The organism is Psychrobacter sp., assembly GCF_041554015.1.
Classification (GTDB): domain Bacteria; phylum Pseudomonadota; class Gammaproteobacteria; order Pseudomonadales; family Moraxellaceae; genus Psychrobacter.
Window position 1 is genome coordinate 115,344 of the sequence record NZ_JBFFMS010000002.1, and the last position, 57,671, is coordinate 173,014.

Sequence of the window (57,671 nt, forward strand, 5' to 3'; positions counted from 1 at the left end):
AGCGTCTGCCGTCAGTATTTGAGATTGGTAAAAACTTTGCCAACGTCGATATCACTAAAGAGCCGATTCCTGTTATTCCAACCATTCACTACATGATGGGCGGTATTCCAACGACGATTCATGGTCAAGTGATTGTACCGGATTTAGAAGCGGGTACCGATGAAGACGGTCTATATGCCAAAGGCAATGTGATTAAAGGTCTTTATGCCATCGGTGAATGTGCGTGCGTCAGTGTCCACGGTGCCAACCGTTTAGGTACCAACTCATTACTAGATTTATTGGTATTTGGTCGCGCTGCTGGTAAGCACATCGTTGATGAGTTCCATCACGCTGATCATAACTATAAGCCACTTGATCCTCGCGTCCTTGATTATACAGTTGGTCGTTTAGACAAACTGCAACAATCAACTTCAGGCTACAATGCGCAAGACGTTGCCGATGAGATTCGTGCAATCATGCAAACGCATGCCAGTGTATTCCGTACACAAGCGATGATGGATGAAGGCGTTAAGAAAATCCTAGCCCTAGGCGAGAAGATTGATCAGATTCATTTGGCTGATAAATCACAAGTCTTTAACACCGCGCGTATCGAAGCCTTTGAAGTAGGCAATCTTTATGAAGTTGCAAAAGCGACGATGATATCAGCCGCCAAGCGCCATGAAAGCCGCGGCGCGCACAGTGTCTCTGACTATGATCGTCCTGAGGATGATGAGTACGCACCAAATGGTCGTAACGATAATGATTGGATGAAGCATACCCTATGGTATTCTGAAGGCAATAAGATTATCTATAAGCCAGTTCGTAAAGTACCATTAACGGTTGATTATATCGAGCCAAAGGTTCGCGTCTACTAATTCAGATGACTTGCATCTGCTACAGATAGACAGCATATACGTTTTATCCTTTATTCATTTATTAAAAAGGTGACCGCCAGCTACAAGCTCATGCCAGCGCTCTATTAATCAGTATTTGACCCTTCTTGTCAGTCCAGATTAATAGTCAGCGCGACTATGTTGCAATCTTTGTATGCCCGCCATCACCGACGTGTGGAGTTTAGCATTATGAGCCGAGGTACTCGCACCATCGAAATCTATCGCTACGATCCTGATGTGGACGCAGCGCCGCGCATGCAAACCTATACGATTGAGTTGTTAGATTCAGATCGTATGTTGCTTGACGTGTTATTACGCCTAAAGAAGGAAGATGAAACCCTTACCTTCCGTCGCTCATGCCGTGAAGGCATCTGTGGCTCTGATGGCATGAATATTAATGGTAAAAATGGTCTGGCATGTTTGATCAACATGAACACCCTGCCAGAAAAAGTAACCGTTCGTCCCCTACCGGGTCTGCCGGTTGTTCGTGATTTGGTCGTTGATATGAACCAATTTTACGAGCAGTACGAAAAGGTACATCCATTTTTAATTAACGATCAGCCAGCGCCTGCGACTGAGCGCTTGCAGTCACCTGAGCAACGTGACAAGTTAAATGGTTTATATGAGTGTATTTTATGTGCTTGCTGTTCAACCAGCTGCCCATCTTTCTGGTGGAATCCTGATAAATTCTTAGGACCATCAGCACTACTGCATGCCGATCGTTTTGTTTCTGATAGCCGTGACACCGATACGCGTGCACGTTTGGCTCGTTTAGACGATCCATTCAGCTTATTCCGTTGCCGCGGTATCATGAACTGCGTATCAGTATGTCCAAAAGGCTTGAATCCAACCAAAGCAATTGGTCATTTGCGTAATTTGTTGCTTGATCAAGCAGGTTAATATACCTTTTAAGCTTAATTAGCTTTATAATAGCGCTATAAAAAAACACCACCTAAGATAAGGTGGTGTTTTTTATTTATTAAAATAAGCAAAAATAGCGCAAGGCTACTACGTTTGTTGTATCACTCTCGGACACGATTGGCATTTGCATCAGAACCATTATGGCAAGTAAGGCGATACTAACAATACGTTGCTCATATGTAAGACAACCTGTTATCTCGCGCATCTGCCTATATAATTATAAATAGGAATGGCTAAGCATAAAAAATGCTTGGTTATTATAAAATTATAGGGGTGAATGACGATGATAGAAGGTATATAATACTGAAGTTAAAACGCATGCATCGCAGTGATGAATGAATGCGTAAAAATCACTCATCTATGCATTGTAGAGAGTGATCATAGATATTCATTGTTTAAATACAGTATATTGAACAAACAAACTATAGCTGCAATCGTTGCCATGTTACGCTATACGGCAGTGTATCATTTGTCAAATAGTGATTACGAAGCTACAATAGCCTAGTTATTCAGCGGAAATGGCATGTAAATTAGCCAGCTGAACAAAAAATTTTAAAAAAATGTTATGAGTAACGATTTAGTTATAACTTATAGCATTATATATAAATTAATGTTTTACGACGAGCGACATAAGAAAACTGCACGTTCACAAATAATGTGAATCGCCTTCTATGTTGATTGTCCATGGTTAAAAGCTATATATGTAACAGTTGAACCGCCTATATACAACAGATTTCGCAATAATAAGCACGATTCCATTCATTTATCTATCAAATAGACGATTATTATGAATAGTATAACTAAAGAAGCAGCGAGCGTAGATCAAACAGAATTGGCTGCTGATAACGCCACTTATATTGATATCCTCTACGAGCAATACCTAGAAGATCCTAATAGTGTTGGCAGTGATTGGCAAACGTATTTTGAACAATACAAATCGCCAAATGATGCGCCGCATAATGCCATCAAAGATCAGTTTTTATTATTAGCTCGTAATCAGACGGCTAATAAGGTCAATACTGATACCAATAGCGCCCCTAGCACTCAAAAAAGTAGCCCTGCTGGTGACAATAAGCAGATGGGCGTACAGCAGCTTATCTCAGCTTACCGTCGCCGCGGTCATCGCCGTGCGCAGTTAGATCCCTTAAATCTGCATCCGCGTGCAGAAGTGGAGGATTTGACCCTTGCTTATCACAATCTTTCTGAAGCAGATCTTGATACGGTATTTCCGACTAATGATCTAAACATCGGTAAAAATGAAGCGCCGTTACGCGAAATCATTGAGATTATGGAGCGCGTCTATTGCCGTCATATCGGTATAGAGTATATGCACGTGACCACCAGCACTGAAAAGCGCTGGATGGAAAAATATCTAGAAACCAATCTAGGTCATATCTCGTTTGATACAGAAAAACGCCTGTCTATCCTTGAGCGTTTGACCGCAGCAGAAGGTTTAGAGAAGTACCTTGCGCGTAAATATACGGGTGTGAAGCGTTTTGGTCTGGAAGGCGGCGAGAGCTTTATTCCAGCTATCAATGAAATCATCCAACGTGCTGGTGGTTATGGCACCAAAGAGATGGTCATTGGTATGGCGCACCGTGGGCGTTTAAACTTGTTGGTCAACATCTTGGGTAAAAACCCTGCCGATTTGTTTGATGAGTTCGATGGTAAAGTGCAGCCAGAAAAAGGTTCAGGCGATGTTAAGTACCACAATGGTTTTTCATCAAACGTGATGACACCAGGTGGCGAGGCGCATTTAGCCTTGGCATTTAACCCATCACATCTTGAAATCGTTGCGCCGGTACTACAAGGCTCAGTACGTGCGCGTCAAGTACGTCGTAATGATCAGCCAATGTATGAAAACAAGCGTGGCAACTCAGTATTGCCAATTGTCATCCATGGTGATGCAGCGTTTGCCGGTCAAGGCGTGGTACAAGAGACCTTCCAGATGTCACAGACCCGTGCATATACGACGGGTGGCACCATTCATATCGTGATTAATAACCAAGTTGGTTTTACCACCAGCCGTCAAGAAGATGCCCGCTCAACAGAATACTGTACCGACGTGGCAAAAATGGTTCATGCGCCAATTTTACATGTTAATGGTGATGATCCTGAGTCTGTGGTATTTGCTGCGCAGTTGGCATTAGATTATCGTCATGAATTTGACAAAGATATTATTATAGATCTCTTCTGCTATCGCCGTAACGGTCATAATGAGGCGGACGAGCCTTCAGCGACGCAGCCATTGATGTATGCGGTGATCAAAAAGCTACCAACGACTCGTACTATCTATGCAAAACAGTTAATTGAGCAAGGCTTACTAAGTAAAGAAGATGAAACGCGTCTAGAAGATGAGTATCGCGAATCTTTAGACCGCGGTGAGTATGTTGCTAATGCATTGGTTAATGAGCCGAACGAGCAGCTATTTGTCGATTGGAAACCTTATCTAGGTCATGATTTGGTTGACGATTGGGATACCAGTGTCGATATCGAATTATTAAAAGGTTATGGTCGCCGCATGGCGCAAATGCCAGAAGGCTATAAGCTACAGCGTCAGGTACAAAAAGTAGTTGAGCAGCGTTTAGCGATGCAAACTGGTGAAGAGCCTTTAAACTGGGGTGCAGCTGAGACACTGGCATACGCATCATTGGTCGATAACGATAAAGTGCTGGTACGTATTACTGGTGAAGACGTTGGCCGTGGTACGTTCTCACATCGTCACAGTGAGCTATATAATGTAGAAGATGGCAGCATGTATGTGCCACTGGCTCACATGAGCGAAGACCAAGCACGCTTTGCCACTTATAATTCATTGCTATCAGAAGAAGCTGTACTGGCTTTTGAATATGGCTATGCGACCACAGTGCCAAATGCATTGGTCATTTGGGAAGCGCAGTTCGGTGATTTTGTTAACGGTGCTCAAGTTGTTATTGACCAGTTTATCGCAAGTGGCGAGACAAAATGGCAGCGCGTTTGCGGCTTAACGATGTTATTGCCGCATGGTTTTGAAGGTCAAGGTCCTGAGCATTCATCAGCTCGCCTTGAGCGCTTCTTGCAGTTATGTGCTGAAGACAACATGCAAGTCATCACACCAACGACGCCTGCACAGATTTATCATGCGCTACGTCGTCAGGCGGTTCGCCCGATTCGTAAACCGCTCATTGTTATGTCGCCAAAGAGCTTACTACGTCATAAACTTGCCACGTCACAATTAGAAGAGCTGGCACATGGTAAGTTTGAAACGGTATTACCAGAGATGGATCAGCAAAATCCGGACAACGTGACTCGTATGGTGCTATGTGGCGGTAAAGTTTATTATGACTTGCTTGAGCAACGCCGCGCTTTAGGTCTAGATCATGTGGCCATCGTGCGTATCGAGCAGCTTTATCCTTTACCAGAGCAACGCTTAATTGCTGAAATTGAAAAATATAGCAATTTAAAAGAAATTGTTTGGACGCAAGAAGAGCCGCTGAACCAAGGTGCTTGGTATTATCTAGCACCGCATATGTTCCGCATTGTGGTACCGCATCCAACCCGAGCAAAAGTGATGGAGCCAGTTGCTCGCCCTGCTAGTGCAGCGCCTGCGACAGGATCAGCAAAACTGCACGTTAAGCAACAACAAGATTTGATCGCTGGTGGTCTTGGTATCAGTGTAGATGAGTTGTCTATTTAATAGCGCATCTAAATAACAGATTGTATGTAATCAATGAATCAGGCGATGACAGTCAGTAACCAGTGAGACAATGTAAATATCACATTTTAGATGGCACTGACTGCCTATCACGACTTAATTATAAATAGTAATATCCAAATCTAAGGAGTATATCGATGGCTGAAATTAAAGCCCCCGTTTTTCCAGAATCGGTTGCCGATGGTACAATCGTTGAATGGCACGTCACTGAAGGTCAGCAAGTAAACCGTGATGACCTATTGGCTGAAATCGAAACCGATAAAGTGGTACTAGAAGTGGTTGCACCTGATAATGGTGTAGTGACCAAAATCGTTAAGCAAGTCGATGATACTGTATTGTCTGATGAGCTGATTGCTGAATTTGAAGCGGGCGCGAGCGCCAGTGCAGAAGCTGCCCCTGCTGTTGATCCAGATCAACCAGCTGCTCCAGTACAACCGAAGCAAGCAGCAGATGGCGGTGAGCCAGTACAAGCGTCTGTTGAAGCGGATCATAAAGATCAAAGCCCTGCAGTCCGTAAAGCGGCTAAAGAGTCTGGTGTAGATCCTAAAAACGTTGAAGGCAGTGGTCGCGGTGGTCGTGTAACTAAGACTGACATGTCAAACCCAACATTAAAAGCGGACAGCTCAATCACCTCTGATAGTGGTCGTCCTGTTGCTGAAGCGGTTGGCGAGCGTACCGAAAAACGTGTACCAATGACTCGTCTACGTAAAACAATCGCCAATCGTCTGCTCGCCGCTTCTCAAGAAACGGCAATGCTAACGACGTTTAACGAAGTCAACATGAAACCGTTGATGGATATGCGTACCAAATATAAAGATCAGTTTGAAAAGCGTCATGGCACGCGTTTAGGCTTTATGTCGTTATTTGTGAAAGCAGCGACTGAAGCACTAAAACGCTACCCAGCTGTAAATGCTTCATTAGACGGTGATGATATCGTTTATCATGGTTACTATGACATCGGTGTTGCCGTATCTTCTAACCGTGGTCTTGTTGTACCGGTACTGCGTGATACTGATCGCATGAGCATGGCTGATGTTGAAGCCAAGATTCGTGAGTTTGGTGGTAAAGCACAAGAAGGCAAACTTGGTTTGGATGAGATGACTGGCGGTACGTTTACTATCTCAAACGGCGGTGTATTTGGTTCACTTATGTCAACGCCTATCTTGAATCCACCACAAACTGCAATCTTGGGTATGCATGCCATCAATGACCGTCCTATGGCAGTTAATGGTGAAGTTAAAATCTTGCCAATGATGTATCTTGCCCTGTCTTATGACCATCGTATGATTGATGGTAAAGAAGCGGTACAATTCTTAGTAACACTAAAAGAATTGGTTGAAGACCCTACTATGCTACTTTTAGATCTTTAAGTTTTTAGGCTTGTATCAGTCATGACTGATACAAGCTTTTTAGCTTTGTATAGATTATCTTTTAATGCCTTTTAGCTTTTTCAGTTCTATCTTATGAGCAATGAGCTAAAAATACTCAGCATCCATCTTTATCGTCTTTTTAAGCGCATCTATTATCTATCATTTAGATATCGTATTGGTTATCGAATAGATAAGTCGATGGTTCACTAACGAGATAAAACTGGTTTATAGGTTACTTAAGATTAAACTAAAATTAAAATAGGAACGTATTATGAAAGAGAGTTATGATTTAGTCGTCATCGGCGGCGGACCTGGTGGTTATGAAGCGGCAATCCGTGCAGGCCAGCTAGGTATGAGCGTCGCTTGTATCGAAAAGCGTGTTTATAAAGGTGAGCCTGCGCTTGGCGGTACTTGCTTAAACGTCGGTTGTATCCCATCAAAAGCCCTACTTGACAGCTCACATCGCTATGAAGCGACCAAGCACGACCTAGCTGAGCATGGTATCAGTACTGGCGACGTTGCTATCGATATCGAGCAAATGATTGCCCGTAAAGAAGGCATTGTAAAGCAGTTGACTGGCGGTGTTGCAGCATTATTAAAAGGCAATGGCGTTGACTGGCTACAAGGCTGGGGCACATTAGAAGATGGCAAGGGCGCTGATAAAAAAGTGAAATTTACCGCCCTTACTGATGATAGTGAAACCATCATCACTGCTAAAAACGTTATCTTAGCAGCCGGTTCAGTACCGATTGATATTCCAGTGGCCAAAACTGACGGCGATCGCATCGTTGATTCTACTGGCGCGCTTGACTTTACTACCGTACCTAAGCGTTTAGGCGTTATTGGTGCTGGCGTTATCGGTCTTGAACTTGGTTCAGTCTGGCGTCGCCTTGGCGCAGAAGTTGTAGTATATGAAGCACTACCTAGCTTCTTGGCTGCTGCTGACAAAGACATCGCTAAAGAAGCGGGCAAGATGCTGAAAAAGCAAGGCCTTGATATCCGTGTCGATACCAAAGTAACCAATGCTGAAGTGAAAGGCGATCAAGTCATCGTTACCAGTGAAGCCAAAGGCGAATCTAGCGAAGAGAGCTTTGATAAGCTGATCGTTTGTGTTGGTCGTCGCGCTTACTCTGAAAAACTACTTGGTGCAGACAGCGGTATTCAATTGACCGAACGCGGTTTGATTGATGTCAACGATCAGTGCAAAACCAATCTTGATGGCGTCTATGCAATCGGTGATTTGGTACGTGGTCCTATGCTTGCGCATAAAGCCATGGAAGAGGGCATGATGGCGGTCGAGCGTATTCATGGCGAAAAAGCACAAGTGAATTACGATACTATCATTAACGTCATTTACACCCATCCAGAAATCGCATGGGTTGGTTTGACTGAGCAAGAAGCAGAGGCTGCTGGTTACGAAGTCAAAACTGGTTCATTTAACCTAGCTGCTAACGGTCGTGCTTTAGCCCAAAGTGAAGCTCAAGGTTCTATCAAAGTGGTTGCTGATGCCAAAACAGATCGTTTGTTAGGTATGCATGCGATTTCTGCTGGTGCAGGCGATATCGTCCATCAGGGTATGATTGCGATGGAATTTGTATCAAGCATCGAAGATTTGCAGTTGATGACATTTGCGCATCCAACGATCTCTGAAGCCGTCCATGAAGCCGCATTGTCAGCAGATGGTCGTGCGATTCACGCCATTCAGCGTAAAAAACGTAAATAATTTTAACCGCTTAAGATGTTTTGTATAAAAATACTTTAAGTGTATTAAATGGTTATTAGATGATGACATGACCATCGCCCTGTTAAAACAGTCGTTTTGAGTTGCTATTTTTAAATGACTATTTAAGTATGGCGTTGGTCTTAAATACCGTAGAACATTCTACAATGTATGGGTTTTCATTTTTTATTAATGGTAAAAATAAAGGATTCAATCAATGAATTTACATGAGTATCAAGCAAAAGAGCTATTGAAAAGCTATGGCTTGCCAATCCAAGAAGGCATCATTGCCCATAATGGCGACGAAGCAGCAGCAGCATTTGATAAAACCCCAACAGATATCGCCGTCATCAAAGCACAGGTTCATGCTGGTGGTCGCGGTAAAGCTGGCGGTGTGAAACTGGTTAAGACTCGTGAAGAAGCTAAGCAAGTAGCAGAAGAGCTTATCGGTAAAAACCTTGTAACTTATCAAACCGATGCCGCTGGTCAGCCAGTTAACTTCGTATTGGTTGCAGAAGATATGTACCCAGTACAAACTGAGCTATATCTTGGCGCTGTTGTTGATCGCTCTTCACGTCGCGTGACGTTTATGGCATCAACTGAAGGCGGTGTTGAGATTGAGAAAGTTGCAGAAGAAACGCCAGAGAAAATTTTTAAAGTAAATATCGATCCATTGGTTGGTTTATTGCCATTCCAAGCGCGTGAAGTGGCGTTTAAATTGGGTCTGGAAGGCAAGCAAATCAATCAGTTCGTTAAATTGATGACTGGTGCTTATCAAGCATTCGTTGAAAACGACATTGATTTACTTGAGATCAACCCATTAGCGGTTCGCGAAAATGGCGAGATCGTTTGTGTTGATGGCAAAATCGGTATCGACTCAAATGCTTTGTATCGTCTACCAAAAATTGCTGCGCTACAAGACAAATCACAAGAGAATGAGCGTGAGCTTAAAGCGGCTGAATTTGACCTAAACTATGTTGCTCTAGAAGGCAATATCGGTTGTATGGTAAACGGTGCCGGTCTTGCAATGGCAACGATGGACATCATCAAATTGTATGGCGGCAAGCCTGCTAACTTCTTGGACGTTGGCGGCGGTGCAACCAAAGATCGCGTTGTTGAAGCATTCAAGATCATTCTTGAAGACAGCAGCGTTGAAGGTGTTTTGATCAACATCTTCGGTGGTATCGTACGTTGTGACATGATTGCAGAAGCCATCATCGCTGCGATCAAAGAAGTTGACGTTAAAGTACCAGTTGTTGTCCGTCTAGAGGGTAACAATGCTGAGCTTGGCGCACAAATTTTAGAAGAATCTGGTCTGAAATTGATCTCAGCTCAAGGTCTATCAGACGCTGCTCAGAAAATTGTTGACGCTGTTAAAGCTTAATTGCTCAAGAGTACAAGGCGCTTGCTGCCATCTTGCCATCGTTAACATTTAGCGTGGCAGGATAGTAAGCGCCGACAAGACAACCGCATACAAGGATAAGATAATGAGTGTATTAATTGATAAAGACACCAAAGTATTGGTGCAAGGTTTTACCGGTAAAAATGGTACGTTCCACTCAGAACAAGCCATCGAATATGGTACGAAAGTTGTTGGCGGCGTAACCCCAGGTAAAGGCGGTCAAACGCACCTAGGTTTGCCAGTATTCAACACCATGTCTGAAGCAATGGCAGCGACCCAAGCAGATGCTTCTGTTATCTATGTACCAGCACCATTTGTACTAGATTCTATCATTGAAGCAATTGACGCTGGTGTGAAGCTGATTGTTGTTATCACTGAAGGCGTACCAACGCTTGATATGCTAAAAGCCAAACGCTACCTTGAAGCAGCAGGCGATGTACGTTTAATCGGCCCTAACTGCCCAGGCGTTATCACCCCAGGTCAGTGCAAAATCGGCATCATGCCAGGTCACATCCATTTGCCAGGTAAAGTGGGTATCATCTCACGCTCTGGTACTTTGACTTATGAAGCCGTTGCTCAAACCACCAAACTTGGTTTTGGTCAATCAACCTGTATCGGTATCGGTGGCGATCCAATCCCTGGTATGAACCAGATTGATGCACTGAAACTGTTCCAAGAAGATCCACAAACTGAAGCAATCATCCTAATCGGTGAAATTGGCGGTACTGCTGAAGAAGAAGCTGCTGCTTATATCAAAGACCATGTCACTAAGCCAGTGGTTGGTTATATCGCTGGTGTAACCGCTCCTGAAGGTAAGCGTATGGGCCATGCTGGCGCTATCATCTCTGGTGGTCAAGGTACTGCTGAAGATAAATTTAAAGCGTTCGAAGCGGCAGGCATTGCTTACACGCGTGACCCATCAAAATTGGGTGAGAAACTAAAAGAAGTAACAGGCTGGTAGTATCAGCAGCTAACTGCTTCTAATACTCAAATGACGTTGAAAAATAATGAAGGCACCCCTACAATGGGGTGTCTTTTTTTGTTTAAAAATAGCTTTGGATATCAATATGAAAAATATTAAAAATAAAATATTAGTGACCGGCGGCGCTGGATATATTGGTTCCCATACTTGTATAGCACTGCATGAGGCAGACTATGATATGGTGGTATATGACAATCTATCCAATAGTAGCCGTGAGGCGATCAATCGCGTATCTACTCTGATTGGACAGCCTATCGACTTTATCGAAGGCGACATTCGTGATGCTGACTCACTCAGGCAAGTGTTTGCCGCCCATCAGTTTTTTGGTGTGATTCATTTCGCTGGCCTAAAAGCGGTTGGTGAGTCTGTGGCTAAGCCCTTGATGTACTATGATAATAACGTGAATGGTACCATTACCTTACTTAAAGTCATGGCTGAACATGAGGTTAGCAATCTGGTCTTCTCTTCATCGGCTACGGTCTATGGCGATCCTGAGGTGTTACCCATTACCGAGGAATCACCGCGCTCTTCTACCAACCCTTATGGACAAAGTAAGCTCACTGTTGAGCATATTTTAGAAGATTTGGCGCTATCAGATAATCGCTGGAGCCTGATTCCTTTAAGGTACTTTAATCCAGTAGGCGCGCACCCCTCTGGACAAATCGGCGAAGACCCCAATGATATCCCCAATAATCTGATGCCTTATATCTCGCAAGTCGCGGTTGGCAAGCTTGATCAATTAAGCATTTTTGGCAATGATTATCCGACCGTCGATGGTACAGGTGTACGTGACTTTATCCATGTCACTGACCTTGCACAGGGTCACGTTGCCGCGCTCAATTATCTAACGCAGCAACAGCAAGGCTTGGGTTTTCTGCCGATCAATTTAGGAACAGGAAAGGGTACTTCGGTGCTAGAATTGCTAACTGCCTTTTCTGCCGTATCTGGTCAGAATATACCTTTTCGATTTGTAGAGCGCAGGGCGGGTGATATTGCCAGTTGTTATGCCAGTGCCGATAAAGCACAAGCGTTATTAGGATGGAAGGCAAGCTTGTCTATTACTGATATGTGTCAAGATACTTGGCATTGGCAGAGCATCAATCCTAATGGTTATAACATCGCTTAGATGGTATAAAAACTATCTTTAAAGCTGCCTTTTACCTCACATTTTTTAATAAAGTTAGAGATTATGAAAAAAATTACTCACGCCGTGATACCTGTTGCAGGCTTTGGCACGCGTATGTTGCCGCTGTCTAAATCGGTACCTAAAGAGCTATTACCGCTTGGCAATCGTCCTGCCATCCATTATGTGGTGGAAGAAGCCATTGCTGCTGGTATCAAACATATTGTCTTGGTTGGACATGCGCAAAAGAGTGCGATTGAAAATTACTTTGATATCAATGCTGAGCTCGATAATCAATTACGGGTTAAAGGTAAAGACGAGCTCGCAGACAGCCTAAACTGGCTACCAGATGATGTGACCGTATCGATGATACGTCAGGGTAAGCCATTGGGCTTAGGTCATGCGGTGCTTGCCGCCCGTCCGATTATTGGTGAGCATGATTTTGCGGTACTGCTGCCAGATGTGGTACTTGATCCTTTTAATGGTGATATGTCTGCTGACAATTTGGCGTTTATGATAGAAGCTTTTGCCAAAGACAGTCATTCACAGATATTGGTCGACAGAGTCGCCGATGAGGATGTGCATAAATACGGTATTGCTCAGTTAAGTCATGCAGGAGATATAGATGACAAAACAGATAAGAATGTCAGCTTTAAAGTGGCAGGTTTTGTAGAAAAGCCAAACCTTACTGATGCGCCTTCCAGACTGGCTGTGGTCGGTCGTTATGTCTTTAGTCATCGTATTTTTGATTATCTGGCCAATACTACAGCGTCGGTGGGCGGTGAGATTCAGCTGACTGACGCCATTGACGCGCTTATTAGTGAATATGGTGTCCATGTGACGACCATGCGTGGTAACAGCTATGACGCTGGTGATATGCGCTCTTATATGCAAGCCTTTATATATTTTGCTCAGCAGCAATTAGCTGATGAAGAGTAGCTGATGAACGATATAAAAGACAATAAAGCCTATAGCAGCGCACGTCATTCTAAATATTGGCAGAAGCTGCAAACATTGGCTGAGTCGAATTGGTCATTGGCTGCCCTGTTTGAGCAAGACGATACGCGCACCCAACGTTTTAGTACAACTGCGGGTACACTATATATGGATTATAGCAAGCAGTGCTTAGACGATGAGGTACTAGAGAACCTCTTACATTTGGCACACAGTTGTGAGTTGTCAGCACGTATTGAGTCTTTATTACAAGGTGCGATGGTAAATACCAGCGAAGAACGTGCTGCTTTGCATACCGCCCTGCGCTTGCCAGCTACTGCAAACTTACAACTTGATAATCAAGATATCGTCGCTGATGTTCACCAAAGCTTGCAGCAAGTTGAACGCTTATCTGAGCGTGTACGCAGTGGGACATGGCGCGGGTTTTCGGGTAAAGCGATTACAGATGTGGTCAATATTGGTGTAGGGGGTTCTGACTTAGGACCGCTGATGGCAACCACTGCCCTTGATGAGTGGGCAGATACCTGTGTTGAGGTCCATTTCGTCTCCAATATGGATGGCACACAGCTAGATAATCTGCTCAAACATCTCAACCCTGAAACCACCTTATTTATTATCTCGTCTAAATCTTTTGGTACCGTTGATACTTTATCGAATGCTAAAACGGCGCTGTCTTGGCTGCTTGCGACCGCCAAGCTGCGTGCGGGTACAGAAGAGAGTGTATTGCGCCGCCATTTTATTGGTATTTCAGCCAATAGTGAAAAAATGAGCGCGTGGGGTATTCATCCTGAGCACCAATTGCAGCTTTGGGAGTGGGTTGGTGGGCGTTTTTCTTTATGGTCAGCGATTGGTCTTGCTATTGCCATTCGTATCGGTATGTCTGGGTTTAAAGCGTTGTTGGCAGGCGCTCATAGTATGGATGAACATTTTGTGCAGGCAGATTTTGCAGAAAACTTGCCCGTGCTGCTAGGTTTGCTTGCTGTGTGGAATAGCACTTTTTTACAGGTAAATGCTCATACGGTATTGCCTTATGATGGGCGCTTAAGCTATTTGCCCAGTTATTTAACCCAGCTTGAGATGGAAAGTAACGGTAAGTCGGTGACCCAACATGGTGAACGTATTGATTATGATACCTGTCCGATTTTATGGGGTGAGATAGGCTCAAACGCCCAGCATGCATTTTATCAGCTGCTGCATCAAGGGACACAGCAGGTCTCTTGTGATTTTATTGCTTGTGTACGCCGCTATAGCGATGCGGCAAAAAGTACCCCGCTTCAACAGCAGCATGAACTGTCGTTAGCCAACTGTTTGGCGCAAAGCCGAGTACTGGCATTTGGTAATGCGGCTATCGCTGAAACAGATAGTCAAGCTGCTTGTCACGCTGATAAATATAAGTACTATCGCGGCAACCAGCCTTCTACTACCTTACTGCTTGATGAGCTTACTCCGCACAGCTTAGGGGCGTTAATTGCGCTTTATGAGCATAAGGTTTATGTGATGGCCAGCATCTGGGATATCAATCCGTTTGACCAGTGGGGCGTTGAGATGGGTAAGCAGATGGCAGAGTCCGTTCATGAGGCGATGCAAAAAGAGGGCGACGCACCAGACGCACCATTTGATACCTCGACCAATCAGCTACTAAAACACATTAAACAGCTGTCTTGATAGCGCTGTTAGGTTGACAATGATTAAAGGTACACTTATGAGCGCTGAGACTATGGATAAAAATATGCCCCAATCTGAACCCAATGCGTTTAACCATTTGGCAAAAAAACCTGCGGTCTGCGTACTGATTGGTCATAGTATTGAGGCGGTGACCAGCGCTGTGGTGCTGGCAAGCCTTGGTCAGCACGTTCATTTATACGCAGACCAAGAGCTATTGGCGCAGCAGCTACAGCAATACGGTTTTGAGCATCATTTGCAAGCATTATGGCAAATGTATACGCAGCAACAGCATATTATTAGTTTTGAGCTGCCAACTACGGCTGATAAGCTAGTCCAGTGCTATGAAGAAGCAAGCCCGCGCGACAGTCTTTTGCTCAAGGAAAATCAGCAAGCTGCTGAAGCAAAAACAGTGGCCCTATATTGGCTATTTTTAGACAGTATCGATGCCGTATGGGTAGAGGATGATTGGCTTACTGCTTTTAATCACAGTCATGAGCAGTCACAACCGCTTATGATGAGTGGTATTAAGCAGCTTGGGGCGATAGAGACATTGTCTCAGCGCTTAAAACGTGCTTGGGTTTATTACTTACCATTTGTATTCTTAAAAGATGGCAGTGCTTATAGCTCGATGTTAAATCCCTCACTATGGCTACTTGGCGAAAAAACGCCCAATAGTAGTCATCATTTGAGTATGCTACAGCCGTTGATGCAGCAGGCACGCGCTACTCATTATGCCAATATCGCGACTATCGAATTTGCTCGTAGTAGCATCATGGCGATGCTGGCAACGCGGGTGAGTTTTATGAATGAGATGTCACGCTTGGCCGATAGTCGACAGGTCGATATTCAACAGGTCAGCCATATCATGGGGCTTGATGAGCGTGTAGGGAGCAGCTACTTACAAGCAGGCTGGGGATTTGGTGGTCATACGTTGCCCGCTGAATTGTCAATGTTACAGCAGTCCAGCCATGAGCAAAGCTTGGCTATGCCGTTATTACAGTCGGTCATCCATATTAATGAAGATCAAAAAGAGCTGATATTTCGCAAGTTTTGGCAGTATTTTGACGGTTTTATCGATAATAAAACCGTTATGATTTGGGGCGGTAGTTATAAGGCAGGCTCAGGGCGCACGGCAGGCTCAGCCATACATCCGCTCTTAGCGCTATTATGGTCTTATAATATTTGCACGCTGGTTTATAGTGATAAAGCCCAGACTGAGCTTGCAGCACTTTATGGACAGCAGCCGCTACTGCAATTGATAGACACGCCTTATCAACAAATTGACAAGGCGCAAGCGCTCTTTATTATCAGCTGGCTTCCAGAGGAGCAACTTAATATAAGCCTCTTAAATCAGCAAGCCATACCTGTATTCGATGCACAAAATATCTTAACCAGTGTACAAATTGATAGCCTAGTCGGTGCTTACATGGGGATTGGCCGCGCTAAATGATGGCGCTATAAAACAGTGATAAAAAAGCGCCAGTGGATATGTTTATTCACTGGCGCTTTTTATAAGGAAGCTAGTGAGTTTAACCAAAATAAAGCTTTAAGCGGGTACAGCCCCTTGAGTTGCAAGCCATTGTTGAATAGCTGCTATTTTGGTGGCTAATAGTGCAGCGTCACCGCGACTTTCAATATTTAATCGTATCAATGGTTCGGTATTTGAGGCGCGCAGGTTAAAGCGCCATTCGCCAAAGTTTAAACTCAAACCATCGAGCATTGATTTGGTTGGGTTTTCGGTACTAAATTTCTCTTCAATCGCCTTGATAATCGTCTGCGCGTCATGGGTGGTCAGATGAAAATTCAGCTCACCTGAGCTTGGATAGGCTGCAATATAACCGCTGACCAGTTCTGACAAGGTTTTACCGGTAATCGATAATAACTCAATGGTTAAGAGCCAAGGAATCATGCCGCTATCGCAATAGAAAAAATCGCGAAAATAGTGATGTGCTGACATCTCGCCACCATATACCGCACCCGAATCACGCATGACTTGTTTGATAAATGAGTGGCCAGATTTGCTAATCACTGCCTTGCCATTGTACTCATGAATGACAGCTTCAGTATTATAAATTACCCGTGGATCATAGACGATGGACTCCGCTGGATATTTATTTAAAAACGCCTGCGCCAGCATGCCAACGACATAGCTACCATCGATAAATTCGCCCTCTTCATCAAATAAGAAACAGCGATCAAAATCGCCATCAAAGGCAATACCAAGGTCGGCTTTATGTGCTAACACCGCTTGCTGGGTGGCAACTCTATTAGCTTTAATCATCGGATTGGGAATACCGTTTGGAAAACTGCCATCCGGTGTATGATGTAATTTAATCACTTCAATGGGTGCGCCAGCTTGTACAAGCTTATCGATTAATAAATCAACCACTGGACCTGCGCTGCCGTTACCTGAATTAATAACCAGCTTAAGCGGTTTTAATTTAGCGGTATCGACAAAGGTCATGACGTGGTCGATATAGGCGCTTTTATCCGTTAGCAGCTGTAACTTGCCTGATGCGTTGTCAGCGATAAACTGCCCAGATTCCGCCAATGCCTGAATTTCTGCCAAACCATCATCGGCGCTAATCGGTTTTGAGTGCTCTTTGACCAATTTTAGACCATTATAATTGATCGGATTATGGCTGGCGGTGACTTCGATACCGCCTAACGCTTGATAATGACTGGTAGCAAAATACACCTCTTCTGTCCCTGTCATGCCCAAATCAATCACATCGACGCCAGCATCTAGCATACCTTTGATGGTAGCTTGTTTTAACTGCTCACTTGAATGACGAATATCGCTACCAATTACGATAGCTGGTTTTAAGTTTGTCAGTTCGGCTGTGGCATCTGCACTGCTATAACGCTGAAATAAAATTTGCGCAAAAGCACGGCCGATACGGTAAGCGATGGCTTCATCGAGATTGACCCCAAGCTCGCCGCGGATATCATAAGCTTTGAATGAATCGATAGTGATGGGATGAAATTCAGTCGCTGGCTGATAGCCAACAGTCGCAGAAGTAGACATAACAATAAAGTTCCTTGCGCATGGGTATTGAAAAAGTATTGAGGAATAATAGGATTATAAGTCAGTTGTGCATCAATGATACACTAACTGCTAAATGAGTAGGCCGCAGATATGTCGCTTCGTTATACGATACGGCGATTCTCTAACCCCATTCTTTAACCCAATGAGCGATAAAAAATATAAGAGTATGTTTTATGAGTGCCCTAGAAAATAACGTTAAAGCGCCAACACCAGTACAAGGTACACCCGCTGCCAGTGGAGAATTAAACGATTTATTGGCATTGATGGCGCGACTGCGTAGCGATTGCCCTTGGGATAAAAAACAAAGCAATCATAGCCTCATTCCGTATGCGATTGAAGAAGGTTATGAGCTTGGCGAAGCGGTACAAAGTGATGATGACGAAGACATCAAAGGCGAGCTTGGTGATGTATTACTTCAAGTGGTTTTTCATTGTCAGATGTATGCTGAGCAAGGGCGCTTTGATATCAGTGACGTCATTACTACCTTACAAGAAAAGCTGATTCGCCGGCATCCGCATGTATTTGAAGCAGAAACGCTACAAGATGAAGCTGCGGTAAAAGAGCGCTGGGATGAGATTAAGGTAGAGGAGGAGCAAGCGCGCGCCGCACGGGGCAAACCACAGCGTCGTTTGGACAATATCAAGGCGGGTAGTGCGCTGATGCAAGCGCAGGATGTACAAAAACAGGCGTCAAAATTGGGTTTTGATTGGGACGGCATCAGCGGTGCCTTTGATAAACTCGATGAGGAAATTGCCGAGCTAAAAAGTGAGCTGATAGATAAACCCCAAGTTGAAATCAAAGCCAATATCAAAGAGATTGAAAAAGAGCTTGGCGATTGCATGTTTGCGCTGGTTAATGTCGCGCGTAAATTAAACCTCGATGCCGAAACTGCGACGTTGACCTGTGTGCATAAATTTAAATCGCGCTTTGGCTATATTGAAGAGCAGTTAGCTGCCGCTGGCAAGCGTTTAGAAGACAGCGATATTCATGAGATGGATAGATTATGGGAAGCGGCAAAACAACATGAACGCGAATAATAAAAGCCGGTTTATTAAATGGCCGTCTACTAATTTACTTAAAAATGCCGCCGTTTTTTTAGTAGGCATAGCTTCTATTATGGCTATGCTATCTCATCCTGTCTTTGCCGCCCCATGTTTTGATAACCCCCAAAGTGCTTATAATTATCTCTTAACACAAGAAACAGCACAAAGCCAAGCACGCAATCAGTCGATGATTAATATCAATCGGGCGACCGAAGCCGAGCTGGTGACATTGGACGGTGTTGGCAGCAGTAAAGCGCAAGCGATTATTTTATATCGTGAGATGTTTGGCGGCTTTAAGAGCATTGATGAACTAACCAAGGTCAAAGACATTGGGGCAAAAACCATCGAGAAGAATCGCCAGCGTTTAAGCGTGCAAGATTAATCACAGTAGCAATCAGGATATTTTGTATTAATTAAGCCCAATATTGACAAAATAGCATGTAAGTAAATGTCATAACACACCCACCATGGTCAAAATTTGTTAAACTAGCAGGTACATCCGCCTGATTGATGCTGTGTGTGTCAGGGTGGTTAAGAATAAAGGCGAGGAGTAGATGCATGGCCGAGCGTGCCGCCAAGCAGTTAGAACTGAATAAATCTGAATTACCAAATTCCATTACCGAAGTGATTGCCACCCTAACCCGAGCTGGGTTTGATGCCTATATCGTCGGTGGCGGCGTGCGCGATACCTTGCTAGGCCTGCGTCCAAAAGACTTTGATGCGGTTACTGATGCTAAGCCTCATGAGATTAAAGACGTCTTTGGTAAGCGCTGCCGTATTATCGGTCGCCGTTTCCAGTTGGCGCATGTCTACTCTGGGCGCGAGCTTATCGAAGTGGCGACCTTTCGTGGTCCCCCTATCAACGATTCTAATACCAATCAAGACGGTATGATCCTGCGCGACAATGTCTGGGGCGATATCAAACAAGACTTTGCCCGTCGCGACTTTTCTATCAATGCCCTTTATTATCAACCGCTCAAAGGCGTGGTACACGATTTTTGCGGTGCGCTTGAAGATATCGATAATAGAATCATTCGTCTGTTAGGCAATGCCCCGACGCGTATCGAAGAAGATCCGGTCAGATTGCTGCGTGCGCTGCGCTTTAAAGCCAAGCTTGGCTTTGATTTTGATAGTGAGTTGGCTGCACAGTTTCATGATGGCAATTGGGCGCTGCTTGAGCAAATCTCTCCGCATCGTCTATATGACGAAACGCAAAAGATGTTTACGGGCGGCTATTTAGTGCCGCTGTTGCCGCTGTTGTTTGAATCAGGCGCGATTGATAGTCTTATTATTTATCCCCCTGCTGAACCAAGTGCGTTGGTTAAGCAAGTCGCTATCAATACCGACAAACGTATTGCTGCTGGCAAAAGTATCAATCCGGCATTCTTTTATGCCGCTTTGCTGTGGGAAAACTACCTACATCAGTTAGAAAAAGCCAAAAAACGCAATATGCCTTTTGCAGATGCGCAAATGCACGCGGCAAGTAAGGTCATTGACCGTCAGCGTATCAAGACCGCCATTCCAAAATTTGCTGAGCAGTTTATCCGTGATATCTGGATACTGCAGCCGAAATTGGCCGCGCCGCGTAGTAAACAAATTGTCCAGCTATCTGAGCACCCACGTTTCCGTGCCGGTTTTGATTTCTTGCTATTGCGCGAGCAGTGCGGCGATGCTGAGCATCCACTTTCTGAATCGACCAATAACATGGGCGAGTGGTGGCAGACCTATCAAACTTTGACTGAGCAAGAGCAGGATCAAGCGATTGATGACTTTGATGAAAATCTCCGCCGCGGTGCTTATAAGCAAGGTCAGCGCGGTCGCGGACGCAATCGTCAAAAACCGTCATACGCGAATGATAGCGCCAAGCTAAGTCAGTTGGATAATGACTACAAAGAACAAGCGCTTAACGGTAGCAAAGTCTCAGTGGTCAACGATTCATCAAATGTGCCATCGCGTCGCCGCCGCGCTAGTCAGCATGCTGCTGATAATAGTAAAGGCAAGGGCTATAGTAAAGCGCAAGGTACACAAGATAATGATGAGCTGGCGCAGTTGCAGCAGCTGTCTTTGGCTCGCCATGATGGGCGTAAGCAGCAGATATCAAAACCTGCGCCCTTGTTTGTTATTGAACATGGCAATGTCGTACCGCCGCTTAAAAAGCAGCTAGCCGGTTCAGATAAACCGGTATCTAAAGTAACACAAAACGCACCTACTCAAAAAGTAGCTACCGAAACATCGTCAATAGATCATCAAGTGGGTAGGCCACAGGCAAAAACTGCTGTGAAAGTACATGATGTAGAGAGTAGAGAGGTTGCTGCCGATTCGGATAATACGCGTACAGGGGCTTATATAGAGCGTACGATTGCGCAGTCACCTGCACTGGTCAGTATCAACAACGAGCCGATACCGTATAAACGTCGCCGTCGTCAGCCAACAGTCATAGAAAGTAGCGGTAGTCAGAATGACAGTCAAGCAGGCGTCGCGAGTAGCAATAACACTAGCACGAGCACCGATGCTAAGTCCGTTGATGGCATAGCGCAAAAAGCGGCAAAATATGTCAGAAAAGCACCGAAAGCTGTAAGCCAAGCACTTGGCACAGTTAAAAGTGATGACGTGGTAGATGTAGATAAGGCTAAAAAGGTAGCGAAAGGCTTAGCAGCAAAAGCTGTTAAAACCAGTCAAGGTGATAACAACCAAAGCAAAGATCAGCTGGTTATTAGTACCATGACTGAGCATAAAGGCCCTATCCCATCGAAGCGTCGCCGTCGTCAGCCAAGTGTTAATAACGCGTAGATTTAGCGGTAAACAATTTAGCGGTGAATAATAGAGTTAAGTCAGCATGATGAACACACAATTTGAAGCCAGTTATGATCATGCTCGCTATGATGACATGGCTTGGGTTACTTGCTATGTAGGGCTGGGCAGCAATTTGACCAATGAGCTGGGTTCGCCTGTCGAGCATTTGCAGAATGCTATTATCGCCCTGCAAGAGCATGAGCAAATACATGCGCTGCAAACCTCATCTTTTTATGCTTCAGCGCCAATGGGACCGCAAGACCAGCCTGATTTTATCAATGCGGTCGCAGGTTTTGAGACCACTTTGACTGCGTTTAAGCTGCTGAGTTTTTGTCAAACGTTAGAGCAGCAAGCGAAACGCGCCCGCCTGCGTCATTGGGGTGAGCGTAGCCTTGATGTCGATATTTTGTTATATGGTGACATGCAAATAGCAGAGCCGCAATTGACCATACCGCATGCTGGATTGTCTGAACGCAATTTTGTCTTGCTGCCGCTGCATGAGTTAGCGCCAGAGTTGATTATTAAAGGTAAACCTATCACGGATTATCCACAAAGCAGCGATTGGATAGGGTTAAAGCTGCTATCAGAGGATTGATGTGTTAACCGATAAATAAACTTATTAACGACTAAAAACTAGCAGAAAATTGGCCTTTAGCAGCACTTTTAATCATTGAATGTAAAAGCTATTGATGATTAAAAGCATTGAGGATGATGTAACGATATGACGACGTTATCGACTTTAAATAAATTTAAAAAAGACGGCACCAAATTTACCTGTCTGACCTGTTATGACGCGATGTTTGCACGCATGATGGATAAAGCGCAAATCGATACGATTTTGATTGGTGATAGCTTGGGCATGGTGGTACAAGGTCATGATTCGACCCTGCCTGTCAGCGTCGATGATATGGCTTATCATACCGCCAATATTGCCCGTAGTAATAAGCATGCGCTGATTTTGGCAGACTTACCCTTTATGAGCTATGTGACGCTGCCAGAAGCTATTGCCAATAGCCGCAAGTTGATGCAGGCGGGCGCCCATGTGATCAAAGTTGAAGGCGGTCGTGAGCTTTGCGAGTTGATCACAACATTGGCGCAAGCCGGTACGCCAACGTGTGTCCATCTTGGCTTAACCCCGCAATCAGTCAATGTTTTTGGTGGTTATAAAGTCCAGGGGCGCGGTGATGATGCCGCTGATAAGCTCCTTGCCGATGCCAAAGCGGTGGTTGATGCTGGTGCAGCACTTTTGGTATTAGAATGTGTACCTGCCGAGCTTGCTAAAGCGGTAACCCAAGCGGTCGCTGTACCTGTGATTGGGATTGGGGCAGGGGCTGATACCGATGGTCAAGTATTGGTCATGCACGATATGCTAGGCATGGTTCATGGCCGAGCGCCGCGCTTTGTTCATGATTTCTTGACTGATGAGCGTAATACTGAGCATAGTATTGAAGGGGCATTTGCCCTATACCAGCAATCAGTAAAGGAAGGCTGTTTTCCAGCAGAGCAGCACCAGTTTAGCTAATAAATAGGTATCAAGCGCCAGTCATTATAACCATCAGTAAAAGAGCAGCTAACCATGCCAACGATTCATTCCCATATCTCAGACCTACGCGCCGCTTTACAGACTTATCGAGTAGCGCAGCGCATTGCATTGGTCCCGACAATGGGCAATCTGCATGATGGTCATTTAGAGCTGGTAAAAATTGCCAAACAGCATGCAGATATTGTGGTGGTGAGTATTTTTGTCAATCCAACCCAGTTTGGGATTGGTGAAGACTTTGACAGTTATCCTCGTACCTTAGATGAAGATGTTGCCAAGCTTGCCACCGTTGGTGCTGATTATGTGTTTGCGCCTACTATTGATGAGATGTATCCGCTACTACCGCCGCCGACGACCATTCTCGCCGGAGCTATTACAAAGCAGCTGTGCGGCAAAACCCGTCCTACCCATTTTGATGGTGTTGGTATAGTGGTCTCTAAATTGTTTAATATCGTGCAGCCTGATGTGGCAATATTTGGACAAAAAGATTATCAGCAATTAGCCATTATCAAGCAGCTGGTTCGTGATTTGAGCTATCCGATCGAGATTATTGGTGCGCCTATTATTCGTGCGGCAGATGGTTTGGCTTTATCATCGCGTAATCAGTATTTAAGCGCGTCTGAGCGCCGAATAGCGCCCATCTTACAGCAAGAGTTGCAGTATTTAGCCAAACAGATTGGTGCTGTCCAGCAGCCATTAGACGTCCTTTTAAGTGCCTCTCGCGAACGTATTACGAGTGCTGGCTTTATTATTGATTATTTGGAAGTAAAAACGACTGAGCTGACGGCTGTTAATGATGAGAGTATCCATAATCATCAAGGCTTGGTTATTTTAGTGGCTGCATGGCTCGGTCGTGCGCGCTTGCTTGACAATCTATTGGTCACGATTGGTAAAGTGCGATGACCCTGCTATTTATAATACTGTAATTTGCGGGATGCAATTTATAAGGATAACGGAACATGCAGGTAAATCAGGACACCGGTAATGTGCAATTAAAGCGGACAGGTTGTAATGAATCCGCTGCTGATAAGCTCAATATATTGGTCGTCTCAGGGCGTTCAGGCTCAGGGAAAACCTCGGTACTTAATATCCTTGAAGACTTGGGGTTTTATTCGATTGATAATTTGCCGTTATCCTTGGTACCTGAAGCGGCGCAAAAGCTGGTTTGTGATAGCGGAATTAAACGCATTGCCCTTGGGGTTGATATTCGTACGCCGCGGGCAGATTTATCCAATTTTGCTGAGATCCATGAGTGTTTAAAAGAGACTTATGGTGATGATGCGGTCACAGTCATGTATGTGACGGCGCAAGAAGAGACGCTGGTTGCCCGCTTTAATGCTACGCGCCGCATCCATCCGTTGATGGTTTTGGATACCAAGGGCGTAGAAAACACGACTTATAATTTACCAGCAGCCATTGAAAAAGAAATACAGCTGTTGCAGCCGATATTTAAGCATGCCGATATCAAGATAGATACCAGTATGCTCAATATTCATCAGCTAAAAGAGCGCTTACGCGAGTATGTTGGGGTTGATAATCAAATCGTGATTAACCTGCTGTCATTTGGTTTTAAATATGGCAGTCCAATTGATGCAGACTTTGTTTTTGATGTCAGGATTTTACCCAATCCGCATTGGAATCCCGCCCTACGCGCGGCGACGGGTCTTGACGCTGAAGTGGGGGCGTTTTTTGCCGATTACCCAGAGGTTGCTGAGATGACACAAGATATTGCTACCTTTTTGAATCGTTGGTTACCGGATTTTTTACACAATAATCGTCATACAGTGACGGTTGCTATCGGCTGCACCGGTGGCAAGCATCGCTCGGTATTTATCACCAAGCACCTGCAAGATAGATTGCAAGACAGCTTGCCAGAAGGCTTGACCGTAACGGCGAAACACCGTGAAAAGCATCATTGGTAGCGTCTACCCAACCTTTTATACCTAATTTTTATACTTATTATTTATTTTTACAAATGGAAAGCTTTTATGATTGACTGGTCAGAACAAGATATGCGCGTCTCGCGCACAGAGCTCAAAAAAGCTCATGAGCGCTTGCAACAGTTGTCGATACCGCTTGCCAGCTTATCGAAAAAACAGCTCAAAGCCCTACCGGCTAGCGATTATTTTATGGCGGAATTGATGGCGCTTGCTGATATTACCAGTGCCAATGCCCGTAATCGTCAGACCAAACGTGTTGGCAAGCTTATGATCGAAGAAAATCGCCATGAGCTGATAAAAGCATTGTTTGATGCCTATTTTCCTAAAGAGCAAGTTTCGAAGATAGAGAGCTGGTATGAGCGTCTAAATATCAACGATGAAGGCACGCTAAAACAGTTCGTCAAACAATATAAAGCCTCTGAGCATCATAGCATGTATCAGCTATTGCTATGGATTGAGTACGCTAAGCATACCAACGATGATGAGCTCATGGCAGAGTCAAAAGCAGACTTGGCAAGCTACATCCGTGAAGTCGCTATTTTAACGCATCTAAAAAAATAGCGATAAGAGAGAATGATAAAACACAAAAAAAGCCAATCAGCAAAGATTGGCTTTTTTATTTATTAAGAAATAATATGTTTAAATGGCAATATTATTTCTTTTCTGCACGTACTTTATCGACTAGGAAATCAACCACTTTAGGGACGGTGGCGCTTTCACCGGTTACCACATATTTACCTTGCACGACCACTGCTGGCACACCTGATAGCTGATAGCGCTTAGCACCTGCTTGTGAGCGACCGATTTTGGTACCGACAGCAAAAGAGTTATAAAGGCTGTTAAATTTCTTTTCGTTTACGCCTTTTGAGGCATACCATTTGCTCAGTGAAGACTGGTCAAATAATTGCTTACCATCTTTGTGGACGGCATCAAATAGCGCATCATGGGTCTTGTCTTCAAAACCCAGTAATTGCGCGGCATAAAAACCACGGGCGCTCGCTTCCCATACAGGGTTTAGCGCTGCTGGGGTTTTAAAGAATGCCACATCTTTGTCTTTGGTTTTTGCCCATTTTTCCATGTGAGGATTGAGGACGTTACAATGCGGGCAACCATACCAAAAAAACTCACGCACAATGATAGCATCACCGCTGATTTTTTCTGGATTATCTAACACACGATAGTCTTTTCCTGCGACATAATTGGCAGCTTGTGCACCCGTATTGGCAAACCCAATAGCGCAAGCCAAACCAGTTAATGCGATGATACGTTTCATACTTATTCCTTGAAATAACGACATTCAGAAGTTTGCGTTGATAATTATAGCTTTGATAGTTCTATAAATGCCAAAGCAAATAAGCAATGACAAAGCCGATAGACGACAATAGGCCGTCTCAGTCGACCTAACACAGAATAGCAACTATAATAGCGTAAAATGCGGCGCTTTGTGAACCGGATTCTTAACGAATGGTTGTAATGCTGTCAGTCATTATTTAAGGTATCTTACTTATAGGCTGTCATTCTATTTTTTATTGACGTAAAAAGTATCTATAAAACAGTTCACAATCGGTGACGATGTACTTACGGCAGCTTTGCAGCTCTCATGTTAATATTGAGTCTTTGATCGCATACTATAACAATAAAGGAAAAACTATGAGCCAAGCTTTATCTTCTAGCCAGTCTGTGCACGCTCATGCAAATGATAGCGGCATGACCAACGATACTCTAAGCGCCATCAATGTCGATCCAAGCGAAGTTGAAAAGTTTAATAAACTGGCGGGTGAGTGGTGGAATAAAACGGGTGCCTTTGCTACCTTGCACGAAATCAATCCGCTGCGTTTAAACTGGATCGAGGAAAACGTAAAGCGTGGCTACGTGAGTGCTGATAGTCAAAAAACGGCAGAGATGGGCTTGGCGGGTAAAAAGGTGCTTGATGTCGGCTGTGGCGGTGGTATCTTATCAGAATCGATGGCACGTCGCGGCGCGGATGTGACCGGTATTGACCTTGGGACGGAAAACCTTAAAGCGGCAAGTTTGCATACTGAGCAAAGCAATTTGCAAGATACCTTGCGCTATCAGCATATTCCTGTTGAGCAATTGGCTGCCACTCATGCTGGTCAGTTCGATGTGGTCAGCTGTATGGAGATGCTAGAGCATGTACCAGATCCAGCCGCTATTGTAGATGCCTGTTTTAAGCTGTTGGCGCCGGGCGGTGTATGCGTGCTATCAACGATTAACCGCAATCCAAAATCTTATTTGTTTGCCATCGTTGGTGCAGAGTATGTCCTGCGCTTACTCGATCGCGGCACGCACGATTATGCCAAGTTTATCACCCCAGCTGAGCTCGATAAAATGGCGCTTGATGCCGGTTTTATGCGCCAAGATATTATTGGATTACACTATAATCCATTAACCAAGCGCTACTGGCTGGCGCAAAACGTTGATGTCAATTATATGATAGCAGTGCAAAAACCTTTAGCCTAACCCCTTTTATCACTTTAACTAAGAGCCTTTGTAATGAGTCAATTTGTAAAAGCGGTCTTGTTTGACCTAGATGGGACATTGATAGATACGGCTGCTGATTTTGTACGTATCATCAATAAAATGAGCCGCGAAAACGGCTGGCAAGCGCCCTCTGAGGTGGAGATTCGTGAACAAGTCTCTGCTGGTGCGTCAGCAATGGTACAGCTTATGCTACGCCACAATCAGCAAACAGATTTTAGCGAAGAGACGTTGCTTGAATTTCGTCAGCAGTTTTTGGACGAATATGAAGCGGATATTTGTGTGGATAGCTGTGTTTTTGACACCCTTGATGATGTGTTAAGTGCCCTTGAAGAAAAGGGTGTGCCATGGGGTATCGTGACCAATAAGCCGCGCTATCTATCAGAGCTGTTATTAGAAAAAATGCAGCTAGATACGCGCTGTGCGGTTTTAGTCTGTCCTGACGATGTATCGCGCTCAAAACCGGATCCAGAGCCTATGTATGCGGCGCTAGAAAAGCTTGGTATTCCGCGCGGCGCTGCTGAAAGCGTGATTTATGTTGGCGATCATATCCGTGATATCGAAGCTGGCAATGCCGCTGGTATGCCGACGATTCTGGCGGCTTATGGTTATATCCCGCCTGAAGATCAGAACAATCTAAAGAGATGGGGCGCAGACTATATTGCGGATACGCCTGAGCAGTTGAGTAAGTTATTGCTTTCCTCTGGTAAGTTTGACTATTTATAAATCAAATGAGTCATCAGACCAGCGTGTTATTAGGTAGTGTTCAACAGCACAGCACAGCACAGCACAGCACAGCACAGCACAGCACAGCACAGTGGTTGACCATCCCATTTATTAAACGATAAGCAGTGAGTAATGCCATGAATGACAATATCAACCCATTAGCGAATCAGTCAGTGAGCCATACCGCTGACAATATAACTAATAATGCCGCAAGCCAGCAAACGGATATACAAGCCCCTATAGCCGAATTAACACACGATGATATTCGTGACTTTGTACCGTCTGAAAACTGCTTAGATGGCAAAACTATCTTGGTGACAGGCGCGGGCGATGGCATTGGTCGTGTTGCGGCGTTGACCTATGCGCGCTATGGCGCAACGGTACTGCTACTGGGTCGTACTAGCAGCAAGCTTGAATACGTTTATGACGAAATCGAAAGCTTTGGTGGTAAGCAGCCTGCTATGCTACCGATGAATTTGGAAGGGGCGACTTATGCAGAAATGCAAAAATTAGAAAACTTGATTCATAGAGAAGTGGGTCAGCTTGATGGTATCTTGCACAATGCGGGGATGCTTGGTCCATTAACGCCCCTTGAGATGTACGATGTCGATATGTTTGCTCAAGTCATGAAGATTAATTTTACGTCCACCTTTATGCTCACCCAAGCGCTACTGCCTTTACTAAAAGATGCGCCGCATGGCTCTATCGTATTTACCTCCAGCAGCGTCGGTACCCATCCTCGTGCGTTTTGGGGTGCTTATGCCCTATCTAAGCAAGCGGTAGAAGGAATGAGCAATATCTTTACTCAAGAGACGCAAAACACCACCAACTTACGTTTTAACTGTATCAATCCGGGTGGCACCCGCACCAATATGCGCGCCCATGCTTATCCAGGTGAGAATCCAATGAGCCTAAAAACGCCTGAAGATATCATGGCAGGGTATGTATGCTTGATGAGTGATGAGAGTATCGGCGTACGCGGACAAGTGGTTGAGTTACAGCCAAAGGATTAAGTAAGCTTTATCATGGTTGATAGATTGAAATTGTCCATCACTAGCCCCATCTATTTGTTATTAAAGAGCTTTATGCTAGATTGAAAATGAGCATAATCAATAAAAATAAATAGGATGAGACTATGGCAGGTGGTTGGTCAAGAGATGGCGCTGAACATGAGCAAATGGATGCGACGGTCAATGATGCGCTAGAGCGAGCACGCCGTGCATTACCAACGGGTAAGAGCGCAGAGTTTTGCGATGAATGCGGTAATCCCATTCCAGAAGCGCGGCGTATTGCAGTACCTGGTGTACAGCATTGTGTTGGTTGCCAAAGCGAGCTTGAACAAGAGGCAAAAGCCACAGAGTTGTTTAATCGCCGTGGCAGTAAAGACAGTCAGTTACGCTAAAAAAATGACCCTGCTAGTAAAATAGTAGGGTCATTTTTTATTGCTATCGTAAAGAGCAGCTTATCTAGTCAACCATTACCATCGCCATCAGTTCACGGTCACATATTTCCCAGTCTATTTCCCAGTCTATTTCCTTGTCTATCTCACCTTCTTGACTATTGCTTGCTTGCAAAATAATCTCTAGTCGGCTATCTACTTGTGCGCTCACTGTCTTTGTGGAAAAGCTATCAGGCGTAAAGTTGATTTGTAGCCAGCCATTAGACGTATGTACAACACCTTTAATACGTAGCCAGTTTGGTAGCGTTAGCAGCCAATCCTGCAGCTGATCGGCATTTAATACGTATTCTGTCGGCAGTCGCCACCCAGCTAGCAGAATATCTTGCTGCGTTTCATGATAACGGTAGGGTAGCTCTATATCCGTATCAGGCTGAGCAGAATCATGGTTTGCAGAGTTGGTTAAGGTATTTTCTGTTAAAGAGTGGCGTGGTGGTCTTAAGCTCACAACCGCTTTATGTGGCTGAGCGATATTGACTCTTTGCTGTTTTGATATGACAGAGCTGGGTTTGGACAGCTGCGCATTTAATAATGCTGAATAGTTAGTGGATATATCTATATCATGAGCGCTTGTCTGCTTATCAGCTTCTGCCCAAATAATAAAAATCTTTGAATTTAGATTGGCTAACCATGCTTGAAGCGCTTGTCTTTCGTCAGACCGTAACTGCGCATAGCGATTAATAACTAAGACATCAGCATCACGGATATGCGCTTGAAATCCTTCATGAGTACGATACTTGTCCTGTTGCCATTGCAGAGCATTAAGCACGGTGATGACCGCTTGCATTTTCAGAGCCGTTTGCCAATGCGGCGCGCTAAGCTGCTGTATCAGCTCACGCGGATGGGCAAGCCCTGTTGGCTCGATGAGCAGACGCTTTGGCTGATGGTCACTTAGCAGGCGACTCAGCGCGATTTGTAGCGGCAGCTGACTGGTGCAGCAAATACAGCCGCCGCTGACCTCACGAATGGCGATATCATTTGTCGTATGGCTATCTTGAGAGCTGGCTAGTAGCGCGCCATCAATTCCGATACGACCAAACTCATTGATTAATAACGCCCAGCGCTCATCAGCAGCTTTGGTTGCGATTAATTGATTGATGAGCGTGGTCTTACCAGAACCCAAAAACCCTGTCACCAAAGTGCAGGGTATATTTTGAAGAATAATCGGTGATTTCAATGCGGCGCCCGTGATATTAATAGAATTAAAGAGTAATCGTCTACGCTATCAATAGCTGTAAGCACCATTGATGACTCTATAACGACTCACTTTTAGCCGCTTCAACTTCTGCTTCGTCCGGTACGAACACATAGCCCACACCCCAAACGGTTTGAATATAACGTGCTTGTGACGGGTTGTCTTCAATCAGACGGCGCAGACGGGATACTTGCACATCGATTGAGCGCTCCATCGCACCCCATTCACGACCACGGGCAAGGTTCATCAGCTTATCACGGGTTAATGGCTCGCGTGGATGCTGTACGAGTGCTTTTAGCACCGAAAATTCACCTGTCGTTAAGGTAACGACATTGCCATCGCGCTTAAGCGTACGGGTCGATAAATCAAGCGTCCATGGACCAAATTCAACCACTTCAAGCTGATGACTTGGCGCACCTGGTAGCTCGCGATTTTGACGACGTAATACCGCTTTAATACGGGCCAATAGCTCTTTTGGATTAAATGGCTTTGGCAGATAATCGTCCGCACCTGCTTCAAGGCCAGCAATACGATCAGCATCACCACCTTTAGCCGTCAGCATAATAATAGGAATGTCGCCATTGTCTTCGCGCAGACGCTTGCAGATACTGATGCCGTCCTCCCCCGGTAACATCAAATCAAGTACCACTAAGGAGAAAAGCTCACGCTGCATCAGCTTATCCATCTGACTGCCATCATGGGCAGTACGAACCACAAAACCATCGTCTTCTAAAAAACGTTGCAATAATGAGCGCAGACGCGCATCGTCATCAACGACTAAAATACGCTGGGTTAAGGTATCAGGGCTGTTATTTTCAGACATATAAGCATCCTCTTATAGAAATTATTATTAGTAGAAATTATGATTAAAAATGCAAGGATCACTATTTTTATTAAAAAAATACTATCAATAACTCAGACAAGCATTTATAAAAGTATCAATAATAGTGCCGCTATTTAGGCATCATTCCATCGATTGTTAAAAAGATTATAAATTAAAAACTTTTGTTCAGTACACTAGTAAACTGCAATATTTGTGCATTTGAGACTTTAGTGTATAAGATTGCCGTCATAATTGCATCACTGATAAAGACAAATGCTGTATGCGTTTGTTTAATAAAGCCGTAAAAACGCGCTTATGAGAGGATTTTTGCTATAAATAACGTCAGAAATGATGAAAATATAAAAAGGATTTCTATTCATGCAGCTTTTGCTATAATGCAAAACTACATTTCTCAACGATTGATACGTATATGAGTAGCACTGATACCTTAACGCCATCTCAAACCTCGACAAATGCACAGGTTTTGGATGCCACCACACACGCGAATATTCACGACAAGCTTGCTCGCGCGCTTGGCATTAAGACTGCTCAAGTCAATGCGTTTGTGAAACTGTACGATGAAGGCGCGACCGTTCCCTTTATTGCCCGTTACCGTAAAGAGAAGACGCAGAATCTTAACGACGCGCAGTTGCGTGCGCTTGAAAAGTCTCTTAATTATGAGCGCGATATGGCAACCCGTCGCCTCAAAATTACTGAGCTGCTTAGTACGCAGGGCAATTTGACCGACGAGCTACAGATGCGTATTGATAATGCGGTATCAAAGCTTGAGCTTGAAGATATCTACTTGCCATACCGTCCGCGTCGCCGCTCTCCTGCTGCCAAAGCACGCGCCGCTGGTCTTGATGTTGCAGCCCAAATAGTGCTCACGCAAGACATCACGCCGACCGATGCGCTGGCAGGCTATCACGTACAATCGAGCATTACTGATGAAAGTGGTCAAGAGATTGACGTTGATTTTAGTGATATCGAAAAGCAGCTCGCTGGCGTACAAGCCATCATCGTTGATGAATGGACACAAGCACTAGCTTTGCTTGATAATTTGCGTAGCGGTTTTGCCAAAACCGCCAGTATCGTTTCAGCGGTTGCCAGTGATGAAAAACGCGAAGTTGGTGAAAAATTCAAAGATTATTTTGAACATAGTGAAAGCCTTGCGCGTCTGCCAAATCATCGTTTATTAGCGATGCTGCGCGGTCGTCAAGAGAATGTCTTGGGTCTAAAAATTGACGGCGAAGACGCGCCATTTATTGAAAAAATTGTCAAGCATTTCGACATTGATACAAAAGCACCAGCAGAGCGTAAAGAGTTTTTAGTTGAGGCGGCAACCAGCCTATGGAAAGACAAATGGCGTCCGCATATTGAGCATCGCTTATTGACCGAAAAGCGTCTCACCGCTGAAGCTGATGCGATTGATGTCTTTGCCAATAATTTACAGCATTTACTCATGTCAGCGCCTGCTGGCCGCAAAGTGATTTTGGGTGTCGATCCTGGTATCCGTCATGGCGTAAAAATGGCCATCGTCGATGCTCAAGGTCATGTGAAGCTAGACAGTGAAGACAAACCTGTCGTCGCAACCGTTTATCCATTCGCGCCTGATAATAAAATGGATGAAGCCAAAAAAGTCATCGATGAGCTATTAAGTACTTATGATGTCGATTTGGTTGCTATCGGTAACGGTACAGCGAGCCGCGAGACCGATGCGATGGTTAAAGAGATTTTGGCGGCAAACGAGTCGTTAAAAGCCAAAGCCGTCATCGTTAACGAATCAGGAGCTTCGGTTTATTCAGCGAGTGAGCTTGCTACTGATGAGCTTGGCAATCTAGATGTTTCTGTACGCGGGGCAGTATCTATTGCTCGTCGTCTGCAAGACCCATTGTCGGAGCTGGTCAAGGTAGATCCAAAAGCGATTGGCGTTGGTCAATATCAACATGATGTCAACCAAACTCAGTTGGCAGATAGCCTTGATAAAGTCACACAAGACAGCGTGAATGCCGTTGGTGTTGACGTAAATACCGCAAGCCCAGCTATTTTGGCTCACATTGCTGGCTTAAATAAAAACGTTGCCCAGCAAATCGTCAGCTATCGTAAAGAGCATGGCGCATTTGATAGCCGCGAGTCATTGAAAAACGTCCCACGCTTAGGTGCCAAGACCTTTGAGCAAGCAGCAGGGTTTTTGCGTATCCATGATGGCAGTAATCCACTAGATGCGACTGGCGTCCATCCAGAAAGCTATGCCTTAGTTGATAGCTTATTGACCCAAACCGGTAAGGCATTGCCAGAAATCATTGGTAACGATGGCGTGTTAAACAGCATCGATATCACGGCGCTAGCTGCTAACGATGACAATGTGAGCGTAAAAGCCATCATTGAAGAGCTTGCCAAGCCCGCTCGTGACCCGCGTCCTGAGTTCAAAACTGCTAATTTCCGTGAAGACGTCAATAGCATTAAAGATTTGAGTGAGGGCATGACTTTAGAGGGTGTCGTCACCAATGTGACCGCTTTTGGTTGTTTTGTCGATGTTGGCGTCCATCAAGATGGTCTGGTTCATATCTCACAGATGGCCAATGACTTCGTTGCCGACCCGATGAACCGCGTAAAACCAGGCGATATCGTCTCGGTACGTGTCATCTCTATCGATGAAAAACGTGGTCGTATTGGTTTTAGTATGAAACCTGAGTCTGAAAAACCAGTACGTCCAGCTGCTAAACCTGCGACAGCAAACGCTACTAATGGTGATGAAAAAGTCAGTCGTCCACGCAGCAATCGTCCAGCTGGTGATAAGCGCCCGTCTAAGCCTAAGCATCAAGACAGTCGTAATAGCAATAGTGACAATCGTAGCAAGGCGCCACGTGCCGAAAAAGCAGAGGCGCCTAGTAAAATGGGTACCTTGGGCGCGCTATTGCAAGAAGCTGGCGTCACTAAAGCCAAAAAATAAGATATCGTATTTTTATGATAAGCAGTAATAAAAAAGGCAGCCATTAGGCTGCCTTTTTTAATTCAATTCACTATGCTTTTTGATCACTATGCTTAGCTCACTGTGTTTAACTCAATCAATAGCTAAGTAATCGTTACGTATGGATTTACTTAGGTGTGTAAATAGATAATTACTTATAGCTCGTCTTCTTCTGAAACTTCTGCTAAGTCTTCTGGTGTGTCTAGCACAGGATCTTGAGATATGATTTCAGTTGTTTGTAACCCTTGATCTTGTAAGGCTTCTGCTGGCGCTTTTATTTCAGTAGTTATTGGCTGTTGGTCAAGGTTATTATTAACGTTGACGCGTGCGCGTGAAATCTTTTGAGTTTCGCTAATCGAAAATGGCGTCATTTTAGTTGTTTTATCAGTGTTGACATCAGTCTCACTACCTGTACTTGCGACATCCGCTTCCACAGCGATCTCAGCAGTAGCAGTTGATTTTTTAGAGGCGTTAGTGTCAGTTGGAGCTGCCATGGCCACTGCTGGAATAGTCAGTGCCGCGCCGATAAGTAGTGATAAAGTATGGTTTTTCATTGATGGAATCCTTGATTTATAGTTTCAGCTAGAATAGTCGTACAGATAATTTTGATCGAATGCGCTCTGATATAGGACTTATCTATGTAGAATGCAGAATCTATATATTTAAAATAACTAACATATAATCTATAGAAAAAATAAAATCATGATAATCAATAGCTGACTATCATGATTGATATAAAAACTCTGGTCAGTAAATAACGCTCAATATAAAAGACGTTATAAACATTAGGCACGATAATAGCAATTTAAATACTGAGCATTCAGTAGTACATCCATAAAGAATCTAACAGACTGCTACTGATAAGTGACGTCGTGCAACTATTGTGGTGTTATTGTTAGATTCAAACCATAGCTCGCTGCCAAAATGCCTTTACTTGACCACTAGTTAATAGGTTAATAGCGCAAAAAGGCACTTAAAGGCATAAATTAGCTGTCAATTACCTCAAAGCTCAAACCCGCATGTTCCTCTAAGCGAGCAAGTAACTCGTTACCCATTGCTGAAGCAGGGGTCCAAAAGCCGCCGCTCACTTCTTCTTTACTGATATCTTGCGCCAAACACAATGCCGCTTGCGCCAACATACGTGAGGTACTGCCATAACCTGGATCTTTATCGCCTGTTACCTTGGTAACAATGCTGTCATTACTAGTCGTTTGCCCGAATAAGCGGATATCAAAGTAGCCGTTTTCTTGCTCTTCTTTTGAAGGTCCTGAGCCTGATTTCGGCAATACATGTTTGGACAATAACTCACGGCTTGGCGTAACCATCATGGCAGTGGCAAAACCAAACAAGCCTGCACTTAGCGCATAGCTTGTGAGCTTGCCCTTTATGCCATCTTTCATCCACATGGCTTCGTCGTACTTAAAGTCGCGACCATATTCATAGCCAAGCAATTGATTGCTGCGATGCACAATGCGTGTATTGATACTTGCCATCACAAAAGGTGCAAGCCAGCGCTGATGCTCGCTATCGTATTCAGGTTTACTGACATTGCTCTGACGGACGTTTGGTGCATCTTTGTCATCATTTAATAAGTAAGGGTTTGCTACTTGTTTGCGGCGCGATTTATCCTGTCCGACTTCTTCAAAGATGGTTGCCATCGAGGCAATAGTACCGCCTGATAATCCGCCTTTTGCTGCTTTCACACGCATATGAATCACATTACAAGCGCTATCAAACTTTGCTTCTGCTTGCTTTTGGGTAAAATAAACGCCCAAATCTGATGGGATAGAATCAAAGCCACAAGAGTTGACAATACGAGCGCCGCTTTGTTTTGCGGCATCTTGATACTTGTCCATCATATCCTTGATAAATATTGCCTCACCGGTCAGATCGACATAATCTGTGCCATTATCAACACACGATTTGATAAGCGGCTCGCCATATTTTAGATAAGGCCCAACGGTTGATATAATAACTTGTGTTTGCTCGGTCATTGTATCAAGGCTTGCTGCATCATCACTATTGGCAAGGATTATATCGACCTTGCTTGCAAGGTTAGCTTGCAACTCATTCAGCTTCTCCTCATCACGACCGGCTATCGCCCAAGTGACAGCACTACCGCTCGCATCCTTGTTAGTAGACAAAAACTCTGCCAGATAGTGGGCAGTGATTTTCCCAACAAAGCTGGTCGCCCCGTATAAAACCAGCGCATAAGCTCGTTTTTCGCTACTAGATTTTTGGTGAGCACCTGCTGAGTTGGTATGCTTTGATATGTCCGTATTCATCGTTATTTTCCTTGTTTGAGTGTTTTGTCATATGATGGTTATAAGAAAAAATACTATATCCAATTGAGCTTAAAGATTGAGTTTAAAAAAGCGTCATATATTATATTTATAAGATTGCTGATAATACTTTGGATAATATTCTCATATACTTAGTCGTATTTAAGGGTTTATTTACCGATTCCCCACATAAGTGCTGAAAATAGCTTTAAACGGTAAGATTTGCTACAAAGTTTACATAACCTATCGACATTATTACCAAAATGAACCTTTTATACTGAAAATCATTGCTAATCTATATTCCTAAGCACTAAAAGCTGTAACCGATAAGCGGTAAAAAATAAAAAGCAAAATACCAGATGATTGGTGGTGTAAGGTGTTAGCTAATAGCTAATAGCTATGTCGCACTGGCGATAGCAACCTTATTATTTGATTTTTCAATTATCATTTTAGGAGAGTTATTATGTTTCGTTGGGCCATTATTTTCGCCGTAATCGCATTGTTAGCAAGTTTCTTAGGTTTTGGTGGTGTTGCTGGATTGTCTGCAAATTTCGCCTATATCTTGTTAGCATTAGCTGTAATTCTATTCATCGTGGCGTTTGTAAGCCGCCGGATGTAATAAGAAAAGTATACTCGTCCTATAAAGACATTAGCCAGTTAGAAAACTGGCTAGTAAAAAAGACCTCAGATATGCTCTGAGGTCTTTTTTTGTGACTAAAATATAGCTATCTGTTAAGTGAGGCGCAGTATTTAACAGGTAGCAAGCGTAAGTCTTGATATCTATAAGCGTTTGGGCTGAACGATATGTTCCATGCGTTTTGCTAGACGTACATCATGACTTGTGATGCCACCAGTGTCACCGGTAGTCAGGCGAACTTCTACCACATTATAGGCATTGCTCCATTCAGGATGGTGCTCTAAAGCCTCAGCATGAAAAGCAGCTTGATTCATAAAGCTCATGGCTTCAACAAAATCGCCAAAGTGGTAAGTTTTTACGATCGCGTTGCCCTCACGCTGCCAGCCTGGTAACTCTTCTAGCTGCAAATCGACTTGTTGGTTAGATAAACTACTCATGGCGATATCCTTTATTATTATGATGGATGAAAAAACCACTATGCACTAGTGTAATGACTGCGATAAGTTCTTGAGCTTGCAAACACTCATTTAATAAAATCTTAGAAGATAAAAAACCCACCTATCACTGATTATCTTATTATATATTTTGCGGCAAAAATATAATAAAAATACCAGAAAAATAGGAGGGCAGCGACGTTATTGATCAGAGTATATAACGGTTAAAGGTGCAAGCCATACAGCTATCTGTAGTCAAAGCTAATTATTTAATGAGTTGAACTATATTTGAACTACAATAGATGTTTATATTTAGGATTTTTATCAATATAGATAGCAACAAACGAGCACTGCGGTACTACTTTCTTGTTGTGTTCCTGAGCATACTCCAATGCATGTTTTACCAATGCTGAGCCGACCCCGCGACCACCTAACGCCTGTGGGACAATGGTATGATCATAGACCAGTTTATCATCACGTTCTTTATAGCTGATATAACCTGTATGACCATTGATCGAAGTTTCAAAACGCTTTGCGGCCTCATTATGCACGATATTCATGCTTGGTTTTACCTCTTCTTTTTTCATAGTGTCATTACTCATAAAAGCTCCTTTTTTTTAATAATTTGAACATCGATTTTTCACAATCTATGATTTTTTGGCTTATTTCTTTTTTGATGTGCATTTAATTTTTGATTTTAGTTATTGTGCAGGTTTTTACTCTGCATTTCTAGATAGTTACCGTAAGGGTAGATAGGGCCTATGTTAATAGCATTATTTAAGTCAGACAACATGAGTCTGATTTGTAAAAATACTATCATAGATTCAGCCGAAAAGTAGCGTATCTGTGACTACCTGCTAAAAGGAAACCCTGACTTCACATCCATTTTTTATTTATAAAACGGCACGCTTCTGGGTAAAATCTGCTAAAAGCAGCAAAACGACAGGTAAAACAGCTGGTTAGCTTGCAGGGTATGCGCCACAATGCGATAATGACAGTCAATGAATACCCCTGATTTTGAGGTGCAGCTTACTTAGTAGTATTGCTAAGTCTGCTTGTTTGCCTCTTTTATGCAGTCTATCGGAGTGTTAATGGCTCAATATATTTACACGATGAACAACGTGTCAAAACTTGTTCCACCTAAGCGTGAAATTTTAAAAAATATCAACCTATCATTTTTCCCTGGTGCCAAAATTGGTGTCTTAGGTATCAATGGTTCAGGTAAATCAACCTTGCTACGTATTATGGCGGGTGTGGATACTGAATTTAGTGGTGAGGCGCGTGCGCAAGCTGGTACCAAAGTTGGTTATTTGCCACAGGAACCACAGCTTGATGACAGTAAAGACGTACGCGGTAACGTTGAAGACGGTATGCGTGAAGCGTTAGATGCGCTTGCTCGTCTTGATGCGATCTATGCCGAATATGCAGAGCCTGATGCTGATTTTGATAAGCTTGCTGAAGAACAAGGCAAGATGGAAGACATCATCCAATCGTGGGATGCGCACAACTTGAACAATCAGCTAGAAAAAGCTGCTGATGCGCTGCGCCTGCCACCATGGGATGCTGATGTCAGTAAACTCTCAGGTGGTGAAAAACGCCGCGTGGCATTATGCCGCTTGCTATTGTCACGCCCTGATATGCTGTTACTAGACGAACCGACCAACCATTTGGACGCTGAGTCCGTTGCATGGCTAGAGCAATTCTTACAGAATTATAGCGGTACTATCGTTGCCATCACCCATGACCGTTATTTCTTGGATAACGTTGCGCAGTGGATTTTGGAGCTGGACCGTGGCCATGGCTATCCGTATGAGGGCAACTATACTGAGTGGCTTGAGCAAAAGAACAACCGCTTAGAGCAGCAAAATAAGCAAGAAGAATCCTTTGCTAAAGCATTGAAAAAAGAGCTTGAGTGGATTCGTAAGAACCAAAAAGGTCAACAGGCTAAGTCTAAATCTCGTGTCCAACGTTTTGAAGAATTGAACTCAACTGAATTCCAAAAACGTAACGAGACCTCTGAGATTTATATTCCACCGGGTCCTCGTTTAGGCAATAAAGTCATCGAAGTCAACGATATCTCTAAATCGTTTGGTGATCGTCTGCTGTATGAAAACCTTAGCTTTAACGTCCCAGCAGGTGCTATCGTTGGTATCATCGGTCCAAATGGTGCGGGTAAAACCACGCTATTTAACATGATAACTGAGCGTGATACGCCAGACACAGGATCCGTTGATTTGGGCGAAAGTGTCAAAGTCGCTTATGTTGGTCAGGTACGTGACAACTTAGATGACAGCAAAACAGTTTGGGAAGAAATCTCTGACGGTCTTGATATCATTACCGTTGGCGACTATACCACCCCAAGCCGCGCTTATATTGGTCGCTTTAACTTTAAAGGTTCAGACCAGCAAAAGCACGTTGGTCAATTATCGGGCGGTGAGCGTAATCGCTTACAGTTAGCTAAGACATTGAAGCAGGGTGCCAACGTATTGCTCCTTGATGAACCTTCAAACGATTTGGATATCGAAACCTTACGTGCACTAGAAGATGCGATTCAAGTCTTCCCGGGTACCGTTATGGTCGTATCGCATGATCGCTGGTTCCTGGATCGTATCGCAACCCATATCTTGGCGTTTGAAGATGAAGGTCCGGTGTGGTTCGATGGTAACTATTCTGAGTTTGAAACTTATCGCAAAAAGACCATGGGTGATGATGCCAGTCCTAAGCGCGCCAAGTATAAAAAGATTACCAATTAATACAGCTGTTTAGCATAGTGGAATTCAAAAAAAGACCTCTAATTATTTAGAGGTCTTTTTTATGAGTATTATTTTAGCAAGGTGTTTATGACTATAACCTAGCATGGTTCATCAGCGCTTGCGACCAAATTTACGCTGCTTTTTATTGCTGATCTCAGTAATAGCGTGGGCAATCTCTTCCTCGTTAAGACTGGCAACTTGCTGCAAAATTTGCATCATGTCAGGATTAAGGACGTATTTTGCATGATGAGCAATATCGTTAATACGCTGATCAAAGGTTAAAATGCCAGTCTCTTCTTCTTTTTGCAGGTAATCTAGGCGAGTTAAAGCACCGATGAAACTGGTGAATAACGCGCGATCAAAGAAGTCTGGAATGTCATCAGCATATAGCACTGATAAACGCTGACCCAGCAGATGACATAAATCAACCACTTCATTTTCAGTCAAGTTACCTGAGCCTTGCTGCGCAAGTAGGGCAAGGGTCATAAAGTAACGCTCAAGGCTTTGCTCAACTGGCGTGGCGAGCACTTGTAGCTGTTGGTAACACCTGCTATTGGCTTCAGGTACACTAAGCATACCATCACCCAACTCTACAATCAGACCGTGAGTAATAAGGCTATCAACTTTTTTGTTCAGGGTATCAGCCAAGCCATGCGCGGGGTAGTATAAAAACAGCTCGCTTTGCAAAAATGGATAGAGCTGCATGGCGATATTGTCTAGACGACTGCGTTCGATACGGCCATTACGTGCCACTAAAGCAGCTAAAAAAGACAACAGAATAAAAACATGCAAAATATTATTACGGAAATAACTCAGTAATGCTGCTTGCTTGCCTGCAATCTGGATAATATCGCCCAATATATGAGGGATACGCTCGATAAGCTTAAGCTTAATACCGTAATCTATAATTTGCTGCGGTGACATATCGGTAATGACCGTATCACTTGAATACGGTAGCTGCTGCGCAAGACCTTGATAAAGGGCGATTTGCTCACGGCAAATGTCTTCATCGAGCGCCGATTTTGGTGCAGATAGTAACACCAGCGACAATAAGGACACTGGAGTGACTACCGCTGCTTTATTGATATGCTGCATGACTTTGACGCCGATATTATCAACCATAGCAGTAGCTTTATCATCGAATGGCGTATCGGTGCGATCAGCAGGCAAGCTGTTTTCCGCTACATCAAATTTGGTCATAAAATCGGTTAAATGTAGGGGCGTACCAAAACTTAGGTGTACATTGCCAAAGATACGCTCAATCTTGCGACCGACTTTGAGCAGTCCAAGTAAAGACTCAGACTCTTTTGGCTTACCTTTTAGCTCACCAACATAGGTGCCGCCTTCCATGATGCGCTCATAACCGATATAAGTCGGAATAAAGACCACGGGCTTATTGCTTTGACGCAACTGGCTATGTACTGTCATTGCCAGCATACCCATTTTTGGTGGCAATAAACGTCCTGAGCGTGAGCGACCGCCTTCAATAAAGTATTCAATCGGTGTATTACGAGTAATAAGCGTGTGCATATACTCACGTAAAACTGCCGTATAAAGCGCGTTACCACGGAAGCTACGGCGGATATAAAAAGCCACTGCCCCGCGTAGTATCGGGCCTAAAACTGGCACATCTAAATTGTCACCCGCAGCGACATAAGGAATGCTCAAGCCACGTTTATAGATCACATAAGACAGTAAGAGGTAGTCGACATGACTGCGATGGCAAGGTACATAGACCAACTCATAATCTGCTGCCAGCTCACGTACACGCTCGAAATGATGCACTTCGACGCCATCATATAACTGCGTCCACAACCAAGTTAAAAACTTATAGAAACCGCGGATAATGGCATGTGAGTAATCATTGACCATCTCATTAGCATAACTCTTGGCAAGCAGGCGCGCTTCACGAGGGCTAGTACCGGTTGCCGCCGCTTCTGCTTCTATTGCATGCTTGATAGCAGGCGAGTAAACCAGCTTATCTACTAAGTTACGTCGATCAGATAAATCAGGACCGAGCATACTGGCGCGCTGTTTGTCTAAATAAGTATTGAGCTGCTGCTGTAATGAGCGCACAAGCTCACGATTGCCATCAGCCGCTGCCACTACCGTATAGTGAGGTGTCGCATCGACTACAGGTTTTGTAAGGGTATCTGTAGCATCATCGACATCGATATCAAGACTGGTAGATTCAAAGATAGCGGCATTTAAATCCGTAGGCTCTTCATCGCCTTTAAGGCTCTCATCAATGAGGGTACGTAAATCCTGCGGTGGGTGGAACTGTATAAATGTATCGCGCCCCATCACACCGATATTGAATAATTGCTTTGTGATGCTAGGATCTTGCCAGTTATCCGCTGTGAGCAGTTTGAATAAAGAATCCTCTTTTTCAGGCGCGCGTCCCCAAAGGATAGATACCGGTACCAAGCGCACTTTTAATTCAGGATACTGCAAAACGGCGGAGACCAGACGAGATAGGCGCGGCGATAGTTGGTTTTCTTTGGCGTGGGGATGATGTAAAAATATAATGGCAGCATTTTCTTTTATATTATGGGCGCTGTCATTTACCCCCACCAAGGCTGGCGGTAACTTATGTTCTTGCGTTTGCAGGTCAATCAAAATACTGTTAGAGCGCGAATAATCTTGCAGCACATAAAACCGTAACGTCTGGTCATCTTGATCAAACTCAGGCAACTCACCCAACAGTTTGGGTTTTACCGCCACATCTAGCATCTGTCCCGAGATTTTACGGTACAATTGATTAATGGGTGCATTAGCATAAGGCGTCGGTAAAACTGGGCCACCATCAATTTTTGGCGTGTCTAACGGTTCAGTAGCTGGTCTAGCCACTGGTGCTTTAAAAATCCGTTTTTTTAGGAACTTCGGTATCATAATCGGTATCAAAATTAGTCAAAATATTGCCCTTATAATGCCATAAAAGCCATCAAAGCGATATATCGTGTCTGTAGATACTACCAATATTCATCATGACTGGTTACTATTCAGTAAGATAGGTACGGCATATATTACCCAGTGATTTGAAAGCTAAGGTATTTAGGGTGATAATAGTTTTGTACAGGATATACTATAGTGAGTTCAGTATTAAAACGATACAGCGGGACTGGGATAAATTTTACGCAGCCTCTGTCGGCGTAGGCACAGCAAGCCAGAAAAATTTATACCAGTTCTGCGTTACAGTATGGCGTATCTATTTTATTTGGAATCGACTATATCTTACATTTTTGCTTACTCATTAACGTCACTCAATTCAGTGAGAACCTTATGACGCCAGCTATCAATCTTGCCAAACAATGCGGCCTTGATTATCGATTACACGAGTATACTCATGACAGTAGCGCTGCCTCATTTGGGTTAGAGGCGGCCGAAAAGCTCGGCGTTAATGTGGCACAAGTTTTTAAAACCTTGGTCGTATTAACCGATACCGAGGCGCTCGCCGTTGCCATCTTGCCCGTGGATAAAACCTTAAACCTTAAAAAAATGGCGAAGGCCCTCGCTGCCAATAAAATGCTGGCCTGTAAAAAAGTTCAAATGGCAGACCCTAAACAGGTCGAGCGTAGTAGCGGCTATGTGCTAGGCGGCGTGAGTCCATTGGGACAAAAAAAACGCTTGCCAACGGTGATAGATGAGTCAGCGCAAATACAGTCAACCATCTATGTGAGCGGTGGTCGCCGTGGTCTAGAGATTGAACTGCCGCCTGCGCAATTGGCAACGACACTGACGGCGCGCTTTGCCTCTATTGTCGATGACTAAAAGCGGCTGACTGGCAGATATATTTTACCTATAAAGCCATTCGCTTATTATTTTTTACGCCCATTATATAAGGATATAACCATGCCGCATTTAACCCTCCAAGTGACGCCCAATGTCAGTATTGCTCATGAAGAATCCTTTCTTAAAGCTTTGAATAAGGTGCTGTGGGATAGCGGACACTTTGGTAAAACAACAGATATCAAAGCCCGTATTATTCCTGTCGAAACGTTTTTAGTAGGCGTTGAAGATGATGAGCAGGTTAATGGTTTTATTTATGCTCATCTAAAAATCATGAGTGGCCGTGATATAAACATCCGTAATCAGCTCGCTGAGCAATTGGTCACTACCATAGAGCAAACGCTGGGCGCAGAGCAATCAGGACGCGCTGACATCCAAATCTGTGTCGAAGTAGAAGAAATCAGCGCGATTTATCATAAGAAAATGCTAAGCTAAACGTGAGCCTCAACTTATTATAAGATTCACTTATTATAAGGTTCACTTATTATAAGGTTCACTTATTATAAGAGTTGCTTATTATAAGAGTTACTTACAAGCTATTTATTTTCGCATAATGATTTACTGGCAAATTTGGGTAGTACCACTACCTCAGCCTTATAACCAGCGGTTTTACCCTGAGTCGCCATCAAATTGCGGGCAACACGTAAGCGATATTCGCCAGTTGCTGGTAAGCAGCCTTGGTAAATAATCCCGCCTTTGGTGCCATCTTGCGTGCCATTTGGCATGTATAGGACGCCGACATTGGCGGTTTCAGGCGTGCCAGCAACTGGCGCAATATTAATGATGACATATTGCGCAGCGGCGGCATTGAAACGATACCAACGCGCCTCTTCTTTAGGATTTAATTGACCAGTAACAACACTACTAATAGCGCCTTTAGCAAAATGAATGGGGGTGTCGCTAGTTTTAGCCAGCGCGCTATTGGCGCTCATGCTGCTTAATGCAGCACTCACTAATAGCATTTTTAGTGCTCGTGCACTTGATGTGGTTTGGTTATTAATTGACAACATCATTGCTTCCTTATTAAATTATGGTTTATCAGCTGTCTATTATTTGCTAGCACTGGTTCCAGTGTATTCTCTAACTTTTAGTTAAACATAAAAAAGCGCCTAATGAATAGGCGCTTTTTTGTTAATTATGATGCTTTCTTAGTCTAAAAAACTTAGTCTAAGAAAGCAAAGTTATCAATGTCCATATCTGTCATGCTGCTGCTTGGGGCAACCATACTTTCGGCATGTCCTGAGGTACGGGGTAACAGCTTATCAAAGTAAAATTCAGCGGTTTGAATTTTGGCTTTGTAGAACTCTGGTGATTCTGTACCACCATTTTCAAGCTTATTATAAGCCACCGCTGCCATACGTGCCCAGTGGTAGCCCATCATCACGTAGCCTGAGTACATCAAGAAATCATCAGATGCCGCTGAGATGATTTCACGGTCTTTACGTGCCATGAGCATCAAGCGTACTGTCAGAGTGTTCCACTCAGCACATAGTTTGGTCAATGCCCAAACAAACTTACGCATGTCTTTATCTAAGGCATACTCGCCACACCATTTCATGATGCTTGAAGTATAATCACGAATGATTTTACCCTTAGATTGCAAGATCACTTTACGGCCCAATAGATCCAATGCTTGAATACCAGTCGTACCTTCATACATGGTGGCGATACGAGCATCACGAGCGATCAGCTCCATGCCCCATTCTTTGATATAACCATGACCGCCATAGACCTGCTGACCGTGTTTAGCCGCTTCAATACCAAGCTCAGTTAAGAAGCCTTTTAGGATTGGCGTATAAAAACCCAGCTTATCATCCCATTTCTCAAACTCTTCATCATTGCCGTTGATGATACCTTGCGCCATTTTGTCCGCGTAGCGCGCTGAATGATAAATCATCGAGCGACCGCCTTCAGCAAAGGCTTTTTGGGTCAATAGCATACGGCGTACGTCCGCATGATGAATGATCGCATCCGCAACTTTTTCAGGATCTTTGGTACCTGATAGCGTACGCATTGAGCGACGATCTTTGGCATAGGGTAGGGCGTTTTGGAATGACAGTTCAGTGTGCGCCAAGCCTTGGATACCAGTACCGATACGGGCCGTGTTCATAAAGGTGAACATGGCTTTTAGACCTTTATTCGGCTCACCAATTAAGTAACCAACGGCATCATCAAAGTTTAGGACACAAGTAGCCGATGAGCTGATGCCCATTTTGTGTTCGATAGAACCACAAGAGACGCCATTGCGCTCACCAATTTCACCGTCGTTATTTGGCAAAAATTTCGGTACGATAAACAATGAGATACCGCGGGTGCCTTCTGGTGCATTTGGCAAACGTGCTAAAACGATATGGATAATGTTTTCAGTCAAGTCATGCTCACCACTTGAGATGAAAATCTTAGTGCCACTCAGCTTATAGCTGCCGTCGTCTTGTGGGATAGCTTTTGATTTTACCTGACCCAAATCTGTACCGCATTGTGGCTCAGTTAGACACATAGTGCCCGCCCAAGTGCCTTCGACCAGTTTATGCAAGTAGGTTTCTTTTTGCTCATCGGTACCGTACTGCATGATGGTATTGATACAACCGGTTGATAGACCAGGATACATTGCCCATGGCCAGTTAGCTGTACCGATCATCTCAGCCTTGATAAGGTTCAATGAGGTCGGCAAGTTCATACCGCCGTATTCTTCAGGGTAAGAAATACCTTGCCAGCCGCCTTCTACAAACTGGTCATAAGCTTCTTTAAAGCCTTTAGGGGTTGTGACCACACCATTCTCAAAATGACAACCTTCAGCATCTGCTGGCTGATATAAAGGGGCCAAGACGTTCTCGGCAAAATCTGCCATCCCTTGCAGGATCATATCAACCGTTTCAGGATCGGCGTTTTCGCCATTATCCAAATCTTTATAATGCGTTTGGTAGTCAAATACATCATTAATTAAAAACTTGATATCACGTAAAGGTGCTTTGTAAGTTAACATAGTCGTTCTCTTTAGTTGTTCGCTGTCATAGACGGTTGACTTAGTTTTTAAGCCAGAGTTTACGGAAACGATTTTAATTATTTGCAATAAAAATAGAGGATATCTTGAGACGCTGGGTCAATCTGTTAAGTCTATCTTGACTACTTTGAAAACTGTGAAGTTATCCTTGATAAAAAACAGTCGTTATACCTAGATGCAGTATAAATCTTATATAGCGACAAATATATAACCAATAACTAATATTCATAGTTTATTAGTGTAATTACAACATTAAGTAATTATTGTGTCAATATGCTTTTTTATCTAATGTCCTGCTAAGTAATTATTAATTATAGAGATAAGGGTAGGATTAAAGCGATAGCTAAGCCACTTAGTTAAATGTATGTACGATATAAGGAAGGCCTTGTATGACCCCATCAAAGTCCAAGACAAAGCGGGTGTCTTGGCTGACAATACTGTTAACTCGCATCAAGTTTTTGCTAGAGGGGGAGCTTGCTCATTTGCTCACCGTCAATCGCAGCAATAGACCGTGGCATATGCCCATTATCGCTGCCACAACCATTAGTTTCCCCGTATTTGTGGGCGCTTACTTTGATGCTTTGCCATCAGGTATCAAGGCGTCTTTGGGAGCAATGGTCATCTTGAATTTACCCTTGATAGGTAAGCTGCCTTATCGTTTAGTGACGTTGATGGCATGGGGCTTTGCCATGCCGTTATGCTTTGCGTTTGGCTTGGCGGCACAGCAAGTGCCTATTCTTAGGCTGCCCGTATTTATGCTGATAGCCTTTGGTGTGGTTCTGTTTGGACGTTATTATCGCCAGCCGCCGCCAGCTGGTTTATTTGTGATGATGGCAGGGGCGCTAGCATTATTCATACCGCTGCCTATAGAGAAAATCATGTCAGCCACTGGGCTTGTGATGCTGGGCAGTGGTTTTGCCTTTATTATGGGGCTGCTGTATTCGCTGTTTTTATTGGCGACGCGTCCTGCTACGCCGACACCAACTTATAGTTATGGTCCTGATACCATTAGTGAGAGTATTATTGTCGCCGGCTTTGTCAGTTTGGCGCTGTTGATTCCCTTGATGCTAAATATGTCTAATCCGTACTGGGCAGCGGTCAGTTGCTTCTTGATCATTCAGGGTATCCACTTACGGACGATGTGGATTAAACAAATACATCGTTTGCTAGGGACGTTGGTAGGGGCGGTTCTGGCGAGTTGGATGCTATCTTGGGGTCTATCGATATGGGGTATTGCTCTTTCGATATTGATTATGATGCTTTGTATTGAGTCCTTGGTAGATCGTCATTATGGGCTGGCCGTTATATTTATCACCCCGCTAACGATATTTATTGCAGAATATGGCAGTGGCTTGCCGCTTAGCTCAGCGGTTTATCAAGAAGTGACCCATGCGCGCCTATTGGACACGCTGCTTGGTTGTATGGTGGGTCTTGGCGGCGGGGTTGTCATGCATTCAACGAACCTGCGCGTACCCCTGCGCCGTATAGAAAAACGGCTGCTGGCACGCTTTGGCTAATATAAAAGCGTCGATTGTTTTGATTATTTAGCTAGGAAGTAGTGGTACTTATACGGCGTTTGTTAGGTTGATAGATTTTCTAATGCTGCAGTCGCTTGCCCAACGTCAATAGCGTGTCCTGTCCAACGCTCAAAACTTAATGCCGCTTGTCCGATAAGCATGCCATAACCATCTGATATCTGCGCGCCATGAGCGGCGAAATGCTGTAAAAATGGCAGTTCACGTCCATACATCATATCGTAAGCGTATTGGCAGTTTAGCGTATCGGCTAATGGTAAGGTTTCACCTGATAGCCCGATGGATGTGGCATTGAGGATGATATCAAAGTCGCCACTTAGATCAGCCGTCGCATAGGTCTGAATCGCATGTTGATTTATCTTTTCGCTGGCGCTGCTAAGTTCGTCGACTAACATTGCAGCCTTACTTAATGTGCGATTGGCGATAGTCAATGTTTCAATACCAGCCTCTATCAGCGGTAATACCACCCCGCGCGCTGCGCCGCCTGCGCCAATGAGTGCCACGCGCGCACCCTGTAAAGGCCAGCCTAAGCGCTGGATATGATTGACTAAGCCTTGACCATCAGTATTGTCGCCACAGAGCGCCGCTACTGGCGCTACGCCTTTTGCCAATAGTGCTTTATCTAACAACAAAGTATTGACCGCACCCGCGACTTTGGCATGTTCAGATAAGCCACCACGTGCCACGCAGCAATCATAAGCGATTTGCTTAAAGGGCACGGTCACATTAGCACCGATGCCACCACCGTGAAAAAACGCTTCTACCACAGCCGTAAAACTTGCCACATTATCAGGACAATACTGGCGCTGATAACAGATATCCAGTCCCGCTTGCGCGCCAAATAACGTATGGATTTCAGGAGATTTGCTGTGGGCAATCGGATTACCAATAACAATAAAGTGCTGGGTCATAAAAGCTCCACTGGCGGTATAGAACATAGGTCAGAATGACGGAATAAGGGTATCAAAGCGTAGTTATCATAAGGGATAACGCACCGTTTGACAAACCTATGGCAATAGCTATAAGTCGCTGAGTCAGCGTCAGTTTTTATGAGGTTAGCATTTTAACAAATCTGTACTCTCTGCGAGTGTTATGCGTAAGGTAAAGGGTGGTCAAGCGTTAAGCAGTTGGGTAAACTAGAGAGCATAAAAAGTAACCGGATGCTTTTGCACCGTTTTGCATCTTACTTCTTTGACGTGACTGATAGGGTATGCAAATAGCAACAGGCTATTTATAAAACCTCAGTGATAACAAGACCTTAATAACAGACACTATGCATTATCAGCGGCAGACCTAGCTGCTTGTTAATACCATTTTTAGAACCATTTACAAGTGTGAGTAAGTTGCCCATGTGGAATAACACCCTACAGACCCTTATGGTCAGTACGATAATGGCAGTTGGCGTGTCGCTTAGCGCCTGTGATAATAATAAAGGCAGTGACGTATCAGCGGAGGAGGGTAGTGCTGATAAGCAGACTGTCTCCGATACGCCAAAACCAAAAGTCCCTACGTCAAATGCTGACCTAGATGGTGCTACTGCCCAAGAGGGCACACCAGTCAAGTATGATGTCGCCTCATGGGGGCCTAAGAAAGTCGAGCCGCTTCGTGTCGATCAACTAGACGATATCAAATCAACCCTCGGTAAGGTAGTCAGCACCGATGAAAACAGCTTGGATTACGCCAGTAACCCTGCGTCCAAATACCGCTTTATGAATACCGAAGCGCCTTATCTGGATCTTATCGACTCTGAAAAATATCTCGAGCTTGGTTGGTACTTTGCCAATCCGACCGACTCTGACAAAGAAAAAGAGCTGAGTCAAAACCATGCCAAAAAATCCTATCAGTTAGCTCGTCAATTGATGGGTGATGAGGGCGGTAAGCTAGTAGCTGATATGCTAAATGGTCAAATTGTCAAAAATAAAGTCATCGGTGGACAAAAAGTAGAGCTGGCAAAGTGTGAGTTTTATAGCTGTATGCTAATCATCAATAAATCTGCTAGCCAAAGTAAGTAAACGATGCAGTTATCAAATAGCTGGGTCTGTTTATCGTCATTGGACAAGCAGACCACTGCATCGACTGTTTCTTTGGATAATCGTGGCTTGGCATATGGTGATGGCTTTTTTACCACCATGGGCGTCCTCAATGGGCAGATACTGTGGGCGGATTATCATCATCAGCGCCTCATCTCTCATGCCAAAGCATTGCAGTTTAATTTGGATGCTCATGCGTTACTAGCGACACTAAAAACATATGCTACTCAGCTACAACAAGGCATGCTTAAGCTCATCATTACACGCGCAGCGCAAGCGACCCGTGGTTATGGCTATACCTTCAATAAATTGGGCAGCACCTGCGAGATTTGGCTAAAATCTTCGACAATGACAATTGGTACTGCTGAGCAGTTGTCATTGGGTCACGATATTCTTATCCCTGTGCAGCCTATGAGTACTACCGTTTGTCTGTCTTCGCAAGTCGCTTGCCTACCGCCATCATTGGCGGGGCTCAAAAGCCTTAATCGCCTTGATAATGTGCTGGCAAGTGCGGAGTTGCAGGATATCAAGGCTCGTTCCCTGATATCTAATGGCTTACAGGAGATCAGCGAGGGTTTGCTACGTGATATGACGGGATGCTGGATTGAAGGCACGATGAGCAATATGTTTTACCAATTGTCAGAATCAACGTTAGAAGAGTCATCTAGGTTTCCGCATTATCAGGACTATATAAATTATCTAAGCACTGGTCAATGGTATACGCCATCGATGACACAGTCGGGCGTCGCTGGGGTGATGCGGCAAGTGATTATCGATGGATTATCGACTGGCAGCCACCCTGTTGTCATCAGGTCGTTACAAGATAAAGACTTACCGCAGCTAAGCAAGTTATTCTTTTGCAATGCGCTGCGCGGTATTATGCCCATGAGCAGTCTGACTTTATTGTCAGGTGAAGTGATAAGTCTTGAAGCGATTTAATTTATTTAAAAACATTGAATTTAGTGTCAATTAAGTCATCAGGATATAAAATAACCTCTTCATTACGATACAGTTCTTGCGCTTTTAACAGTGCTTCTTGCTCGTTCTCTGCGCTAATTTCCACGAGGTTACTTAGCGTCTCGACAATCTCTATCTGAAAGATTCTCTCTGCTTTCATATCTATTTTTATCATCACTACTCCCAATACATACTTATCAAAATTTCTTTAGGATTTACATCCGCTAGCTTAGCAAAGGCGCTTAAAAAGAAGTGATCGTCTTTTGTGACCAAGACGGGTGTGATAAGAAAAGTAAGAATCTTTAGTATAATTTGCGATAATGTCCACGACCGGTAAATTCAGTAATGCCTTTGTCGCGTAATACTTGTAATTGCTGACGGATTTTATCTTTAATATGGTTGTTGTCAGGATGTTTGAGTTTTAATAAGTCAGCAAATGCATAAACCTGATTGAGAGAAAAATTAGCATCGAGTTTATCGATACACTGCCAGATATCTAACGTCCAACCACGCGAAGTTGTAGATTGCTCGCGTAAAAACAAGGTTTTTTGAAATTGCTCGGTGACAGTATCGCGTGGTATGACTTGCTGGTCTTTGACCAAAAATACTTTCCCTGATTCGGGCACTTGACGCAAATCAATATTACAGCCAACCCAGCCAGCACGTTTAGCAGTGATGGATAAAGGCTTGCGTTTTATAATCATATCCGGCTTAAAGAAATGCTTCGGAATAATTAAAAAGTTATTCACGCTCAATGTTTGAGAATACGTTAAAAAGAAAAAGCTGGGATTATTATCGCTGTTAATACGCTCAATCATGGTGTCATAAGCGCCGTCGTTGATAATATTGCTTAATTTTGCCTGTTTACTTTTTAGCTCATATTGTTCACTACAGTTTGTACAATAAAAATCAGCAACCGGCCGATTGTTAGTGAATTCGGCCAATGGCTCGGCATTGCAATTTGGGCAGTAGATTTGCTTGGCGACCCAGTCTTCACTTAATACTCTAATGATTTGGCTTGGTGACTGATAATTTTTGGCAAGACTCTGATTGAAATTTAAGTTCATGATAAGTTTTTGTGACCAATGCTCAGGTGTAGAGATAACATGAAAAGAGTATGAATATTAAGCCATCACTCACAAGCCAAATAGTAAGTTAATCGATAAGCTAAGCAAATTCCATTGAAAAATAAGCGGTTCAGTGCTAAATTCTAGCAAACTTCTGCCTCGCGAGTGACCATGAGCACGCCAACACCTGAAACGCCTCCTGAACGTCCTAATGATACGCCATCCAATAGCCAAAAAGATATGGCTGCTGAGCATGTCGATAGTGCTAAACCGCATTCAAAACCAATAGTAGACGAGGCTATAGCAGAAGACGTGCCGCCGACAGATGTGTCTTTAATCAGTGGTAATCATAAACCGCGCTACTATAAGGCTGATAACCCTTCATTCTTTATGCAGCGCGGTTATCAAGTATTATTGGTACTTGCACTCATTGCCGCGTTTTTCTTGGTGATGGTTTATCAGACCTTGTTTGGTCGCATTGAGCAGCCAAAGCAGATGGTAACGATTGAGGCAGGTCAGAGCTATTATGGTTTGCTACCGCAGTGGCAGTCGCAAATACCGCTATTTTCTGCCACCATTGCCAAGCTTTATATGAAGATGCAAGTCGATGGTCCATTGCACGCGGGTATCTACCAATTACCAGAGAACCCGACCTTTGCTGAAACGCTGCACGTGCTTGGACAAGGGGTAAAGGCGGCGATGGTTAAAGTACAGATCATCGAGGGCAAAACTTCAAAAGATTTGTATCAGACGCTACGTGATAACAAGGGCATCAAGAAAGAGGTGCTGACCCGTGATGCGGATAACGCCAGCATCGCGCAGGGGCTTGATTTGGTGGGTATCTTGCCGGAGTCGGTGGTCAATAGTAGTGACCCTATCGTCAATCACAATCTTGAGGGCTGGTTTACGCCTGATACCTATTATTACGGCGAAGGCACCAGTGATAAGCAGGTATTGCTTGATTTGTATAAGCGCCAGCAACAAGCGCTGACCAAAGCATGGGAAAACCGTGCGCCAAATCTGCCTTATAAGACCCCTTATGAGGCGCTGGTAATGGCGTCAATTATTGAAAAAGAAACCAGCGTGGCAGAGGAGCGTCCTTTGGTCTCGGCAGTCTTTAGAAATCGCCTGGATAAAGGTATGCGCATGCAGACCGATCCGACCATCATCTATGGTATGGGCAACCGTTATGAAGGCAATATTCGCCGCAAAGACATTGATGAAAAGACGGCTTATAATACTTATCAAATTGATGGTTTACCGCCAACGCCAATCGCTCTACCGTCCGCGGCTTCTATCGAAGCAACCTTGCATCCAGCACAGAGTGATGCCTTGTACTTTGTAGCGACGGGTAATGGCGGGCACAAATTTACCAATAGCTTGGCGGCGCACAATCAAGCGGTAAAAGAGTATCTTGGTGTCATGCGTGAGAAAAAATCACAAACGCCGCCATTGTAAATCGCGCTTTACACTTCTTGATATCTCCATCATTAAGAAGCATTATTTTTATCATGCTTCTTAATGACCGCACTCTTCAATGACATCGCTCTTTCATGCTACAAGGTTATATCATGTCAGTATCCCTACAAGCGCCGTTATTTCAAACCACCACTACGTCCAAGCAAGGGCGTTTTATCAGTTTTGAAGGTACCGAAGGCGTCGGAAAAACCACGGCGATTGAACAATTATGTACACGTTTACAAGCAAGTGGCATTGAGTATTTGCGTACTCGGGAGCCGGGCGGTAGTCCATTTGCTGAGCATTTACGCAAGATATTGCTAGATCCTAATACCAGCATCAATGATGATACCGAACTGCTACTCATGTTTGCTGCGCGCTGTGATCATATGCAGCACGTCATCTTGCCCGCACTGCAACGTGGTACATGGGTAATATGTGATCGCTTTACCGACTCAACAGTGGCTTATCAAGGCTTTGGGCGTGCAAATGGCGATGCGATTGTCCGTGCCAAAATTGACATGCTTATCGAGCAGTTTGTTGTGCAACTGCCTGAGCTGACGCTATGGTTAGACCTGCCTGTCTTAGAAGGTATGGCACGTGCCAATAAACGCAGTGCCGCTGACCGTTTTGAGCAGCAAGCGACTGAGTTTTTTACGAGAGTACATACAGGGTTTAGCACGCTTGCCAGCGAGCAGCCTGAGCGCGTCCAGCGTATTGATGCCTCAGGCAGTGCCGACGAAGTCGGTATGCGTATCTGGCAAACGGTGCAAGAGAGGTTTGAGCTTGATTAGGTTTGATTTTTTATCGTATCGTCATTTTCTACTGAGCGCCCTTAAAAGAAGCTCCAACTATTAAGTTGGGGCTTCTTTATATTAGGGGTTTATGATTAAAAATCAGCCGTTAGTCTTTATGGCTGTCTTTAGCGTTACCATTATGGTCTCCACTTGAGTCGGGCAAACGGTTGGGGTCTAAAGAGCCGTTTTTGTTTTTAGGCGCACTGCCATTACCGTTACCCCTATTCTTATGAGTGCTGGCTGCTTTAGAGCTTATTTGCGTATTAGTAGATTCAGCCGTCTCTATCTTTTGGTAAGAGGCTTCATCACTTAGGGCAGTTGATGTGAGTGAAGATGGATGAGATGTGACGCTAGCCACTGATAGGTTATCAAGTGGATTTTGTTCAGCGTCATCGCCTTTATCTAAAGAGCTGTCCTCCATATCACTATTAACGTCCGCCAGCGCTATTTCTTGGCGTTTTTCAGGCGCTTTAGCATTGGACTCAAAACTTGCATCTGCTACGGCGCGCGCTTGCTCTTGCTGCGGTGTCACATCGACCGGTTTTGGCTGGACATCATCATCGACGACTAATGAGACAAGCTTGCGATCACGCGGCACCGTACCATCGAATTTGTCAGTAATCACATGCAGCTTGCCCTCTTTATCGACCGTATAAAGCGGCACAAATTGCTTATTATCGGCTTTATATTGCTCAAAGCTATAGCTGTCGGTGATATTGGTGATTTTAATACGGGCTTTCTTGGACAGCATGCTGGCAAGCTTGGTATAGGTCACATCTTTGCCAAACAGCCACTGCGAATGGAAGTTTCCTTGCTTATCATCGCGCTCACTTTTAACTTTTTCATCACTAAACTTTAAGCGGTACAATTTGCGCTCACCGAACTCATGACGATAGTGAATCTCAGACAAAGTATTCAGCTCTTTATCCATACTCATGGCAAATAGACGTCCGATACCGATAAGATCCAAGTGATGGTCAGCGTGGTCAGAGACAGGGTTGCCAAAGTAAGTACGTAAGCCACTCATACGCGCGCTTGCGATATTGGTATAGTTATTATGAGCGACGATGACATCAAAGCCCTGATCCTTTAACGAGGTGGCGACCAACAAAGCGATAGGATTTGAGCCAACGACTAAGATACCGTTGGTTTCAGGCTCACGAACGCCCAAAAAGTTCCCTACCATTTTTGCGCCCAAGCCTTGAATCATCACCGTACCAATGATTACCAAAAACACCAAAGGCACTAGCAGCTCCACCCCTTGGATATCATATTCTTGCAAACGAATGGCAAAGAGTGATGAGATAGCAGCAGCAACGATACCGCGCGGACCAATCCAGCTGATCATCAGCTTTTCTTTGGTCTTTAGGTTTGAGCCGATAGACGACGCCCAGACCGATAAGGGACGGGCGACAAACATTACAATCGCTAGTAGCACTAGACCTGCAAAGCCGACACTCAGTAGGCTTGCCAGCTCAACGCGAGCGGCAAGAATAATAAATAAGACCGATACCAATAAAATAGTGAGTGATTCATTGAACTCTAAAATTGTATCACGCGGGAATTTTGGCCAATTGGCTAGTGCAACCCCAAGTACAGTCACTGTTAATAAGCCCGATTCATGCTCTAGATGGTTGGAGATAGAAAAGAGCACCAGTACAAAAGCAAGAGTAAAAACATTGCGTAAAAACTCAGGAATCATATGGCGACGCATTAAGAATGCTAATACCCATGCGCCCGCTAGCCCCATCGCGACTGCCAATACCACAATCTTGGCAAACAGCAGAATGCTGCTGGCTTCACCGCCTGAGATAATATATTCATAGACCAATACCACCGCAATCGCGCCGATAGGATCGATAATGATACCTTCCCATTTTAAGATATTGGAGATGGTTTTATTGGGTCGTACACTGCGCAGTAATGGCATAATAACCGTTGGACCAGTCACGCACACCAATGCACCAAACAATAAGGCAATAATAGGATCGACATCGAACAGCAAATACGTTGACAGCGCGACGATAGCGATGGTGATCAATACGCCGACCGATACCAGTAATTGCACCACAGAGCCGTGTTGCTTTATCTCATCAAACTCCAAGGTCAGCGAGCCTTCAAATAAAATTATCGCGACCCCTAGGGAGATAAAGGGAAACATCAGCTCGCCAAGTACCAAGTCAGGATCAAAAA

General features: G+C 44.2%; 48 protein-coding genes (2 of these 48 cut by a window edge). 33 read left to right on the forward strand and 15 right to left on the reverse strand.

The annotated features are described in order from the left end of the window. The 11 genes from sdhA to ABYU67_RS01555 form a co-directional block, all read left to right on the forward strand. A protein-coding gene (gene sdhA, locus ABYU67_RS01505; protein ID WP_372843232.1) for a succinate dehydrogenase flavoprotein subunit crosses the window boundary here: on the forward strand, nt 1-854 show its final stretch. The gene continues 997 nt to the left of window position 1, outside the view; the window shows 854 of its 1,851 coding nt (coding positions 998-1,851); the start codon falls outside the window, past its left edge; the stop codon is at nt 852-854. A gap of 207 nt (nt 855-1,061) precedes the next feature. Next, complete coding sequence (locus tag ABYU67_RS01510; protein ID WP_372843233.1) at nt 1,062-1,772, forward strand: succinate dehydrogenase iron-sulfur subunit; 711 nt, start codon at nt 1,062-1,064, stop codon at nt 1,770-1,772. Between the two features lie 808 nt (nt 1,773-2,580). Then, nucleotides 2,581-5,469: a 2-oxoglutarate dehydrogenase E1 component gene (locus ABYU67_RS01515; RefSeq protein WP_372843234.1), complete on the forward strand. Its 2,889-nt coding sequence runs from the start codon at nt 2,581-2,583 to the stop codon at nt 5,467-5,469. Between the two features lie 155 nt (nt 5,470-5,624). Then, nucleotides 5,625-6,857, forward strand: a complete 1,233-nt coding sequence (gene odhB / locus ABYU67_RS01520) for a 2-oxoglutarate dehydrogenase complex dihydrolipoyllysine-residue succinyltransferase (RefSeq protein ID WP_372843235.1) — start codon at nt 5,625-5,627, stop codon at nt 6,855-6,857. Nucleotides 6,858-7,128: 271 nt separating this feature from the next. Then, nucleotides 7,129-8,580, forward strand: coding sequence for a dihydrolipoyl dehydrogenase (gene lpdA / locus ABYU67_RS01525; protein ID WP_372843236.1), 1,452 nt, complete (start codon nt 7,129-7,131; stop codon nt 8,578-8,580). 214 nt (nt 8,581-8,794) lie between these two features. Next, complete coding sequence (gene sucC, locus ABYU67_RS01530) at nt 8,795-9,961, forward strand: ADP-forming succinate--CoA ligase subunit beta (RefSeq protein ID WP_372843237.1); 1,167 nt, start codon at nt 8,795-8,797, stop codon at nt 9,959-9,961. 103 nt (nt 9,962-10,064) lie between these two features. After that, nucleotides 10,065-10,940, forward strand: a complete 876-nt coding sequence (sucD, locus tag ABYU67_RS01535) for a succinate--CoA ligase subunit alpha (RefSeq protein WP_372843238.1) — start codon at nt 10,065-10,067, stop codon at nt 10,938-10,940. A gap of 106 nt (nt 10,941-11,046) precedes the next feature. Beyond that, complete coding sequence (gene galE, locus ABYU67_RS01540; protein ID WP_372843239.1) at nt 11,047-12,087, forward strand: UDP-glucose 4-epimerase GalE; 1,041 nt, start codon at nt 11,047-11,049, stop codon at nt 12,085-12,087. Between the two features lie 63 nt (nt 12,088-12,150). Beyond that, nucleotides 12,151-13,023 carry a UTP--glucose-1-phosphate uridylyltransferase gene (locus tag ABYU67_RS01545; RefSeq protein WP_372843240.1) on the forward strand — a complete coding sequence of 291 codons (873 nt, stop codon included), beginning with the start codon at nt 12,151-12,153 and terminating at the stop codon, nt 13,021-13,023. 3 nt (nt 13,024-13,026) lie between these two features. Continuing rightward, the gene (gene pgi / locus ABYU67_RS01550) at nt 13,027-14,703 is read left to right on the forward strand and encodes a glucose-6-phosphate isomerase (RefSeq protein WP_372843241.1); all 1,677 of its coding nucleotides are present in this window, start codon (nt 13,027-13,029) and stop codon (nt 14,701-14,703) included. Nucleotides 14,704-14,740: 37 nt separating this feature from the next. Next, nucleotides 14,741-16,153 carry a UDP-glucose/GDP-mannose dehydrogenase family protein gene (locus ABYU67_RS01555; RefSeq protein WP_372843242.1) on the forward strand — a complete coding sequence of 471 codons (1,413 nt, stop codon included), beginning with the start codon at nt 14,741-14,743 and terminating at the stop codon, nt 16,151-16,153. 96 nt (nt 16,154-16,249) lie between these two features. Here ABYU67_RS01555 and ABYU67_RS01560 read toward each other — a convergent pair whose 3' ends face one another. Next, nucleotides 16,250-17,731, reverse strand: coding sequence for a phosphomannomutase CpsG (locus ABYU67_RS01560; protein ID WP_372843243.1), 1,482 nt, complete (start codon nt 17,729-17,731; stop codon nt 16,250-16,252). A gap of 194 nt (nt 17,732-17,925) precedes the next feature. Here ABYU67_RS01560 and mazG point away from each other — a divergent pair, with 194 nt between their 5' ends. The 8 genes from mazG to yjgA all read left to right on the forward strand — a co-directional run bounded on the left by mazG (nt 17,926) and on the right by yjgA (nt 25,629). Next, nucleotides 17,926-18,789, forward strand: a complete 864-nt coding sequence (mazG, locus tag ABYU67_RS01565) for a nucleoside triphosphate pyrophosphohydrolase (protein ID WP_372843244.1) — start codon at nt 17,926-17,928, stop codon at nt 18,787-18,789. A gap of 79 nt (nt 18,790-18,868) precedes the next feature. Continuing rightward, the gene (locus ABYU67_RS01570; protein WP_372843245.1) at nt 18,869-19,177 is read left to right on the forward strand and encodes a ComEA family DNA-binding protein; all 309 of its coding nucleotides are present in this window, start codon (nt 18,869-18,871) and stop codon (nt 19,175-19,177) included. A gap of 176 nt (nt 19,178-19,353) precedes the next feature. Continuing rightward, entirely contained in the window at nt 19,354-21,585 is a 2,232-nt protein-coding gene (gene pcnB, locus ABYU67_RS01575; protein WP_372843246.1) for a polynucleotide adenylyltransferase PcnB, read from the forward strand. Nucleotides 21,586-21,634: 49 nt separating this feature from the next. Further along, a complete protein-coding gene (gene folK, locus ABYU67_RS01580; protein WP_372843288.1) occupies nt 21,635-22,183 on the forward strand; it encodes a 2-amino-4-hydroxy-6-hydroxymethyldihydropteridine diphosphokinase in 549 nt (182 codons plus the stop codon). A gap of 126 nt (nt 22,184-22,309) precedes the next feature. Continuing rightward, nucleotides 22,310-23,110, forward strand: coding sequence for a 3-methyl-2-oxobutanoate hydroxymethyltransferase (gene panB / locus ABYU67_RS01585; RefSeq protein ID WP_372843247.1), 801 nt, complete (start codon nt 22,310-22,312; stop codon nt 23,108-23,110). A 54-nt stretch (nt 23,111-23,164) separates the two neighbouring features. Beyond that, nucleotides 23,165-24,031, forward strand: coding sequence for a pantoate--beta-alanine ligase (gene panC, locus ABYU67_RS01590; RefSeq protein WP_372843248.1), 867 nt, complete (start codon nt 23,165-23,167; stop codon nt 24,029-24,031). Nucleotides 24,032-24,087: 56 nt separating this feature from the next. Continuing rightward, nucleotides 24,088-25,050, forward strand: a complete 963-nt coding sequence (gene rapZ / locus ABYU67_RS01595) for an RNase adapter RapZ (RefSeq protein WP_372843249.1) — start codon at nt 24,088-24,090, stop codon at nt 25,048-25,050. Nucleotides 25,051-25,116: 66 nt separating this feature from the next. After that, the gene (gene yjgA, locus ABYU67_RS01600; RefSeq protein ID WP_372843250.1) at nt 25,117-25,629 is read left to right on the forward strand and encodes a ribosome biogenesis factor YjgA; all 513 of its coding nucleotides are present in this window, start codon (nt 25,117-25,119) and stop codon (nt 25,627-25,629) included. Between the two features lie 91 nt (nt 25,630-25,720). Here the strand turns inward: yjgA and ABYU67_RS01605 are convergent, their stop codons facing one another. Further along, the gene (locus ABYU67_RS01605; RefSeq protein ID WP_372843252.1) at nt 25,721-26,341 is read right to left on the reverse strand and encodes a thiol:disulfide interchange protein DsbA/DsbL; all 621 of its coding nucleotides are present in this window, start codon (nt 26,339-26,341) and stop codon (nt 25,721-25,723) included. 377 nt (nt 26,342-26,718) lie between these two features. On the opposite strand from ABYU67_RS01605, the gene ubiG reads away from it, so the two are divergent. The 4 genes from ubiG (at nt 26,719) to ABYU67_RS01625 (ending at nt 29,695) form a co-directional block, all read left to right on the forward strand. Beyond that, entirely contained in the window at nt 26,719-27,549 is an 831-nt protein-coding gene (ubiG, locus tag ABYU67_RS01610) for a bifunctional 2-polyprenyl-6-hydroxyphenol methylase/3-demethylubiquinol 3-O-methyltransferase UbiG (RefSeq protein ID WP_372843253.1), read from the forward strand. 33 nt (nt 27,550-27,582) lie between these two features. After that, the gene (locus ABYU67_RS01615) at nt 27,583-28,293 is read left to right on the forward strand and encodes an HAD family hydrolase (protein ID WP_372843254.1); all 711 of its coding nucleotides are present in this window, start codon (nt 27,583-27,585) and stop codon (nt 28,291-28,293) included. A 137-nt stretch (nt 28,294-28,430) separates the two neighbouring features. Beyond that, entirely contained in the window at nt 28,431-29,306 is an 876-nt protein-coding gene (locus ABYU67_RS01620) for a YciK family oxidoreductase (protein ID WP_372843255.1), read from the forward strand. 122 nt (nt 29,307-29,428) lie between these two features. Next, on the forward strand, nt 29,429-29,695 hold the full coding sequence (locus ABYU67_RS01625) for a DksA/TraR family C4-type zinc finger protein (protein WP_372843256.1): 267 nt from the start codon (nt 29,429-29,431) through the stop codon (nt 29,693-29,695). Nucleotides 29,696-29,759: 64 nt separating this feature from the next. On the opposite strand, the gene ABYU67_RS01630 is transcribed toward ABYU67_RS01625, so the two are convergent. Together ABYU67_RS01630 and ompR are read right to left on the reverse strand one after the other, a co-directional pair. Further along, the gene (locus tag ABYU67_RS01630; RefSeq protein ID WP_372843257.1) at nt 29,760-30,926 is read right to left on the reverse strand and encodes a GTP-binding protein; all 1,167 of its coding nucleotides are present in this window, start codon (nt 30,924-30,926) and stop codon (nt 29,760-29,762) included. A gap of 76 nt (nt 30,927-31,002) precedes the next feature. After that, complete coding sequence (gene ompR, locus ABYU67_RS01635; RefSeq protein WP_372843258.1) at nt 31,003-31,767, reverse strand: two-component system response regulator OmpR; 765 nt, start codon at nt 31,765-31,767, stop codon at nt 31,003-31,005. Between the two features lie 430 nt (nt 31,768-32,197). On the opposite strand from ompR, the gene ABYU67_RS01640 reads away from it, so the two are divergent. Next, nucleotides 32,198-34,720 carry a helix-hairpin-helix domain-containing protein gene (locus ABYU67_RS01640; RefSeq protein ID WP_372843259.1) on the forward strand — a complete coding sequence of 841 codons (2,523 nt, stop codon included), beginning with the start codon at nt 32,198-32,200 and terminating at the stop codon, nt 34,718-34,720. A 173-nt stretch (nt 34,721-34,893) separates the two neighbouring features. Here ABYU67_RS01640 and ABYU67_RS01645 read toward each other — a convergent pair whose 3' ends face one another. Both ABYU67_RS01645 and ABYU67_RS01650 read right to left on the reverse strand, forming a co-directional pair. Continuing rightward, entirely contained in the window at nt 34,894-35,292 is a 399-nt protein-coding gene (locus tag ABYU67_RS01645) for a hypothetical protein (protein WP_372843260.1), read from the reverse strand. A gap of 432 nt (nt 35,293-35,724) precedes the next feature. Then, entirely contained in the window at nt 35,725-37,023 is a 1,299-nt protein-coding gene (locus tag ABYU67_RS01650; RefSeq protein ID WP_372843261.1) for a trans-acting enoyl reductase family protein, read from the reverse strand. A 460-nt stretch (nt 37,024-37,483) separates the two neighbouring features. Between ABYU67_RS01650 and ABYU67_RS01655 the strand changes: the two genes are divergently transcribed. Continuing rightward, entirely contained in the window at nt 37,484-37,639 is a 156-nt protein-coding gene (locus ABYU67_RS01655) for a DUF1328 domain-containing protein (RefSeq protein ID WP_011512513.1), read from the forward strand. Nucleotides 37,640-37,800: 161 nt separating this feature from the next. Here the strand turns inward: ABYU67_RS01655 and ABYU67_RS01660 are convergent, their stop codons facing one another. Together ABYU67_RS01660 and ABYU67_RS01665 are read right to left on the reverse strand one after the other, a co-directional pair. Then, complete coding sequence (locus ABYU67_RS01660; protein ID WP_181209387.1) at nt 37,801-38,094, reverse strand: 4a-hydroxytetrahydrobiopterin dehydratase; 294 nt, start codon at nt 38,092-38,094, stop codon at nt 37,801-37,803. Nucleotides 38,095-38,384: 290 nt separating this feature from the next. Continuing rightward, nucleotides 38,385-38,693 (reverse strand): GNAT family N-acetyltransferase, encoded by a 309-nt coding sequence (locus tag ABYU67_RS01665; protein WP_372843262.1) that lies wholly within the window; start codon nt 38,691-38,693, stop codon nt 38,385-38,387. Nucleotides 38,694-39,182: 489 nt separating this feature from the next. On the opposite strand from ABYU67_RS01665, the gene ettA reads away from it, so the two are divergent. Beyond that, a complete protein-coding gene (gene ettA, locus ABYU67_RS01670; RefSeq protein ID WP_372843263.1) occupies nt 39,183-40,844 on the forward strand; it encodes an energy-dependent translational throttle protein EttA in 1,662 nt (553 codons plus the stop codon). A gap of 111 nt (nt 40,845-40,955) precedes the next feature. Here the strand turns inward: ettA and plsB are convergent, their stop codons facing one another. Next, nucleotides 40,956-43,736, reverse strand: a complete 2,781-nt coding sequence (gene plsB / locus ABYU67_RS01675; RefSeq protein WP_372843264.1) for a glycerol-3-phosphate 1-O-acyltransferase PlsB — start codon at nt 43,734-43,736, stop codon at nt 40,956-40,958. 390 nt (nt 43,737-44,126) lie between these two features. On the opposite strand from plsB, the gene ybaK reads away from it, so the two are divergent. Then, entirely contained in the window at nt 44,127-44,615 is a 489-nt protein-coding gene (ybaK, locus tag ABYU67_RS01680) for a Cys-tRNA(Pro) deacylase (RefSeq protein WP_372843265.1), read from the forward strand. Nucleotides 44,616-44,696: 81 nt separating this feature from the next. Further along, on the forward strand, nt 44,697-45,068 hold the full coding sequence (locus ABYU67_RS01685) for a 5-carboxymethyl-2-hydroxymuconate Delta-isomerase (RefSeq protein WP_372843266.1): 372 nt from the start codon (nt 44,697-44,699) through the stop codon (nt 45,066-45,068). 101 nt (nt 45,069-45,169) lie between these two features. Here ABYU67_RS01685 and ABYU67_RS01690 read toward each other — a convergent pair whose 3' ends face one another. Together ABYU67_RS01690 and ABYU67_RS01695 are read right to left on the reverse strand one after the other, a co-directional pair. Then, nucleotides 45,170-45,646 (reverse strand): hypothetical protein, encoded by a 477-nt coding sequence (locus ABYU67_RS01690; RefSeq protein WP_372843267.1) that lies wholly within the window; start codon nt 45,644-45,646, stop codon nt 45,170-45,172. 149 nt (nt 45,647-45,795) lie between these two features. Further along, on the reverse strand, nt 45,796-47,616 hold the full coding sequence (locus tag ABYU67_RS01695; RefSeq protein WP_372843268.1) for an acyl-CoA dehydrogenase C-terminal domain-containing protein: 1,821 nt from the start codon (nt 47,614-47,616) through the stop codon (nt 45,796-45,798). A gap of 407 nt (nt 47,617-48,023) precedes the next feature. Between ABYU67_RS01695 and ABYU67_RS01700 the strand changes: the two genes are divergently transcribed. Beyond that, the gene (locus ABYU67_RS01700) at nt 48,024-49,151 is read left to right on the forward strand and encodes an FUSC family protein (RefSeq protein ID WP_372843269.1); all 1,128 of its coding nucleotides are present in this window, start codon (nt 48,024-48,026) and stop codon (nt 49,149-49,151) included. A gap of 62 nt (nt 49,152-49,213) precedes the next feature. Here ABYU67_RS01700 and aroE read toward each other — a convergent pair whose 3' ends face one another. After that, the gene (gene aroE / locus ABYU67_RS01705) at nt 49,214-50,080 is read right to left on the reverse strand and encodes a shikimate dehydrogenase (RefSeq protein ID WP_372843270.1); all 867 of its coding nucleotides are present in this window, start codon (nt 50,078-50,080) and stop codon (nt 49,214-49,216) included. Between the two features lie 438 nt (nt 50,081-50,518). Between aroE and ABYU67_RS01710 the strand changes: the two genes are divergently transcribed. Both ABYU67_RS01710 and ABYU67_RS01715 read left to right on the forward strand, forming a co-directional pair. Beyond that, on the forward strand, nt 50,519-51,181 hold the full coding sequence (locus tag ABYU67_RS01710) for a hypothetical protein (protein WP_372843271.1): 663 nt from the start codon (nt 50,519-50,521) through the stop codon (nt 51,179-51,181). A 3-nt stretch (nt 51,182-51,184) separates the two neighbouring features. Beyond that, a complete protein-coding gene (locus ABYU67_RS01715; protein WP_372843272.1) occupies nt 51,185-52,138 on the forward strand; it encodes an aminotransferase class IV in 954 nt (317 codons plus the stop codon). Nucleotide 52,139: 1 nt separating this feature from the next. Here the strand turns inward: ABYU67_RS01715 and ABYU67_RS01720 are convergent, their stop codons facing one another. Together ABYU67_RS01720 and ABYU67_RS01725 are read right to left on the reverse strand one after the other, a co-directional pair. Beyond that, nucleotides 52,140-52,316 carry a DpnD/PcfM family protein gene (locus ABYU67_RS01720; RefSeq protein ID WP_372843273.1) on the reverse strand — a complete coding sequence of 59 codons (177 nt, stop codon included), beginning with the start codon at nt 52,314-52,316 and terminating at the stop codon, nt 52,140-52,142. 142 nt (nt 52,317-52,458) lie between these two features. After that, complete coding sequence (locus tag ABYU67_RS01725) at nt 52,459-53,223, reverse strand: DpnI domain-containing protein (RefSeq protein ID WP_372843275.1); 765 nt, start codon at nt 53,221-53,223, stop codon at nt 52,459-52,461. Nucleotides 53,224-53,394: 171 nt separating this feature from the next. Here ABYU67_RS01725 and mltG point away from each other — a divergent pair, with 171 nt between their 5' ends. Together mltG and tmk are read left to right on the forward strand one after the other, a co-directional pair. Continuing rightward, a complete protein-coding gene (mltG, locus tag ABYU67_RS01730) occupies nt 53,395-54,681 on the forward strand; it encodes an endolytic transglycosylase MltG (protein WP_372843276.1) in 1,287 nt (428 codons plus the stop codon). Between the two features lie 113 nt (nt 54,682-54,794). Next, nucleotides 54,795-55,475, forward strand: a complete 681-nt coding sequence (tmk, locus tag ABYU67_RS01735; protein WP_372843277.1) for a dTMP kinase — start codon at nt 54,795-54,797, stop codon at nt 55,473-55,475. Nucleotides 55,476-55,584: 109 nt separating this feature from the next. Here the strand turns inward: tmk and ABYU67_RS01740 are convergent, their stop codons facing one another. Beyond that, a protein-coding gene (locus ABYU67_RS01740; protein ID WP_372843278.1) for a cation:proton antiporter crosses the window boundary here: on the reverse strand, nt 55,585-57,671 show its 3' portion. The gene runs 133 nt beyond the window's last position; the window shows 2,087 of its 2,220 coding nt (coding positions 134-2,220); its start codon lies off the right edge, out of view; its stop codon occupies nt 55,585-55,587.

What these genes read in the sequence shown, in the direction of transcription:
- ABYU67_RS01510 (WP_372843233.1), top strand. Translation starts at nt 1,062, where the DNA reads ATGAGCCGAGGTACTCGCACCATCGAAATCTATCGCTACGATCCTGAT.
- ABYU67_RS01515 (WP_372843234.1), top strand. Translation starts at nt 2,581, where the DNA reads ATGAATAGTATAACTAAAGAAGCAGCGAGCGTAGATCAAACAGAATTG.
- odhB (WP_372843235.1), top strand. Translation starts at nt 5,625, where the DNA reads ATGGCTGAAATTAAAGCCCCCGTTTTTCCAGAATCGGTTGCCGATGGT.
- lpdA (WP_372843236.1), top strand. Translation starts at nt 7,129, where the DNA reads ATGAAAGAGAGTTATGATTTAGTCGTCATCGGCGGCGGACCTGGTGGT.
- sucC (WP_372843237.1), top strand. Translation starts at nt 8,795, where the DNA reads ATGAATTTACATGAGTATCAAGCAAAAGAGCTATTGAAAAGCTATGGC.
- sucD (WP_372843238.1), top strand. Translation starts at nt 10,065, where the DNA reads ATGAGTGTATTAATTGATAAAGACACCAAAGTATTGGTGCAAGGTTTT.
- galE (WP_372843239.1), top strand. Translation starts at nt 11,047, where the DNA reads ATGAAAAATATTAAAAATAAAATATTAGTGACCGGCGGCGCTGGATAT.
- ABYU67_RS01545 (WP_372843240.1), top strand. Translation starts at nt 12,151, where the DNA reads ATGAAAAAAATTACTCACGCCGTGATACCTGTTGCAGGCTTTGGCACG.
- pgi (WP_372843241.1), top strand. Translation starts at nt 13,027, where the DNA reads ATGAACGATATAAAAGACAATAAAGCCTATAGCAGCGCACGTCATTCT.
- ABYU67_RS01555 (WP_372843242.1), top strand. Translation starts at nt 14,741, where the DNA reads ATGAGCGCTGAGACTATGGATAAAAATATGCCCCAATCTGAACCCAAT.
- ABYU67_RS01560 (WP_372843243.1), bottom strand. Translation starts at nt 17,731, where the DNA reads ATGTCTACTTCTGCGACTGTTGGCTATCAGCCAGCGACTGAATTTCAT.
- mazG (WP_372843244.1), top strand. Translation starts at nt 17,926, where the DNA reads ATGAGTGCCCTAGAAAATAACGTTAAAGCGCCAACACCAGTACAAGGT.
- ABYU67_RS01570 (WP_372843245.1), top strand. Translation starts at nt 18,869, where the DNA reads ATGGCTATGCTATCTCATCCTGTCTTTGCCGCCCCATGTTTTGATAAC.
- pcnB (WP_372843246.1), top strand. Translation starts at nt 19,354, where the DNA reads ATGGCCGAGCGTGCCGCCAAGCAGTTAGAACTGAATAAATCTGAATTA.
- folK (WP_372843288.1), top strand. Translation starts at nt 21,635, where the DNA reads ATGAACACACAATTTGAAGCCAGTTATGATCATGCTCGCTATGATGAC.
- panB (WP_372843247.1), top strand. Translation starts at nt 22,310, where the DNA reads ATGACGACGTTATCGACTTTAAATAAATTTAAAAAAGACGGCACCAAA.
- panC (WP_372843248.1), top strand. Translation starts at nt 23,165, where the DNA reads ATGCCAACGATTCATTCCCATATCTCAGACCTACGCGCCGCTTTACAG.
- rapZ (WP_372843249.1), top strand. Translation starts at nt 24,088, where the DNA reads ATGCAGGTAAATCAGGACACCGGTAATGTGCAATTAAAGCGGACAGGT.
- yjgA (WP_372843250.1), top strand. Translation starts at nt 25,117, where the DNA reads ATGATTGACTGGTCAGAACAAGATATGCGCGTCTCGCGCACAGAGCTC.
- ABYU67_RS01605 (WP_372843252.1), bottom strand. Translation starts at nt 26,341, where the DNA reads ATGAAACGTATCATCGCATTAACTGGTTTGGCTTGCGCTATTGGGTTT.
- ubiG (WP_372843253.1), top strand. Translation starts at nt 26,719, where the DNA reads ATGAGCCAAGCTTTATCTTCTAGCCAGTCTGTGCACGCTCATGCAAAT.
- ABYU67_RS01615 (WP_372843254.1), top strand. Translation starts at nt 27,583, where the DNA reads ATGAGTCAATTTGTAAAAGCGGTCTTGTTTGACCTAGATGGGACATTG.
- ABYU67_RS01620 (WP_372843255.1), top strand. Translation starts at nt 28,431, where the DNA reads ATGAATGACAATATCAACCCATTAGCGAATCAGTCAGTGAGCCATACC.
- ABYU67_RS01625 (WP_372843256.1), top strand. Translation starts at nt 29,429, where the DNA reads ATGGCAGGTGGTTGGTCAAGAGATGGCGCTGAACATGAGCAAATGGAT.
- ompR (WP_372843258.1), bottom strand. Translation starts at nt 31,767, where the DNA reads ATGTCTGAAAATAACAGCCCTGATACCTTAACCCAGCGTATTTTAGTC.
- ABYU67_RS01640 (WP_372843259.1), top strand. Translation starts at nt 32,198, where the DNA reads ATGAGTAGCACTGATACCTTAACGCCATCTCAAACCTCGACAAATGCA.
- ABYU67_RS01645 (WP_372843260.1), bottom strand. Translation starts at nt 35,292, where the DNA reads ATGAAAAACCATACTTTATCACTACTTATCGGCGCGGCACTGACTATT.
- ABYU67_RS01650 (WP_372843261.1), bottom strand. Translation starts at nt 37,023, where the DNA reads ATGAATACGGACATATCAAAGCATACCAACTCAGCAGGTGCTCACCAA.
- ABYU67_RS01655 (WP_011512513.1), top strand. Translation starts at nt 37,484, where the DNA reads ATGTTTCGTTGGGCCATTATTTTCGCCGTAATCGCATTGTTAGCAAGT.
- ABYU67_RS01660 (WP_181209387.1), bottom strand. Translation starts at nt 38,094, where the DNA reads ATGAGTAGTTTATCTAACCAACAAGTCGATTTGCAGCTAGAAGAGTTA.
- ABYU67_RS01665 (WP_372843262.1), bottom strand. Translation starts at nt 38,693, where the DNA reads ATGAGTAATGACACTATGAAAAAAGAAGAGGTAAAACCAAGCATGAAT.
- ettA (WP_372843263.1), top strand. Translation starts at nt 39,183, where the DNA reads ATGGCTCAATATATTTACACGATGAACAACGTGTCAAAACTTGTTCCA.
- plsB (WP_372843264.1), bottom strand. Translation starts at nt 43,736, where the DNA reads ATGATACCGAAGTTCCTAAAAAAACGGATTTTTAAAGCACCAGTGGCT.
- ybaK (WP_372843265.1), top strand. Translation starts at nt 44,127, where the DNA reads ATGACGCCAGCTATCAATCTTGCCAAACAATGCGGCCTTGATTATCGA.
- ABYU67_RS01685 (WP_372843266.1), top strand. Translation starts at nt 44,697, where the DNA reads ATGCCGCATTTAACCCTCCAAGTGACGCCCAATGTCAGTATTGCTCAT.
- ABYU67_RS01690 (WP_372843267.1), bottom strand. Translation starts at nt 45,646, where the DNA reads ATGATGTTGTCAATTAATAACCAAACCACATCAAGTGCACGAGCACTA.
- ABYU67_RS01695 (WP_372843268.1), bottom strand. Translation starts at nt 47,616, where the DNA reads ATGTTAACTTACAAAGCACCTTTACGTGATATCAAGTTTTTAATTAAT.
- ABYU67_RS01700 (WP_372843269.1), top strand. Translation starts at nt 48,024, where the DNA reads ATGACCCCATCAAAGTCCAAGACAAAGCGGGTGTCTTGGCTGACAATA.
- aroE (WP_372843270.1), bottom strand. Translation starts at nt 50,080, where the DNA reads ATGACCCAGCACTTTATTGTTATTGGTAATCCGATTGCCCACAGCAAA.
- ABYU67_RS01710 (WP_372843271.1), top strand. Translation starts at nt 50,519, where the DNA reads ATGTGGAATAACACCCTACAGACCCTTATGGTCAGTACGATAATGGCA.
- ABYU67_RS01715 (WP_372843272.1), top strand. Translation starts at nt 51,185, where the DNA reads ATGCAGTTATCAAATAGCTGGGTCTGTTTATCGTCATTGGACAAGCAG.
- ABYU67_RS01720 (WP_372843273.1), bottom strand. Translation starts at nt 52,316, where the DNA reads ATGAAAGCAGAGAGAATCTTTCAGATAGAGATTGTCGAGACGCTAAGT.
- ABYU67_RS01725 (WP_372843275.1), bottom strand. Translation starts at nt 53,223, where the DNA reads ATGAACTTAAATTTCAATCAGAGTCTTGCCAAAAATTATCAGTCACCA.
- mltG (WP_372843276.1), top strand. Translation starts at nt 53,395, where the DNA reads ATGAGCACGCCAACACCTGAAACGCCTCCTGAACGTCCTAATGATACG.
- tmk (WP_372843277.1), top strand. Translation starts at nt 54,795, where the DNA reads ATGTCAGTATCCCTACAAGCGCCGTTATTTCAAACCACCACTACGTCC.